Consider the following 57,671-nt stretch of genomic DNA (forward strand, 5'->3'; position numbering starts at 1 on the left):
TCACACCATCAAGAGTGAGCCCGTCAGGCAATTTGCCCGCAGACACCCGATACGTGGCAGCCGGCGAACCAGTGCTCGTGAGCTGGTGAGTGTCCGCGGCACCGACCTGCCCATTCGCGGGGGCCTTTGAGGTGATCGCGGGCTTAACATCAGGATCCACCGGTGTGGTGCCATCAGTCGTGGTCAGCACAAACGCCGCAAACAACATACTTACGGTGAGATACCGAGTATTGGCCAGATCGCCATCGCCCGCGCCGCGAAGAACGTCAACGGTGTGTGGTTTCGTGTCGGAAACTGTTGGGAGCGCCGACGGTATAGCCGGTACCTGCACACCGTCCATGCCGGATACCGCAGAGAAAACACGAATACTAGCAGGACCGTACGCCCCCACCTGCGCGGTTGGGCTCAGATGAAAGCTCGGCTCGGTCATCGAAGCGAACCCGGCAGGAAGCACCGGAGAATCTTTCCTACTGACTTCAAAAGTTGATGTCGGTGAGTAGGTGCCAGCGGTGGTAGCGGCCAGCTTCTCTTCCCAAGAACTCGGGTCTGTATAGATGTTGCTGGTTGTACCCGCGCCCGGAGAGAGCACAAACCTCAAATATGACGCTGTAGCACCGACGATTCCTCCTGTGGTGCCGACGCTGGTGCTGGTCTGCACATTCGGACCAATCGCCGCCGGAGCTTCTACAACCGATGTGGTGCCAGCGGCCACGGTGTGAGCCGACATTGTGTAGTTGATGGTGATCGGTTGCGGCTCACCTGCACCGCCGTACGCGGACAGGTCGGGTACAGGATGTGTCTCGTCATACGACGGGCTATACGTGACCGCGATCGTTCCGGCATCAAACTGTGAAGTGTCGACATTCTTTGCTACATACACAACGTCGACAACCGGTTGCGGCTCCTCAGCAAACACAGCCGTCGCTCCGCCAAATGCGAGCGATGCCCCAAAAGCGATTGCGGTAGCTGAAACTAAGGCAAGGCGAGAACGTCGCGAAAAACGCTAGTCAAGAAGAGTCTCCAATTATGTTAGGTGCAATTTGCTGGTGTTGCATTACTAATGGTAAAGTTCGCCCCTGATCAACGCCCAGGATTTAACCGAGCATCTGCCGAGACTGTGGGTTAATGCGTCTGGGGCGGCCACCGCCTTACGGCAACCGCCCCAGTCGTTTTTCAGTTATCTGTTTGAGCTACCAGCCAGTCACACGCTGGCCTTTCGGCGGTTATGCTTTTGCGCGTCTACGCTGCTGCGCAACCGTCACACCAACACCACCCGCCAGCATCAGCAGTGCCGCAAGACCGGCCCAGAGACCCGCCGCTTCACCGCCGGTTACTGGAAGCGTCACCCCGGGCAACCCTGGTATCAGCTCATCAACAGGCTTCAGTACCGTCACATCTTCCGCGTCACAGTCACCATCGTTCACACACGCGACCGGAGTCTTCACCGACGCAACGTTCACGACCTCACGGGTCGCATCCGCGTTCACAGTGACGGTCACCTTCACCGTCTTCGCTGCTTCCCCGGCGAGCGTGCCCAGCGACCACGTCACCGCATGCTTCGCTTTGTCATACGTGCCGCCATCACTCGACGACACATAGGTGACGTTCTTCGGCAACCGGTCAGTCACAACCACGTCTTTTGCATCAACATTGGTTTCGTTGGTGACGGTCACGTCATATGTGAGCTTCTCGCCAGGCTTCGTGCTCTCCTGGTGATCGGTCTTCACAATTGACAGTTTCGGCAACACGTCACGATCTGTCGACTCACACGCGTCTTCCTGAATGCAACCCCCAGGAATATCGACCTTCGCGGTATTGATCACCTCGTCGCCCGGCTTCGCCGATGCTGCAACCTTTACCGTCACCTTCACCACCGTTGCGGCACCCGGCGCGAGCTCGCCCAGTTTCCATGTGACGGTCTTGCCATCAGCAGACACCACACCGCCATCGGTCGCAGACACAAACACCCCGTTCTTCGGCAGCGTGTCGGTGACAACCGCGTCGGTGATGGTCTTCGACTTCGAGTTGTTGCCAACAGTCAGGTCGTACGTGAGTTCTTCCCCAGCCTTCACCTCAGTCTTGTGATCATCTTTCAAGATCCACACGTCTGACGGGGTGACATCGATATCAGTCGACTCACACTCGTTCACCTCGGTCGCGGGATCATCAATGCAGACCTCGTTCGTGGTGATCTTGGCCGTGTTCACAATGTCAGTATCAGGCGCAAGCTTTTCGTTTACCCTCACAGTGACGGTGATCTCGTGCTTTTCACCAGCTTTCAAAGTGCCAATATTCCACTCAAACTTTGACGAGTCCGTAAGCGATTGGGTTGCTTCTTCCGATGAACGCAAGAAGGTGACATTGCTCGGGATCTTGTCACTGACTACCACGTTTGGCGCGTCGTAGTCAGACGTGTTTGACGCTGTGAGTGTGTATTCAAGGGTCTCGCCTGGGCGGACAACGGTCTTGCCGTCATCCTTCACAATCGACACTGCGGGTACACGGTCAATATCGATAACCTCGCACTCGTTCACTGCGGTATCTGGATCATCGACACAGAGCTCGTCAGTTGTAACTTTTGCAGTGTTTGAAACAGCCTCGTTCGGAACGGCCGATGCCGAAACCGTCACGTCTACAGTCACTGTCTGCTCAGCACCCGCAGGCATCGTTCCCAAGTTCCACACGACGGTGTTACTTGCCGAGTCGAACACACCACCATCAGTTGCCGATACAAACGTCAGGTTTGCCGGAAGCTGATCCGTCACTTTGACATCAGGCGCGTCTGTCTTGCCGTTGTTCTTCACGACGAGCGAGTACGTAGAGGCCTCACCTGGAAGCACTACGTCTTTGCCGTCTGTTTTTGTGAAGGCAATCATTGGCACGTCGTCAATATCAATCGATTCACACTCGTTCTCTGGAGTTCGAGTGTCATCGACGCATCCAGCGGGAGAGTCGATCATTGCCACATTTCGCACGACATCACCAGGTTTTACCGTGTCAGCGACAGTGACGACAACCTGAAATGTCAACGATTCGCCCGGGTTGATGGTTGGTACGTTCCAGGTGACGATGCCGGTGTTCGGATCGTGCTGACCGCCCTGATCTGCCGAAACAAATTGGAGGTTCTCCGGCAACTGATCAGTAACGACCACATCGGTCGCAGCCACACTTCCGGTGTTCGTTGCTGTCACGTCGTATGTGACAGACTGCCCCGGAGCAACGACCTGCTTGTGGTCGTCTTTAACGACCTTGAGAGATGGCGTGTGGTCGATGTCGATTGATTCACACTCGTTCTCGCTCGTTGCAGGATCATCAACACAACCCTGCTCCGTATCCACCACGGCAACGTTCCGGATCTCCTGACCCGGCGCAACATCAGCATCCACCATCACCGCGACCCGCACAGTCTTGGAAGCACCCGCATCAAGCGACCCAATGTTCCAAACCACACGACGCAACACAGGATCGTACACACCACCATCAGACGCCGACACAAACGCCACGCCCGCAGGCAACACATCAGTAGCCGTAACCCCGGTCACACGATCCGCACCCGTGTTCGTCACCTTCACGTCATACGTGAGCGCTTCACCGGCACCAACCACGGTCTTACCGTCAGTCTTCTCAATCTTCACCGATGTCGGCGTCAAAGGATGCGTCGTCGTGCACTCAGGCTCCGTACCATCAACACAATTCGACGGCACCTCAACACCACCAGGGCCTTCACCCGCACCAATCACCTTATTGAGCAGCGTCGCACCACCAGCAGCGTTGTCATGCACCTTCACCTGATACGTGAGAGTCACCTTCGCACCTACCGCGAGATCACCGTTCCAGGTCAGCGTGTTCCCCGATACCGTCGGTGCCGCACCCGTAGAAGCAGTCAACGAACCCGCAACCAGATCAGCATCATCGAACACGTCTGCGAGATCATCCGTGACCTGAACACCCGTCAGCGCCGCATCACCGGTGTTCTCAGCCACCACCGAATACGTCACCGTGTCGCCACGCTTCACCGTCGTACCGGTAGCTGGGTCAGCAGACTTCGACACCTTCAGGCCCGGCGTCAACGGATCAACCGGATGCGTCGTCGTGCAACCAGGCTCCGTACCATCAACACAGTTCGACGGCACCTCAGGACCACCAGGAACCTCACCCGCACCAACCACATGGTTCAGCAGAGTTGCCGCAGCAATCGAATCCGTCTTCACCTTCACCTGGTACGTGAGAGTCACCTTCGCACCCTGAGCAAGATCACCACTCCACAACAGCGTATTCCCCGACACCGACGGTGCCGCACCCGCAGAAGCAGTCAACGAACCCGACACGATATCAGCATCATCGAACACGTCTGAGAGGTCATCAGTGACCTTCACGTTCTCAAGCGCAGTCTCGCCCGTGTTCTCAGCCACCACCGAATACGTGACCGTGTCACCACGCTTCACCGCGGTACCCGACACCGGGTCAGCAGACTTCGACACCTTCAACCCAGGAGTCAACGCATCAACCGGGTGCGTCGTCGTACACTCAGGCTCTTCACCCGTCTCACAGTTTGACGGGACCTCTGTGTTGTCGTCTGGGTTCGTACCCGAACCCACAACCTTATTCAGCAGAGTTGCCGCAGCCGGGAAGCTCGCTTTCACCTTCACGTCGTAACTCAGCGTCACCTTCTGACCCTGGGCAAGATCACCACTCCACGCCAGCGTGTTGCCCGAAACCGTCGGAGCAGCACCCGTAGAAGCAGTCAACGAACCCGACACGATATCGGCATCATCCAACACGTCTGCGAGATCATCAGTGACCGTCACATTTGTAAGATCGGTGTCGCCCGTGTTCTCAGCCACCACCGAGTACCTGACCGTGTCGCCACGAGCCACAGTTGTGCCAGAGGCCGGATCAGCCGACTTCGCTACCGAAAGGCCGGGTATACGCGCGTCGTTCGTAACAACACACTTGACACCGTCAGAAAAAGCAACATTCGTGGTAACAGAAAGCCCGTCAGGCGAAATCGTCAGCTTGTCGGCAGGAATCGTCACACCGTTATTGGTGCACGCCCAACTCACGTCATAGTTCGCCCACGTCGAAGAGGATCCCGGATCCATCGTCTGAGTAAACGTGACCGGGTACCCATCAACGTCAGCAACCAACGCCGCCTTATTGGTGCCTGAGGGAGAACCCGCACCCGTTGATTGAGTTCCGTAATCCCGCACGGCGGAGCTTTGCTTCACAGAAAATGAGTCATTCGCGTTGTACCGGTCGATAACCGTTGCTTGGCTCTCGATAGATGCAAACATCACGGCAAATGCAACCGCCTCGTTCGAGGCGGTGTTGCGAACAGTCAGAGCAGCCGAGATTTCGGTCGGGTGTTTCGCATACACCATCGTTGCACCCGAGTACGCTTCTTGAAAGTCAGTCGTTCCATCACACCGAACGCTGGTGGTTCCGAGGCCTGTTGGAACACAGCCTGGTCCCATCCGTCCGGTTGAGCTTCCGTGAGGTGCTCCAACGGCACATCGGCAGTCCACGCGAAAGCCTCTTTAGCATCGGTGTGCTCGGCATCGGCCATCACCATTGAAAAGTCATCACCGAGAGGCACACCATCAAGCGAGGCCTTAATGTCCGAAAGCCTGTACTTGATGACCTCACCAGACAAACTGGTTCCGGTGAGTTGGGTCGTTAACGCGGGATAACCCGGGGTATTCAGGTAGAACCCGTTACCGAGAGCCGAATGCTCCCATGTCGGCAAAGGGCTCGACCATTTCAGACGTTTCCCATCCGCACCAGCTTCCGCACGCAACGTGAAGTCCAAGGTCAAACCATTACCGAGTTCAACGGTGTACGGCGCTCCCTCTGCCGTGTCTATTGCTGCGTTGGTACGAACCGACTCCATATCAATCCAGCACAGAGACGAAGCGTACGGTCCACCCTCCCCATAACCACAGCTGGTGATCGTGCTCGGGGCCGCTGATGCTTTCGCGGGGCGAGCGAGATACCCCGGCGACGAGCGCGATGAGAACGGTCAATACCGCAGTAAATCGCCCGACGCTGAGTGCTGCACCGCGCATAGCTGATCGGGGCGTGAAGCCTTTAACTTCCTCCGTTTGGATAAGAGTCCAGGTTGCGGAAACTTCATCTAGATATTCCTTCATTCCGTATTTGACTTAGTGAAACGTGCCTTTAGAGAAGCAATGAGGTCAAGCTCAGGCTTGTAGTTGCTGCTCGTTGAAATAGCTCATCGATACTCGGCGTACTCCTGATAAACATTCATCTGGGGGCACGCTGGCTTGCCGTAAAGCAGATGCCAGCGCGTTCGGTCAGGACGAGGAAACGACGCACAGTTGATCCCCCATCATTCATAGAACAATGGAAGAGGCAAAAAATTACAGGACTTTTGTGTCTTTTTTAAAAATCTTCGTGCGTTCAGTATTCGGGGTCAAACTGATTGGATTGTGGCCCGAGGGAGGTCCGCATTCGCGGCAAGATTGGCCAAGAATTGCAATCGGTATGCCTCAAGTTCAAGCATATTGGCATCGGGCACACACACTGCCTCGTCCACCACCATGGAGCAGCTTGCTGAAGCGTCGACGAGCGAGACCCCGCGGGGTGGGGTGACAGTAACTCGATAGCCCGTCGGGTTAATTCCTGGTTCGAAGACAACGCGTAGTTCGAGTTTGACTCGCGCCCTCCTCGCGCATACGTCTGTGGCTTTTTGACCCACTCCACACTGCGCACTCCCTGAGGAAGCTCAGGCGGCGGATCAGTATCCGGTGGATCAGTATTCGGTGGATCACTATTCGGTGGGTTCACCGACGGATCTTCCACTGATGGATCGTGCGTTGCACTGGGTGATGAGCTGTCTATTGTTGCCGCGGGGCGCCCAGCAGGTGCGGCACCCGCATCACGGTTCTTCGCAGCAGCTGTTTCATTCAGGCTGTCATCCTCATTTTTTTGATGCAACACTGAGGAGGGGCTGTCGTCCCCGCTGATTGGATTAACGCCCTGGAAAGACATCGCAGCGACGACAATTCCTGCAGCTACCGGTAGCCCCAATCGGAGACCGACACTACGTCGTTGCTCATTGGCAATCAGGCTTGTTTCGCGCTGGCTGTATGCGTTACTCGCTTGCCCAGCAGACGGGCTCAATGCAGAAAGCCTGACAAACTCTCCCGTTGTCGCCAACCCGAGGATTGCGCTCACCGGCAAGCGCATCGAGGTCATCCTCTTGAGTCGCTTTTGACACGAGTCGCAGGTCTTGAGATGTTGCTCAATCCGACTGTGCCTCAGACGCGGAGATTTACCGCGAGCATGCAGGGCCAAGTATTGGATCTTGACGGTCTCGCATCCTGGTAGGTCTGAGACTGTTTCGATCAGATAGTTTGTTCGCAGCGCGTCTCGGGCCCGGGACGCGGCAGTTGCGACATTTTGTTCTGAAATGTTGAGCTCTTTGGCGATGTCTGCCAGAGACTTATCTTCCACTTCACTGAAATAGAGAACCTGTTGCGCCCGCGTAGTGAGAGCTTGATAAGCCTTTACCGCTGCTTCGTTATCTCGTGTACTCGTCAGATCTGAAGTCAAGTCAATGATTTGATCCTGTTCCACGAGAACTTGTAGGTCGTCGCTCGGCAACTCCTTACTTTGACGCTTGCTCGCGTTAATCGACTCGTTGCGAATACAGACCCTCATGTAGGATACGAAGGTCTTCTCGGATGGCCCTCCCCCGACCGAACTCGCTGAAGGATCGAAACAAGTACGTCAGATACAACGTCTTCGGCGAGGCTCTCATCGCGCAGAAGCGTGTTGGCATACTGCACGAAGCGTCGGTGAGACGATTGAAACAGCGCCAAGAACTGGCCCTCACTGACGGGCGGCCCCCCATATTCTTGATGCTTAGCGCCGTCTTCCATTACTTTCCCCCAAAATTTACGCCTGTTCCAGGCGTTCCCCTCTTTCAAAGCTTCAGGTCTCATCCGCGATGTTCAGAAAAGGTGGCATCCCCAAGATGCCGCCCCCGAGCTGCTGCCGCATTGTTTTCATGTCACTCGATTAAAAGTGCCCTGATCTAGCCACACGAAATCACGATGAGCGCAAGGTCACGCGTCTCTCAGCAACGCGCACCAAAGCTATATATTAGGCACAGAGCCAGGTAAAGGGAAGACATCTCCGCAAAATCGAGGGTGCGAACCGACAAACCGAGGGTATTCAAACGCAAAAGTAAGGGTATATAGGTTTCGTGAGTCGTTAAACCCGCAGCAGGCCCCCAGGTTTCACTCGACGGCGATTTACTTCAATGGCTGACGGCATAACGCGGGCAACGGGCAAGAGTAAGGCCTTTTACGATTTGGGTTGCGGGTTGCGGGGAGGGATTTCTCACTTCTCCGCAACCCGCAACCCGCAAATTGTTTTACGGTTTGAACGTAATCTGTTCGGTCAGGTCAAAGAGGGGATTATCGTGATCCAAGTTACCTTCCGAGTCTTTGCCAACCAACTTCATTTCGATGTTGTAGGGACCATCCCACAGGGGCCAGACGGAAGATTGGGCGAACGACTCCTTGGGGGCGATAATCCCCATCTCGGCGTCAGCACCAAAGTCAATTTCTGACCGATGCAGACCGAGACCTTCGAACCAATCAGTCGATTCTTCTAGATAGGGGATGCTACTGAATGGCCAGTCTGGGTGTGTTCCGCTGATCTGGAGTGATATCGTACCGATATCAAGGGTTTCTGTAGTGTTATTTGTCAGGACGAAGTTGACCGCCATCCGCGGCGTTCCGGCTGGGAGCAAGAGCACTCCAGTGTCGGGGTCTTTGTAGCGTTCATCAGCATCAGTCACCCCAGTCGCAGTGCGGAAAACCGTTATGGTGAATTTTTCGGTCTCAATAGTTTTCACCACTTCACCGTCCGCGACAATGGGATACGCAAAGGCCGCATTAGTAAACTCACCGGAGTTTGACTTAGGAGTCTCCGGTTCAACTTTTTTGGTTTTAGTCGGCGTTGGAGCCTCGGTCTTGGATGTGGTTGTTTCTTTTGATTTGTCGGGAGCGGTACAGGCCGTGAGTCCGATAAGCGATCCGGCAACAGCAACCGTGATGAGCTTTCGCATCAGCGAAGGCTGCCTACCTCGTCCTGTGGTTGCCGAATACGATTTGTTACTGCTCGCCATGGTTTTCTTCTTCCTTCAAATATTCAATAGGCATACAGAAATTTCCTGCATCGAATAGAAGGACGCGACTGGCGTGCCTTTCGTTACGAATTTTTGGCACTAGTTTTGGGGCTCATCGCATTTGAGAGTGTAGAAGCATTCGCGCGGCGTAGTTCGTGTGGTCGGTGAGTGCACAGGTCGCCGACGAGTGCCCAGGATCCTGACCTGTGATTAAGAGGGCCGCTCGTCAGCTTCATAGGCACTCGTGTCTTGGGAAGTTCTGTGCGGCCAATCAGCACTCCATGGCCGTCTCTGCAGGCCACAACTGCAAAGTCGACGGGCAAGATGCAAACTCGATATATGGATGCCGCTCTCGCGCAGCTCGAGTGCACCCGATACCGACGAGAGCACCCGATAATCACACGTCGGAAGCTAAGGACCTCGTCGGTATCGGGTGCACTCGCCAACCTCACGAACGATATCGAAAGGCCACTCTTCAAGAATGACGGGTTCGGACCACGTCTACACCCTCAAATACGAGGAGCCAGTTTTGGGAGCAAGGCAACGGACAAGAACTCTGGACCGTGCACTGGAGCGGAGATGCACCTGGGCCGGCCCAGTTGTGAGGTCCGCTCAGTGTGTGGGTCGAGTTCTTTTCGCTGAGAGGGGATTTGGAGGGGATTTCTGAAATCTCACCAGAACGGGAAGTTTGCATTCCCTTACAAACATTGGTGCCCCCAGCAGGGATCGAACCTGCGACCTGCGGATTAAAAGTCCGTAGCTCTACCGCTGAGCTATAGGGGCCAACTCGACTAGCGTAGCGGATACTCGGCGCGCTCGCGATTCGAGCGCGCCGATCCACTCAGGCTCTGCGGTACTCCGCCGTGATCGGGCACTCGAAGGGGTCGCGCGCAGCCAAACCAACACGGTTCAGATACTCGATCACGATTGCATACGAGCGCCAGATTGTCGTCTCGGTATACGGCACGTTCAAGGTCGCGCAGTGTTCGATCACAATTTCGCGCGCCCTCGCGAGGTGTGGCCTTGGCATGCTCGGGAATAGATGGTGTTCGATCTGGTAGTTCAGACCGCCCATGAACCACGTCGCGGCCCAGCCGCCCGATACGTTGCGTGAGGTGCGAACCTGTTTCGAAAAGAAGTCGAGGCGAGCCCCCTTTGCAAGAACCGGCATGCCCTTGTGGTTCGGGGCAAACGAGGCCCCCATGTAGACGCCGAATACTGCAAGTTGCACACCCACAAACGCGAAGGCCATGCCGAGAGGCAAAAAGAGAAACACCGGCGTCAGGTAGAGTGCAAAACGGATGAGAATCATGCTCAGCTCATACCAGCGCTTCTTTACAGGAGCGGTCGATAGCAGGTGTTTCAGGCTGAGGTAGTGCAGATTGATCCCCTCGAGTGTTAGCAGCGGAAAGAACAGCCAGCCCTGTTTGCGAGTAATCAACCGAATGAGGCCCCGTGATTTGGCGGCGTCCTCCTCCAAAAACGAGATCGTGTCGACGTCTATGTCGGGGTCTTTGCCAACCATGTTCGGGTTTGAGTGATGTCGCGTGTGTTTGGAGTCCCACCAGGAGTAACTCACACCAATGAACCCCGCAAGAATGCGTGCCAGCCGATCATTTGCGGGCCCGAGTGGCATGATCTGGCGGTGGGCGGCCTCATGCGTCAAAAATGCAATCTGCGTGAAGATGATCCCGAGCGCACCAGCGATGAGCAATTGGAACCAACTGTTGCCGAGTAACACAAACCCCGTGATCGCTCCACCCAGCGCAACAGCTATTAACACAGCGACGAAGGTGTAGAACCAGGGCGTGCGGCGCAGCAAACCCGTCTCACGAACAATCTGAGCGATTTCCGTGTAGGCACGGGTCATCTTGGGGTAAGTGTCGCTGGTGGCGTATGTCTGACGCAGTGGACCGAGACGCGATGCAGGGGCTAACGGAGTGACAGTTGAGGGAGCGATGATGACGTCCTCGTCGTTACAGAAACACTTCGGTGTTTCTTGGCTGTACAGCCAAGGGCAGGTTGCCGATCGCTAACCCCAGGGTATGCCTCACACCATACCGGCAGCTGTATACGTTAGTTCGAAGGCCCGCACGCCTTTATCACGGCAGCGATCCTCTTAAGGCCCAGCAGCATACGCGACACCGATTCAGCCCCGTACCCCACGATAATCCCACCCGAGACAGCTTCCCTTTCAGCACCTGGAGCAATACTCTGCACCAACCCCACGAGCACGCCGCGCTCTTCGAGCTGCGCGGCTGCGGCGGTCGCAGATACACTCTGCGGCAGCGGGATCACAACGTGCAATCCACCCGCCGCCCCCGTCACAGTCAGCTTCAGTCTCTCGCACTCAGCGAGCAGCAACTCGCGCCGGTGCCGATACTCGCGCCGAGTGCGGCCGACCTCACGGCGAAACCCGTCACCGCTCAAGAATTCAGCGAGAGCCTTCTGCATCATCGCTGGCACCGCTTCACCCAGGTCACGCCGAACACCGAAAATTGCCTCGCGCAGACTCGCGGCGCTCGCGCCACGTCCGAGCACAATGGCCCCGCAGCGCAGAGATGGCGAAAGCACTTTGTTGAGTGTCGTCACATAGATCACCGATCCACCGCGGTCAAGCGCGGCCATCGCCGGCAGCACAGCACCGTCGTGACGAAACTCGCTGTCGTAGTCGTCCTCGATAACAAACGTGCCGGACCGGGCCGCCCATTCGAGGATCGCATGTCGCTCGACCGCCGGCATTCTTCCGCCGAGCGGGTACTGGTGGCTTGGGGTGACCATAACGGCGTCAAGCGTCTCGTCTGTGGTGAGCTTGTGCAATGCGGTAGCTGTCACACCTTCTTCCGCGACCGGTGCCGGCACGAGAGACGATCCAGCCCGCTGGAGCGCCTTTGCTCCCTCGATGTATCCAGGATCCTCAACCGCAATTCTTGGCGCACGGCTCCGTAGTTCACGGAGTGCGAGCGCAATCACCACAAGCGCCTCGGAGGTTCCCGTCGTCACGACAATATCTTCGGCGTCACAGTCGATTCCGCGACTTCGCCTGGCATGGTCTGAAATCGCCCGTCGAAGTGTAAACTCGCCGCGAGCATCAGGAGGGTCTGAGGCCCACCGTTCTCGTGCTGCCGCGGCGAGCGCACGCACCCACTCTCGTGGCGGAGAAGTCGGCACATAGGGCCGACCTGGCCTGAGATCAATGGGAGGCGCCACTGCATTGCGCCCAACCTCTCCCCCGGGTTCGGGCTCACGTGCGGGTACTTGGTCGCGCCCGGTTTCAGCTTGCCGAATGCCCACCACGAAATGCGCCCGATACTCACCCCATGATGGCAGTTGCTCAACCACGCGCGTGCCCGATCCCTGACGACTCTCGAGGTATCCCTCCCCCACCAACCGCTCGTACGCGTTGACCACTACCGAACGAGCCACGCCCAGGTTGACAGCAAGAGCGCGGCTGGGCGGCAGGGTGTCGCTCGGGCGCATGGCTCCGCTCAGGATCAGCTCACGCAATCCGTGGGTGAGCTGATCTGACAGGGATACAGACTGGTCACGGTCCACACTCAATTGCGGAAACTGCTCCATTGCTGACTCACCCTGCGATCTCAAACCCGTGGAATTGGTACGTCAATAGTTTACATATTTGGACTTCTTTGAAGGCCTATTACGCTCCTATCGTTGCTGTATCGGCTCAGATTTGAGCGAGTCTCGAAGAAAGATCACCATGGAACAACCAGCAGCTACGCTCATCCCGCAGCGCATGCCGGAGAAAATGTCGAACGATTACGCCGACCTTGAGGCCCTCTGTGCGAGCACAACTCTCGCTCACGTCGCCTACACCGGCGACAGCGGGCCACTCATTTTTCCGACGGCCTTCGCGCTTCTTGATGGGCAACTCGTCATTCACGGTTCAACCGGATCCCGGTGGATGCGACACCTTGAAGGTGCCAAAGCATCGGTCGCGATCACCAGGGTCACCGGGCTCGTGGTTGCTCGCAGCACGTTCGAGTCGTCAGTGCACTACCGCAGCGCCGTCATCTTTGGTTCATTCACTAGGGCGGACTCGGAGCGGCACGAAGACCTGCTCACACGCTTGTCTGAGCGGCTGATTCCAGGTCGCACATCAGAGACCCGCGCGTCACTTCGTAAAGAGCTGGCCGCCACAATGCTGCTGGAAATGCCGCTCGACCACTGGTCGTTGCGGGTGTCGGAGGGCTGGCCAGAGGACGAGGACGAAGATATCGCGGGTGAGGCCTGGGCGGGAGTGATTCATCTCGGCGACCCCGTGGCAACCGCTGAGGCCGCACCCGATTTGCGGGTTGGGATCCCTGAACCCGAGTCCGTGCGGGCCCTCGTGCAATCACCGCGCGGGATCGTGTGAGCGAATCACACACCCGCGATCCTCACCCCGAAAACGTCAGTGCACAAACAGCAGCAAACCTGCCACGGAGACAAAGAGCACTCCAAAGATTGAGTTCAACACTCGCTGGCCACGCTCGCTCGAAACGTAGCGCCGGAAAGGTCTGGCTGTGCCTGCAAAGAAGAACCACATCACGATCGTGTCGACACCCACGACAGTACCGGCGATCATGAGGTATTGCGGCAGAAGAGGCTCGCTCACACGGATGAACTGCGGTAGAAATGCAAGAAAGAACACAATCGCTTTGGGGTTGAGCAAGTTTACCCAGAAGCCGCGCCGCAGCATTGACCAGGCGTGTTCTCCCTTCTGAGCAGTCGTGTCACCATCACCACTCTTCTCCGTTGGCCGGGTGAGCATCAGACGGACACCCAGGAACACAAGATACGCGGCACCCAGATAGCGGATTGCGTTGAAGAGCACGGGGGTTTGAGTTACCAGCACACCGACACCGGCCGCCACAATCACGATGTGAACAAGCAGCGCGAGTTGCAGTCCAAGCACTCCCCAGATCGACCGCCGCCACCCGACTGTCAACGCATTCGACATCGTGTTGATTGCACCCGCACCCGGTGTCAGGCTGATCACAACGGATGCCGTTAAGAGAGAGAACCACAGCGCAGGAGCCACCCAGCAAGTTTACTGCTCGCCCGCATCAAGTCCCACACGTGTTATCCCTCTTCACGCACCACGACTTCTTCGTCACGCTTCCGCCGCCGCGCCAGAAACAATAGCAGCCCGAGTGCGACCAAAACGATCGCGAACAGCACGAGAGCAACCGGCAGCACCGCACCGGTGATCGCGAGCGGTAGCGCTTCACCGGGAACGAGGGCTCCTGATAGCCGCACATCTACCTCAAAATCAAGGGTTGTCGAGGCCTCATCAAGGGCCCGAGAGGTTTCGGCGGCGGAATCCATAACAACGCCGATCTTCACCGCAATCTGCTCGCCCTGAGCGACAGCCACCTCGGCGATAGCTGTAGACGGGTCTCTCAGCAATTCACCGTACGTCGCGGTTCCTGAAACCCCAGCAACGTCCCACATCACGGTCACGTCATCGCCGAATGCCCGGTTCTGCGCTTTTTCGGGCACGTTGCGGTGTGGCACCAACGTCACCTGGGCCACTGCCTCAGAGGGACCAGCGTTCCCCACTGAAAGTGTGTGTTCAATGTGGTCCCCGGGACTCAACACTCGGTCCCCCACAAAAGTGGCTTCAGCTGTTGAATACTGTTTACCCTCCCAGCCGAGATGCACCACTGGCCCATCCCACTTTGCTTCAACCGAAGCAGTTGCGCTCTGACCACCAGCGTTGCCAGACTGATCAGGAACAGTCTCGGGAGTGGGCTGCCGAGAGCCTAGACCGGTAAGCGCCGAGGTGTCCGCAAGAATTGGGATCGCGCCCGCAGCAGTAAGCGCAACGGCCCCAAGCAACAAAAGCGCCAGTGTCAACGCCCACACCAGGATACTTGCCCTGCGTTGGCCGCGCGACGCCACAGCAAGCGCTTCCGCTCGAGCATCCGGAAGTCTCGTGTGCACGTGTGTTTGCATGGCTACTCCTTGACTCTCTGGATGGCCGTTACGGCGGCTTCATCCGTGGCTGATGCCGAGCGCGCAATAGCGTGTGCAAGTTCACGCTCACGCAGCTCAAGTTCACGCTCACGCAGTTTGAGTTCACGATCGTGAAGCTCACGATCCCTGACTACGCCTACGTCGGGTTTCGCGGAGGCAGTTGTCGACGTTTGTTTCATCATCCCCGAACCCTGGCGAGGTGCCGTAATCACGGTCGTTCGCGGTTTACGAGTTGCGCTCCATCCACCCGCAATAACAAGAACCGCAACGAGTGCAGCAAGCGCCAGCATGGGATTCTCACCCACCCACTGACGTGCCCAGCCGAGTTTGGGAATGCCATACATAAACACACCGCGCACTTGTGTCGGTGAAACCGGCTCGTCGACAGAGCTGTTGGCATCGCCCTGAGTGATGAGGCGACACTGAGTGTGATCTTCGAAGGTACCTATCGTTTTCCCGATCACCCGGTGAGTAATCAGTGCAGGATCATTGGCCTTTGGAAAGTAGGTCACGATTGCCCCGACTGAAACGTCGTTACACACTCCGACCTCATCTGTACCTTTCACCACAACAACATCTCCGGGAGCAAACGTGGGCTCCATCGATCCCGACAACACAGTCAATGAGTCCCCTCCCATCACACGCGGCACAACAACTAGAGCAAGAAGCACTACGACAGCAGAGATGACAAGCGCTGACATGACTGCCCTACCGACAATTTGCCAGGGTGAAGTCGACCAGTGGCCCAAGCTGCGCGCTTGCGTGCCCGCCCGAGCACGGGCGGAGTTTTGCTGGTACTTCATGATCACAGTGCTTCCTCTGGCGCGGTTGCTGCGCTCACAGCACAGCACGCGCTGCAAAATCTTATGTATGAGAGTGTCCGCCGTTGGAGACAGCGGACACTCTCAGGCGGCACTATTGGGGGGAGTACCGCCTCAGTCGACGCCACAAGGAGATATGGCGCCTTCCTCCCGAGGCCTCGGGGAAGATGTCGGCCTCGAAAGGGGCTTGGTGTTACTTGAACTGCTTGCCGGTGTCACGCACCTGAGTGAGCGCAACCTTCATCTCAGCAAGGACATCTGCAGCCGTCACGTCAGTGCGTTCGGTCACGGTCTCATCGGTTGGCTTGTAGGCGAAGTCACCGTTTGCGTACTCTTCGTCGGTCTTCTTGTAGAACGACGCGTAAATCACAACGTTGAGGTCTTCCTTGATCGTCGGCATGCCGAACACAGCCTTCTGCGCCTCAACTCCGGTAACGGGCTCTGCCTCACCCAAAATGCCGTGGGTGTGATCTTCGAGACCGGCGGCTTGACCATCAGCGGTGGCCGAAAGGTACAGCAGTGGCGCATCCGCCACCTCAGGGAGCTTGCTCTCCTTTACCAAGAGCTTGCTGCCGTAGTAGATCTCGTAGCTGTAGTTCATTCCGCTGATCCCCGACTCTAACTTGTCGAGTCCATCAAGCCCAACGCGCGCGACCAGATTGTCGCCATCGAGCGTGATGGTGGGCTCAAAGGATGCGGCCAGCTTGTCACCGGGGGCGATCCGCCAGGTGTTTACGTCGGTAATGCTGTGACCCAGTTGCGAACCGTCGGTGTTACCAACCGTCTCGGTCGCGTCCGCACGGTCACCCGACACGTCCCAGAACGTGGTGTCGTTCTTCGTCACGATGTTGAGATCACCAGCGGTGATCGTGCCACCCGAGAACATGTCATTTGCTGACCACAGGGCGAAGGTTGAGCCACCCACAAGCAGCGCAGCCGTTCCAGCCGCCACCCAAAGAAGCCCGCGCCGACGCTGCTTCTTCTCAGTGACGACGATGATCTGATCGTTGTCGATGTTTGTCATTTGTTTTCTCCTCATATTGGTGAGCGCCGTTCAAAGGGAGACCCCCGTCGGCGCTCGTCGACACGGGTCAGGTTCGGGTATTATTTAGTTTTAGGAGTAAAAGACTTGTTGAGGTTAGTGACCTCAGGCTTGAGGGTGATGACGATGCCGGGCTCACCTGAAGGGTCCGGGTAAAGGTCGGCGAACCAATCGTCGTGACCACGCGACTTCGTCGTGTCCTCAGCCTCGCCCTCCGCAAGAGCCTGACTCTTATACACACCAAGCTGTTCAAGAGCTGGCGGAAACCCAACCGCTGCGTGCCAAGCATCGGTTGCCCCGTTGTTGCTGCTGTCTTCTGCAGTACCAACCGCTTGTACCGTGTTGACATAGGTTCCGTCAGGCAAACTGTTCCAGTTCAAAGCAGCACACCACTCCTGTTCCGTTTCAACGCCATCGACTGCTGCACCCGGAGCTTGAAGCTCAACATCTGCCGCGTCGTATACATATACGTTCCGTGGCGTTTCGCCTTCACCAAGCTCGGGGGTCGCTGGCACAGCAGAACAATCGCCGCCCGCAGCTGCACGATAAACCTTGAGGGTTGAGCGTTCGAGCACGGTGCCAGGCTGTGCGATACCACTGCTGAGATCGTGAGAGCCCTGCTCTGTGCGCTGTTCGCTCACCGCAACGCTGTAGTTCAGGCCAGTAATACCGAGCGAGGTTCCACTCGCGGTAAAGCGCCAAATCACAGGTTCCGGGTCAACCGCGGTTTGTTCCAGCACCTCAAGCACCTTGGCACCAGGCAACGTGACCGAAACCGCACCGCCGTTCTTGGAATACTCACGAGTCGACTCGTCCTGGGCGGCCGTCGCCGCAAAACGCACGGCACCGAGGTCGAAGCTTGGCACTGAAACATCCATCCGGGCGCTCCACAGTGCGTTCGCGCCAAGAGCGACCGCCGTGAGACCCGCTGCCACGCCAGCAGCGACCACCATTCGAGTCACACGTTTCACTGTTGATCACCCGACTCAACAAACCCCGGCCCCTCTCGAACCTGCTGCAAACTAACGTTTACGCCGCCCACATCCCACTTAGTCAAATCGAGCAGAGGCTTCTGCTCAGTCCAGCGGTAGAAGTCGACAACTCGCACCGTGACGATAACCTGCCAGTTCACAGTGACTCCGACATCGCTGCTAACAAGACCTTTCACTGTGATCGACTCACCGAGCTTCGCTTCGCCCGACTCCGGGCCTGCTTGCTCTCCGGCCTCGTTTTCCACGCGGAACCCAGCGACGATAGTGCCAGCCTCGATATCTTTGAACGCCGCGGCACCGGCGTCCACCAGCATTTTGGCGTTCAAGTTGTCGCCCTGCAATGTCGTCGTCACTGGAATGACAACCTCGATCACGTCCCCCGGCATCGACACGAAGTCGCCAGGGCCGTCTTTCAAAGCACCCGACGCCGGATCTGTTACCCCCGGGGTCACCTGCCGCCAGCTCGCTTCACCGTAGGTAAGGTTGAAGTCGCCCGCCGTCACACGCCCACCCGCAAACGCGGCGTTACTTGTCCACAGAGCAAAGGCCATGCCTGCAGCAGACAGCAGGCCCGCTCCGGCGAGAACTGATCCTGCAACAAGTTTGCGCCGGTAGCTCATGTTTCGCGCCCTCCGCACTGCGGGGCTGAAAAAATTGGCCAGTTTCATGAGAAGTTGTCCACTGTGGTGTCGACCGGGATCAATACGCTGCAAGCAGCCAGCAAACGCGTTTCTCCGACGCTTAACTTCGGCAAGATCCCGATCAAGCCTTCTTCACCCAGACGAACGTCGGAGTCCGTGACCGCCACGTCAGTCAGCTGTGTTTCCCACTCATCACGCGAAGTATTGGTGACCTCATACACGAAGCACACCGGCTGCGCGTCTGTGAGCCGCTCACCCTTCAGGGCTTCTCTCCCCGTAGCGATAATCTGCTCGGGTGTCGAGCTGTCGGCCACTTCAACAAAAGCCCGCTTCTTGATAGAAATTGATGGATCCACGGAGAAGAGTCGCACGAGCAACGGCGCGACCGCCAAGCCGTCGTAGTTGGTGTCGTCAGAAGTTACCGTGTGCGCAAACGAAACTGGAGTGTTCGCTGCAACCTCGGAGGCCTCAGCAGTGACTCGAATCTTGGTTGATGCGCTCTCCCCCGCCTTTACAACCGCGGAGGCTTCTGACAGCGATACCTTATGCTCGACGCTCGCTGCATCTCCGCTCGCCTCGAAGTTCAGATCAGCTTTCGGATCGGGCGCACCCGCGGCTACCGCAAACTGATACTCCTTACCCTTGGGTTCGCCCGTCACCAGCGTAAACGTCTGCGGCTTCACTCGAATTGGGTTGTGGAACGTGATCGCAGAATCGTTGCTCTTTGCCGGGTAGCGGTTTGTAAGACCGCCGAGGCTACGCACTTTCTCAGCGTCGATTTTCACATCGACCTCGGCTGAATCGTCTGCACGAGCGATCACAGTGAACTTGCGGTTCGAACTGCCTTTGACCGGTTCAGCAGAAATAGTTCGTGGGTTGAGCCGCGACTCGTCGAGCGTTTCAGCCACCGGTTTCGCCGTAGCGTCGACGGCCCCAGACACTGAGTCTGGTTTCAGAGGCAGTGTTGAGCTCACCGTGTAGTGCAGGTCGCGGGCGAGCGTAGGATCATTCTGATCATCCGCCTGCTCAATCGTAATTTCAGGTCTGCAGCTACCGCTGAAGCCAACGATGCGGGAATACTGGGAAGACTGACCCGACTTCGTCGCTACCGTTTGCAGGCGCACGTAGCCTCCGGCCGCGCCCGTCGTGGCATCGACAATCGTTGCCTTGTCTGTTTGTCCAAGCACGGTCGAAGGGAACTCTTGTTCACCAACCGGAAGGTTCAGCAGCAACGTCTGTTCTTTACCCGTAATCTCGGAGGCTCGCCCGAGATAGATCTCGGCTGTTCTGTCTTTTGTCCAGTACACGTCGAGATCAACAACGTCCTCAGGAAACGGAGCCTCTGTCGGGCCTGTACGGGCACCGTGGCAACACACACCGGCACGTCTTCAGCCAGCGGCGACTTCACCTGTGCGGCACCGTCGGGGCGTCTTCGGTCAACACCTGCGCGTTTCCGTTGGGATACCACGTGCGCACTCGACTGTTCGAGTTGTTCGCGTTAGCAACCATTACTCCGCCGCCTGCGTAAGACTCCTCGTTTACTGCGGGACGACCTTGGCTCCCTGTGCGCGCACCAAAGGTATTCTTCTCGACTCTCACGTTGCCCGTGTTGCTCAAATAGATCGAGTTTGAGTTGTACCCGTTGAAGTAGTTGTTCGCAATCTGCAGTGTTCCGCCACCTGCAGGCTGGCCAGAAGTCGTGTCACCACCCACGAAACGGCGTAGGGTTGTCCCCCTGCGGCGCGAACAATGTTGTTGTTGTTGATGAGGTTGGTGCCGGGTATTGGCCCAAACGGAAGCGAGATAAATGCCTGGTACCACGCGGACCCCGTGCCCTGGACGTTAATAAAATCATTGCCTGAAATGTTGATGTCTGAGACGCGAACACTCGTGTTGTAGCTTCCCCGGGAGTTGAACGGGAAGGCAGTTTGAGTGGTCAGGTTTGAAATCAGGGAGTTTTTAAAGGTGAAGCCCTTCAGCTCAGTGGTCTGGTTATGCCGCGAAAACCCGAGAATGTTGGTGCGGCAACCGGAGCCGTCCCAGGCGTTACAGTTACCGCCGACGGTGTAGGTAATGTCAACGTTGTCGATCACTAGGTTTTCGATCGGTGCGTTGGAGTTGTTTGAGTAGTTGTCAATGTAAAACAGCGAGGACGACGGGTAGTATCCCTGCATCCGATAGTTCTTCACGGTAATGTTCGACGCGCCCTCGCGAACCGCCAAGAACGACTCCGGGTAATAATTCTTGTCGGTAATCGTGGTTCCGCCGTCAATCGTCATGTTGTGCGCGTTCGACCCCGCCACAAACGAGGTGCGGCCGGAGAGGATCTGTGTCATGTTGCGCAGTTCAACATCGGGGCCGTTGACGTAAAAAATGGTCGTAATGGAGTTAACACTCGATTGAATCGTGACCTGATTCTTGAGATCGATCGTCACAGGAGCCGTCACCTCAAAATGAGCTCCCGCATCGTACGTTGAGACCCGGCTGTTATTCATGCGGGAACCCGCACTGTTTTCTGGGTCGATATTTCCAACCAGGTCATTCGCGACCGTGATCAGAACCTGTCCTTTCGGCAGGTTCAGAGCATTGGACGCTTCCACCGCCGCACGTAATGTGCACTTCCCAGAAACTGATTTGCACACTCCGGAGCTGGGATTCGCGCTGCGAGCGTTGGAGTTCGTATCAAACGAGTCAACAACAAACGTGTGCGTTGCGGCCTGTGCGCTATTCGCCCAGACCAGTGAACCAATCAACATGGCAAGCACCGAGACAACCGCCGCAGCAAGTCGCACCCGACGATCCCGCCACCAGGATCGCAGCGACCCCTTAGCTACAAACTCGCCGTGGGCTCCTAAATTGCTGCTCATCGCCACCCTCCTAGTGCGCTCGTACCCCGTAGACATGAATACGGAACACGCTAGGTGCGGGTAAGCCTCAAAACGGGAGCCCTAAGTAGTTTCGACGCGAAGGTGAGTAAAATCGACCGGCTGGGCTAGAGTGGTCTAGGTAGTTTTTGTCAGGTCGTTGGGAGTCATCCTCCAAGCGGCAGGGATCCCACCCCTGAGCGCACCCCAAACGAAGCCACTCAATAGCTTCGCTTCGCTTCGATACGCCCAGTTTTTGCTTGATGTTATGCACGTGGTTCTCAACAGTGCGGATGCTGATCGCCAGGTGTTTGTGCACCTCTTGACTGGTCATTCCCTGCACCAGCAACTGTGCCACTTCCCTTTCACGCTCGGTGAGGTGCGCAACAACGGGTTCCATTTTCCCAGCCCTATGAGTGCCTGGCTCAAGCGAGTCAAGAAACATCATTTCGTCACGTTCGAACTGTTCCGCCCGAGCGATTTGCCCCGAGCCACGGAGAAGAAGAATCACCTGTTCGTACGCCCGAACCGTCTGCTCGATGCGTCCTGTTTTGGCAAGCCTCGGCAACACCGTAATCAGCGCCTCACAGTCCGCACGATGCTCTGCGACAACAAATTCTAGATAGGCGAGCAAATACTCACTGTGCACCCCAACGACCCAATGTTTCAACAACAGATAGCGGTCTTCGTCAAAACGGTGATCGAGCGAACGCGTGCCGCTCAAAATCGCGGTTGCCACCAGCCCGTGTTTGTGGAGTGTTTCGGCGCTTCTCCAGCAGGCCTCAGCAGCGAGCTGCCGCGCCCCTTCGAGTGCCGCGATTCTCGCTTGCCCCCACTCTTCATACACAGAACGCATCACGCCTCCAGGCAAACGCAATTCTTCGAGTTCCTTAAGCATACGTTTCACCTCAGCGACTGACCGCGCAGAAATGATGGCGAACACAATCGCCCCCAAGTATTCGGTGCTCGGGATCAGCGGTGGTCCACCCAGCGCGTCAAACAGCTCCCGTAGATACACAATTTCTTGGCTGCGACCGCGAATCAGCAAGAGCAGTGTCAACAGATGCGCATGCTCCCGCAGCGAGGCTTCGTCGAGTTCGCTCATGGCGCGCTCGAAGCCGCAATACGCAATTTCAAACGCTCGTTCAAAATCACCCAGTTCGAGTGCGACGAAGCCCGAAAGCACCTCAGAAGTATGGTCGACAACTCCTGGTTGCCCGGGGGCAATGAGGCTGAGTGTCTCGGCGGCCTTATCTGGGCGCCCAGCGTTCAGATGCACCGCAGCAAGCGTATGGCAGATTACAGGCCAAGCCTCCTCCGCTGTCGAATCATCCATGCGCAAATACTCAGCGGCATCTGTTGGAACCTGCGCAAGGTCGAGCAACATCTCGATTCTCGTCGCACCGAGCATCTGCTGAAAATCGACCGGGTTCTCAGGGTGCAAAAGTATCTCTTCTGCTTTGTCGATGTCATGCAGGCAGTACCCGTACAGCCAGGCTTTCCACCTCGTGAGCTCAGCAAGATGATAATCGGATCCCGGTGCAGCCATTCCCTCTGCGATAACGGCCAAGATCTCTTGTGGATCCACCCGCTCACCAACCATTGCCGCCGTGTACCGGAGCGAGTTCTCACGCGTTGCGTTTGCCCGAAAACCCAATGCGGCTTCTCGAAGCTCCTCACGTTTGTGGCGCGCCAAAAGATTCAAAAACGATGGCGCTATTGGAGTGATTCGGGTGCGATAGTGAACCGATTGTGTTGGCTGCGGGATACGCGAATCAGAGATCGTTTCAGCACTCGCAGGCAGACCGAGCCGCGCCTGAGGGGTCGTCTGAAGAAGCATCTCTTGGAGCAGTGGCGGGTTAATCGACATCCACCTACGATCTTGTGCCTGGTGCGACACCACAATCCCCTGCAGTTCAAGCCGCTCGAGAACCGCAACACCGATCAGAGACTTCGATTTTTCCATTTCGATCGTTCCCGCGTGAGCGAGTGTTTCAAGACCTGCAATCTCTTCAGGTTCAAGTTCTTCGATATAGCGCATCATGAGTGGAATGAGTGCATCGCTCCACAGATTGCTTTTTGCAGCCCACTCGCCATCCACCAGGTGCAGTTTTCTCTCGATTCGTGCTGCCTCGCATATCGAAACTGCGATAGCAACCAACCCGCCCGACTTTGCATACACACGCCCGAGCGTTGCCGGCTCAAGAGGAGCGCCAAGTTTTGCATGCAACAGATTGCGAATCGCGTCTAGCGACAGGGTCGGCAACGTCACCATAATCACCGAACTGTCTTCAATCAGCCGATGCTGCGCCTGACTTGAGAGCGCGATAACATTGACCCTCGCCTGCTGCCGATACATCGTGAGTACCGTACGAAGGGTGGGCGTAAGCGCTTGTGGGTTCTCTGCGATAACAACAAGCGGACGATTTCCAACTCTACGGGCCAAGTGGGCCACCAGCTGGACGGTAGAGAAATTGCGCACGGCCTTTGGCGAAGCATACGAGTATTCTGTAGACTCAGTTCGTGCAGGCTGCTGAGTCGGTGTTTTGGTGTTTCCTTCCAGAAACTGGGTAAAGGCGCTCGGAATGGGTATTTGTTCTCCGACCCGTGGCAAAAACACAACCTCTGTATCTCCCTCTTCAAGCCCCGCCTGCAGCGAGTGAAGAAACCAAGAGCCACCATTGCCTGGAGCAGACACGACGTTTACGTCAAAGCCGGAGCGAAGGTACTCGACCACCCGTTCAACCAGGCCTGACCTCTCTTCAATTGCGGTGTTATGCACCATCAGCTACCTCCAAGACTCACGAATCACTATCGATGTTTGTCCCCCTCTGCGCGGACTCTCTCGCGTGATCACGCCAGCTCCTTGGCCCATGCACAGCTGCGTGTTACTTGGATACGCCCACGAACCGCCCTCTGAATGTGCGCCCCAAACAGGGTCCCCAGCACAAAAAGGTGCGGTGCGAGCAATACCAGTTGTGAAGCCTACACCCCGTCAATGAGCAAAAGCAGGGCATGTAGCAGCAGCGGGAGCCAGGCAGTTGGCCCAACTCCCGCTAACTGTGTCGCATGTCGCGACTCATCTGAGACATATGTCCCGACTCATCACAGAGTGGATCTGAGGGGAATCGAACCCCTGACCTTCTCATTGCGAACGAGACGCGCTACCAACTGCGCCACAGACCCTTACGGCGATCAACTTTACCAGCCGTGGGAGCACCTCACGAAATCAGAAAAGGTTCGTTACAGGCTAGCCTGCGTTGCGACGACGACGCAGCACGGCATCGAGATCGGGCATGCCCTCGCTCGTATCGCCGACAACACCCATCTGACTCAGACGAACGCGCGCTTCGTTCTCCTGGGCTTGTTGCGCTCGCTTCTGAGCTTGAGTGCGGGCCTGCTCCCGAGCGAACGTTGCCTGCTCAGCCTGCGCTGCACGATTACGTTCGACCTCAGCGGGATCAACCGCCTGCACAGAATCAGCCGCCAGAGACTGGGTGCGGGCCACCTGCTCTCGCGCTTCTTGCAGCAGCATTGAATCTTGCTGGTTCTCAAGCAGGGTTGGCTGGCCCGATCGGGCTCGGGTGCGAGCCAGAGCACGTGCTCTCTCGATTCGTTCTGCCGCAGCTCGCTGGGCCGCAGCATGTGCCGCACTCGACTCTGCCGTCTCACCAGTTGCAACAATTTCTTCAGCCACGGGCAAAGAAACAACTTCCGGCTCGGTCACTTGTGCGGTGACCACAGGAGTGGCAGCCACTCGCCCGGGAGCAAGCAGCATGAGGCCGGCGAGCGCCGCGGCAAACAGTGCTCCCGACCAGAGCAGAATTATCGTGCCGCTCCCAGCTATTGCAGCGCCTACGCCGACCAGTAGTCCGAGGAGCCCAACAACCGCTCCAAGGAATGCAACACCACGCACGCGCCGAACGATAGGTCGACGAAGCTTCGCTGATCGTTGAATGGCGGCCTGCTTTCGGTTCACCTGCTGGGCACGGATCTCAGCGCGTAACTGCTCGGCGCGAGCCTCCGACAGTTCGGCATCACGCTCAGCTTCCTGGCGACGCTGGGCGGTGCGCAGCAGTTTTTCATGTGCGAGTGCCTGCTTTGCGGTGGCCTCAAGGCGCAACTCCTGAGGCACCTCAGAGGTCTCCGCGAGAACCCGCAGCGTCCGCTGCAGTCGAAGCGCGTTGCGCTCGGCCGCGCGAAATTCCCTACGCCGAACCCAGGCGGGCACCAAGACGGCAGCCCAAAGGAGCGCTGCGACGACAAAGATTACGCCGCCTCCGAGTCCTCCGCCTGTCATGCCGTTCACACTACGGTTTTGTGCCTCGAACTACCCCTCGGCGCGCCGAGAACACTCAGTAATCGCTCAATCGACAGCTCTCGTCAACCGCGCCATCAGGCCACCCGGAGCCTCACCGCGTGTCAGGGCAAAACACTCGTGGTCCCTCCACGCTCCATCAATGTGGATATACCCACTACGGCGACCTTCATAACGCATTCCCAGCTTCTCAACCACACGTAGTGACGCCGTATTCTCGGGTCGAATGCAGATCTCAACACGATGCAAACCAAGTACGCCAAACAGGTAATCAATCACGAGTGCAACAGAGACGGGCGTGATCCCAAGCCCGGCAACGTGTTCCGACACCCAGTACCCGATCTGTGCTGACTGCAGCGCTCCCCCGCTCACCTCAGAGACACTGAGTTGTCCGACTACTTGCGAGTCGTAGCGCACCACAAATGGCACCCCGGTTCCCGCTTTCAACTGTCGTCTGAGCGAGCGAATAGTCGGTCGCAGAACAACGGAACCGGGCACAACTCCTCGACCCGACGGGTGAGTCGCTTCCCACTTTTGCAGCCACTGCCGGTTATCGGCAAGCAGCTGACGCAGTGGTTCTGAGTCGGACATACGCACGAGTCGCACCTCTACCCGACCGGCAACGAGAGTTCCCGGATCTTCGATGGGGCGACCGAGCGGAGCCATGAGTTAAGCGTCGGCTTTTTGCGCGCGCAGTTTGTCTGCAAACCCGAGCACCCACTCGGTGATTTCTTCACCGAGGTCGTGGTGATCGACTCCGAGCAGCACATTTGCTTTGATCCAGTCAGCACGATCGCCCGTGTCGTAGCGGCGCCCCCGGAAAATTACGCCATACACAGGCCCTCGCCCTTACCCTCGGCGAGGTAGTTGAGCGCGTCGGTCAGCTGAATCTCGCCGCCGCGTCCCGGTTCGAGAGTGTCGATCACATCAAAGATCTCGGGACGCAACACGTAGCGCCCAATAACCGCAAGGTTTGAGGGTGCATCGGCCACGTCGGGCTTCTCCACGAGGCCAGTAATTTTCACAACATCAGGCTCATCCGTGGTTTCAACCGCGGCGCAGCCATACAGATGAATTGACGCCTCTGGAACCTCCATCAGTGCTATCACAGTGGCCTCACGCGCATCATGCTCGGCGACCATACGCTCAAGCAGCGGGTCCCGCGCATCAATCAGATCGTCACCAAGCAGCACTGCGAACGACTCGTTGCCGACGTGACGGCGCGCACGCCCAACCGCGTGACCAAGCCCAAGCGGCTGACCCTGGCGCAGAAAGTGTACTTCAGCAAGCTCACTCGACTCGTGCACCTTGCCAAGTTTGCCCTCATCGCCCTTGCGCTCAAGCGTGTATTCAAGTTCGGGCACACTGTCGAAGTGGTTGATCAGGTTATCTTTGTTACGACCGGTAATGATGAGCACATCATCCAGCCCAGCCGCGGCAGCCTCCTCAACGACGTACTGAATCGCGGGCTTATCCACGATCGGTAGCATCTCCTTCGGCATGGCCTTTGTCGCGGGCAAGAACCGCGTTCCGAGGCCTGCAGCGGGCACCACTGCTTTGGTAACTGCCCGAGCGGGCGTGCGCTGAGAATCAGTCATGCGCTTCAGCCTAGTATCCCGGCTATTTCCCGCCAACTTCTCGGCGTTTAGTGCGCAGATTCCGTAGGCTGAGAGGGTGCCCACAAATCAACGCAGCGAACGCAGCGAAATCCGATGCCGTGAGACGCAGCACGGCGAAGTGCAGCCTCAGACCAAGCAGCAAATCCGAACAGCAGTGCGCGCCAGCCGGGCTGCACGAAGCGCGGCAGCGCGGCAGCAGACCCGGGATCAGCTCACCGCACAACTCATTTCGCTCTCCGTGCAGCGCAACGCCAAGGCGGTTTCCTGCTACTTCCCGACACCAAACGAGCCCGACACCACCGGGTTCACTGCTTGGGCGCGCACCAACAGCATCGACGTTTTCCTTCCCGTAGCCCGAAAGGATCGCAACCTAGACTGGGCACGTCTCAGCGAGGCAGGCACCGCCGGTGGCCTCCACGGCATTCAGGAACCCGTGGGCGAGAGGCTGCCAGCTCAGATCCTTGGCCAATTGGATCTACTCATCATTCCCGCATGCGCAGTTGACGAACAGGGCATGAGACTGGGGTGGGGTCTCGGATACTACGACCGACTACTTGCCACACTAGATACGCTCCCTCCGGTTTTTGCCGTGATCCACGACGACGAACTCTTAGCGCACATTCCAGCAGATACCCACGACATTCCTGTCCACGGAGTCATCACTCCCACCCAAACAAGGTTGTTTAGCAACTACGCAGGCTAAACTCGAGGACTGTGCCTACCTACGCCTACCGATGCGCCAAGTGCGACCACGCCTTCGACATCTACCAGTCGTTCACCGACGACGCTCTCACGGTGTGCTCCGAGTGCGGTGGCCCGCTGCGCAAAGTCTTCGGCTCTCTCGGCGTTACCTTCAACGGGTCAGGTTTCTACCGCACCGATTCCCGTGCCTCGGGCGATAAGAAGTCGGCTGGCTCGTCAGGTTCGGCGTCGGGTAGCTCGGGATCAGGCTCCTCAACCTCAAGCAGTTCCTCCGGCTCCAGTGGTTCTTCAAGCTCGGCGTCCTAGTTTTCAAGACCAACTAACCCCAGTGGGGCGGCCGATCTCGGCGCAACTGCTCGTCGTTCTCACCCGGCTTGCGAGAACCAGAAACAGCGCCACTCTCGCCCCACCCCTCGGGCCGGTCTTCTGAGGCAGTCGCGTCCAAAGAGTGGTCCGACGGATTCGGGTCAACCCCCTCGGGCGCAGGCCGAATCACCCGACGCGGCTTGCGGTCTGCGGTCACAGCGCCGAGTATTCCTCAGTCGCTTGAGCGTCCGAGGGATCCGCAGAACCCGTGTAGCCAAGCGTACGCGCGATCCGCATCGCCGCCTCGTCGGGGTCGGAGAACAGGTCAAAGCTGTGCACGCGGTAGTAGTGCCAGCCGAGGCGACGCAGCACTGCAGGGCGCAGGCGCAGTGCGTCGCGGAGGCTGTCGTGTCCCTCGCCCAGATCAAGGTCGATCGCTATTGCTCGATCTCCGAGTGAGGCCGCGAGCGGAATCACTCCCCGGTAGTCGAGGGCAACGGTGAGACCCAGCTTTTCCAAGCGGTCAGCAAGCTCTCCGACCATTGGATCGCGCTCGGCAGGCAGTGCCGGAGGCTCCGGTGCGGGGTTTTCCAGCGCCAGCAGTTCGGCGAGATCGACAACCCCGTGCTTGATGCGGGCAGCGTCAAGATCTTTCGGTTTGAAGCAACTGACGATGGTCATCGCGCGACGCGCACGGGTCATCGCGACGGCAAGCAAACGCTCTCCACCCGGCTGGCCCAGGGCACCGAAGTTCGAGAGCACACGCCCGTGCGGGGTGCGTCCATAGCCGATCGAGAAGATCACGCGATCCCGGCTCTGCGCGGTCGCCTGCTCAAGCGTTAGCACGGCAAACGGCTCGGCACGCTCGCCCAGCAAAAACTCGCGGTACTGCGGAAACTTCGAGAAAGCCTTCAATACTGACTGGTAGACGCGCACCGCGTGCCGCTCGCTCGCTGTAATCACCATGAGCGATTCACTCGAGCGCTCACTCGCGTGCTCAAGCACGAGCTGCACAACGCGGTCAACTTCAGCGTCGGTGCTCTCAACCGCACCCGTCTGCTGATCGGGAAGCCCCTGCCCACCGTGCACAAACTCGTAGGTAAGGCTTGAGTGACCGAGGAAACTCCCGGCCCACGGCAGCGACTGGATCGCACCGTCGTAGAAGCGAGTGTTCACGAGGCTCGTGAGATCCTCACCGCCCGCACGATAGCTCCGGGTGAGCGTGAGCGTTGGCAGCACCTCGCCCAGCTGCGCGAACGCGGAGCGAGCGTGCAACGCCTCAACGTCAACAGAAACGGGCTCAGCCCCAACCGCCATTTGGAAGGGCATCGGGCTCTGCGTCATCGTGTCGCCAAACGCAACGACCTGGCGAGCGCGACGGATAGCGCCCAGGTTCTCAACGAGGGTCGTAGCCCCCGCGTCAACGATCAGCGCGGCATCGAACCGCATCGTATCGGGCAACTGCGCGACCTCGTAGGGCGACATGGTCCACACAGGGGCGAGCACGGCCATGAGGTTCGGCGCGTACTTGCCGAGCATCGCGGCCGACACGTATCCGCTACGCAGTGACTCCCGCAGTGCACGGGCCTCCTGCTTGTGATCAAGTACAGAAACACGCCACGCGTCGGAGAGCGCACCCGCAAGCAAGTTGCCATTCGCGCCAGAGTGCGCGTCGTCGACAAGGCGGAAGTCTGCTTCAAGCCGCTCAATCACGCTCGTATTGGCGCTGAGTAGTGCGGGATTCGTCTGCAGCATGCGCTCCAACGCGGACTGCCACCAGGCGAGCTCAAGCTCGGCAGCGACCTCGTCTGAAGGTACATGCCTCGCCGACAGATCGTCGAGCAGACCCTCGAGGTGTGAAGCTCGCAGCCGCTCAATAATCGTGGTGCGCTCCTGAATGTTCTGCAACACTTCAGACTCGCGTGAGAGATCGGAGATGCGCGCAGCGAGTGAACTGAGCGACAGATTCTTCATGCGAGCAGGATCAGTGACCGTACCCAACGTCTTGTCGAGTTCGTCGAGCTGCTGATAGGCCAGTTGGAAGGCCACAACCACATCGGAAATACCGAGCGGCACCTCGGGCCGCGTGCCAGCAACCGTTGTGTAGCGCTGCCACAGCACACGCTGCTGCTGGATCTGCACCAGACGCGAGTACATATCGGTGATGTGCACACCGGGCCGCACGTATTCACGAGCGAGTTTGCGTAGGCGGCGCTTGTTCGCAGCCGACATCTCGTCTCCGCCTCGAGGAGCGTGCGCCGCGATCACCTCTGTGAGGGATCGGTCATACACCTCTGGCGTGAATCGGTCGAGAGTGTCCCGGATCCCCATCAGCAGACGCAAGAAAATGCCGAGCTCAGCGATCGTCTCGTACGGCCGCATCGACGTCTGCCCAATGACTTCGTTGGCCATCGAGATGAGTCGCGGCAGCTGCGATTCCGCGAGGTCAACGGCCATGCTGTACGCCGCACGCGCCTCTTCGGTCGAGGCGAAATCGACGCCGTACCAGGGCGAATCTTCGGGCCCATACTGGAACTGGCCGAGACGCGCGACCTCGGTCAGTGCCTCAGCCACAGAGGATCGGTCAAGCGTCAACTGGCCCAGCGCTTGGTCATCCAACCGCACGGTTGTTGTTGGCGGTTTGTCGCTGAGGGCAAGCATCGTCAGCTTACGCAGGGCCTCAAGCGGCGAGACCCCAAATCGCTTGTCGGGCGTCGACAGCGCCGACTGGTAGTCACTCAGCACACCGCGCAGGCGCACGAGCGCCTCGTCGACATCGCGCAGCTGTTCGGGTCGTGCGTTTTCGTTTCGGCTGATCGACTCAACCAGGTTACGACGCAGGCGACGTGGGCTCACGGAGAGTCCGGTGAGGCCAGCGCGAGTGAGGCGATGGGTGATGCCGTCAAGGGTTGCGCGCCGCGGCGATACAACCAAGACACGCTTGCCGGATCGCACCAGGCTTCCTATGGCATTGACCACCGTCTGTGTGCCACCGGTTCCGGGCAGGGTGTGCACCACGATCGAGTGCCCAGCGTCAATCTGCGCAAGCACGTCCTCCTGCTCGGCATCTGCGTCGTAGAGGTAACGATCTGTCTCAGGGGCTCGCTCGTCGGGCGGCGTTGCGCTCACCGGACGGTAGGAGTCGGCGAGTTGCTTGCGGGCTGGCTCGCTGCCACACACGGCCTCAAGGATTGGTGAATCCAGGTTCTTCGCGTCGGCGACCATCTGCTGCGACACGTTGTGGAACGAAGAAACAACGAGACGCGGCTGGACCACGAACCCGGGCAGACCCGCGACCATCTGGCGCAGGCGATCGATTACGGGCTGGGGTTTGAACACACCCTCGGATTGCGACAGCTCGATCAGCGTGCGCGCATCGAGACTGATCCCGAACTGCGCCCGCAGCACGCGAATCAGCTCGGAGTTCACCACCGGAAACTGCTTGAGCTTCAGCTCGAAATCACGGCCATAGCGCCGGATCGCGAGCGGGCGCAGCAGCACCGGCGCGCAGAAGTCTTCGCCTTCGAAGCTCCACTTGGCAATGCCAACGCCGAGGTTCACGGTTTCGAGGCCGCGGACGGTACGCATCTCAATCGCTTTGTCGGTCACGCGACCGGCGGCAGCACGCGCGTGGCGCAGAGCCAAATCGTCTCGGATCAGGGCGGAGAGCAAAATCTTGTTGCCCGTAATGAACTGCGGCAGGCCCCCGGGGTGTGTGGTGGAGAGCTCGATGCGGTTCGCGGGGCGGTCGTCGAAGTGCAACAGCGGGTTGTCGCCACCGATTGTGGCGAGCTCTTCGCGCCAGGCAGCGTGCTCGGAGGCGTAGCTGTCGACGAGCGTGACGGATCCGGCAAAGGGGGCCGTCAGTTGGTCGTCAGCGTTGACGTCTTCAGCAGGTGTGGGTTCAAGGTCAGGCGCGGTCGCGAGCGAGCCCTCGATTCGAGGCTCGACGGTTTCCGCGGATGTCATCTCCGCGTTATTGTCGTCGCGATCCTTGTCTGACCGCCGTCGCCTATCCACACTCCACACACCGCCACCCTAAGGTGTGTAGGCGTGAATTTGCGGAATCAGCGCGGTGTTTCTTCGCCCGCGGTCACAACCGGGGCCGCCACATCGGGCTTACCCCCGCGAATCTTCGCGAGCGCTCGCATGAAGTGGTACACCAGTACCGCCGAGATCGTACCGAGCGCGATGCCGCCAAACTGCACGGCTCCAAAGCTCAACTCGAAGTTCGCGATGCCCACGATCAGCGGAACAGCCGCCGAGAACTGGTTGATCGGCTTCGAGAAGTCGACGTTGTTGTCGATCCAAATTTTGATGCCAATGAGGCCGATGAGCCCGTACAGCGCAACGGTCACTCCACCGAGTACCGCTGGCGGCACCGAATAGATGACCTGGCCCACCTTGGGTGAGAAGCTGAGCAGGATCGCCATCACGCCCGCGGCCCAGTATGCGGCTGTGGAGTAGACGCGCGTCGCGGCCATCACGCCGATGTTCTCGCCGTAGGTGGTGGTGCCGGATCCGCCGCCGAACCCGGCGAGGATTGTTGAGACGCCGTCGGCGAACAAAGCGCGGCCCGTCACGGGGTCCATGTTTCGGTTGATCATCAGCCCAACGCTTTTTACGTGGCCAACGTTCTCGGCAATCAGCACGAGCACCACGGGCAAAAACGCTGGCAACAGCCCCCACAGGGACGGATCCACGAACGGGTTTCCGACCGCGTGGAAGCTGGGCAGACCGATCCAGGCGGCATCTTTAACCGCTGAGAAGTCAACCAGTACGGCCAGCATCGCAACGATATAACCGACCGCGACCCCCAGCACAATCGAGAGTCGCCCGATGAGTCCGCGGAACAGCACTGTAATAAGCAGGATCGCCACGAGCGTCGCAACCGCGACCCATGAGGAAAGCGCCTGGTCCACATCAGGGTTTGCAGCGGGGTTGCCGAGCCAGTTGTTCTTGACCGCTGGCGCGAGGTTGAAGCCGATCAGCGCGACAACGGAGCCCATGACAACAGGTGGCATGAGCGCATTGACCCAGCCGGTGCCCCAGCGGTTCACGATCAGGCCGACGATCGCCATCAGCACACCGATTGCGAGGATGCCGAAGGAGGCGCGGCCCAGGTCTGGGTTCTCAGGGTCTCCGCTGGCCGTTGCGGCCATGATCGGCGCAATGAACGCGAACGACGAGCCCAGGTAGCTGGGCAGTCGATTACCCGTGATCAGCAGGAAGAGCAGCGTGCCGAGACCCGAGAAGAACAGTGTTGCTGTCGGGCTGAAACCGGTGATGAGCGGCACCAGAAACGTGGCACCAAACATGGCGACGACGTGCTGCGCACCAAAGCCGATAGTGCGAGGCCAGCTGAGTCGCTCCTCCGGCAGCACGATGGCGTCGGCTGTGACACCATTCCCGTCGGCGTGCAGTTTCCAGGGCAGGGCCATCGGGACTCCTCGGTGTGCGGTGATTCACGGGTGGACACGCTGGTCTCAGTGCGGGTCCCGAGGTTCTATCTTAGCGACCCAACAGTTGCCCCCTTTCATGCCGGGGACTCCCGACTTATACTCGAAACAAAATACAGAACAGCGAATGGACCCATGAGTACCCCGCAGCACAACCGAAGCTTTTCAGTGAAAGTGACACACTTTATTGACCGCGTCGAGGTGCTCGCGCACAAGGTCGCCGTGCCGGCCATGCGCTACGCGCTCGCGCTCATCATGATCTGGTTCGGCTTCCCGAAGCTCTTCTCGGGATCATCGTCGGCCGAGGACCTCGCAGTAAACACGGTCGAGATCCTCACCTTTGGTGTCGTCGCGGGCGATACCGCGCGCATCATGCTCGCGGCCATGGAGGTCGGCTTTGGCATTGTGCTGCTCATCGGGCGCTGGATGCCGCTGATGCTCGTGCTGATTCTTGGTCACATGATCGGCACGTTCACGCCGTTCCTGTTCTTCCCAGACCTGCTCTGGAAGTCCCCCGGCGTGCTGACCATCGAGGGTCAGTACATCGTCAAGAACGTGGTGATTATTGCCGGGCTTATTTTCTTAGCTGGGTGGGGCATGCGTAGGGGTGGGCGGAGGCGGCCCATAAATTACAACGGGTAGCGGGCAGGATCTCCTACTGCCCCGCGATATACACCTTCCGAATGTGATCTTCAACGGTCCACCGCGTCCGCGACCCAGCGACCAACCGCATCACGTCGCCCACACCAACTTCCACGCTGCGATCCTCATCGAGAAACTCAATCGTGGCCCCACCCGAGAGCACCACAAAGATCTCGTCCACCTCGGTGTCGACCACCGTGCCAGAGCGCAGTTCCCAGATACCGGTTTCGCAGCCGCCGATGCTGCCGAGCTCGGCAAAGCCCTGCCTCGGCGAACCCGACACGACGTCAGAAGCGGGAACCGCTTCGAGCGCCACTTCGATCCCCAACCCGTTCACCCGGGCGTTGACGCCCCCAACCAGCACCTCACTCATGAGTCAAACCCCAGACCGAGCGCATCAAGTGTCTTCAGCAGCACGTTGCGTTCCCCGCGGTTGTGATCCGCACGGTTCAGCGCCCAGCGCGTCATGTTGATACCCATGGAGGCAATGGGTTCCGGCGGGAACGGCAGCGGCATCTCCTTCACCATCTGCAGTTCGGTGCGCTCGGTGACGCGCCCCTCAAGGCGGTCAACAATCACGTCAGCCGCGAAGTGTGTTGCCCCCACGCCCAGGCCAGTGAAGCCGGCAACGTACTGCACTCGCCCGCCGTGCGCCTGCCCGAAGAACGCACAGAACCGGGTGCTCGTGTCGATTACGCCAGCCCAGCGGTGGCTGAACTTCACGCCCGCCAGCTGCGGGAAGGTCGTAAAGAAGTGGCTCGCGAGTTTGCGGTGCGTCTCAAGCCGGTCCTCATGTTCGGCCCGGATCCTGCCGCCCGCAAAGTACACCGCGTCGTAGCCGCCCCACAGAATGCGGTTGTCCTTGGTCAGGCGTGAGTAGTGGAACTGGTTCGCCATATCGGCGAGCCCCTCGCGTCCCTCCCAGCCAATCGAAGCGAGCTGCTCGTCGGTCAGCGGCTCCGTCATCAGCACGTAGTCGTACACCGGCACCGTGTGGAAGGTGTAGCGCTTCAGCAGCGACGGGAACACGTTGGTGCACAGGGCTACGCGCTCGGCGCTCACAGTACCGTGAGTCGTCTCGAGCTGGATCGGCTCGTCGGGCTGCCCTTCAAGCCCGGTCACACGGGTCTGCTCGTGAACCTCCACACCGATCTCCACGGCGTGACGCGCGAGTTCGGCAGCCAGCTTGGCGGGATGCAGGTTTGCGTTGTCGCGCGGCGAAAACTCGCCCCCCAAGAAGGTCGGCGACTTAATGCGCTGCTGCGTTTCTTCGGCATTCAATACAACGTGGTGAGGATCATCGCTCTCCTCCAGCCATTCGACCTGGTGCGGCTCGTTCGCGATCGACAGCTCGCCAGTGCGCTCGAAGTCCACGTCGAGCTTGTGCTCTGCAATAAAGCGCTCGATGGCGTCGAGGTTTTCGTAGCCGAGGCGCCGCAGGGTGCCGACCTCGTCGGGCCAACGCGCTTCGGCGTTGGGCTCACCGTGGCTGATGCTCGCCTCACAGAATCCACCGTTGCGGCCGGAGGCCGCCCAGCCCACACGCTTCGCCTCGAGCAACAGCACCCGGCGCTCGGGGTGCTCGGTTTTCAGTTTGATCGCCGTCCAGAGCCCCGCGTAGCCGCCGCCAACAACCACATCGTCGGCCATCCTGCCGGTCTCGAGTGCGGGATAGCGCGCTGCCGTCTCGGCAACGTCGTCGATCCAGAAGCAGCTCAGTTTAGTGTCGCGAAGCGCATCGTCGATAATCTTCGCGGCCGGTCGGTGCGTCTCAAAAATAGTGGGTTCCATGGTGTCCTCGTTTGTCGTGTCCTCATTGATCCTCGCACAGAGAAGGTCCGATGTAAACGGAAATGTCAACGACGTTGACATTATGGGTGCCGTGGTGCAAAAAGGGGCCCGGATCCCGAACCCCTCTCAGCTACTCAGCCGGTGGCTTCATGATCGCCCCAACCGCAAGCCCAAACGCGACTCCCGCCGGCACCCACAACCAGAACGTGGTGAGCGCACCCAGAATGACCCCCATGACGGTGCCCATCACCACACCGACAATGATCTGCTTGCGCCTCGCTGCAGGACTCACCTCGGATTTCTTACCGTCGCGTTTGTTGTTGCCCTCGGACACCGGCTTATTGCTCATGACTCCAGCCTACGCGCCGCCTCACGGTCAGCCTCATCCAGCTGCTGAAGTGCCAGGATCTGCTCAGCACCCGCGCCCCGCGCCTCCGCGATGCCAACGAGCCGCCCCATCGCCCTCGCAATCTTCGCGGGGCTGAACGACGGTGCGGCACCAGCAGTAAAAAGTACCGGTTCGACCTGGTCAAGCAGTTCGACGTCTGCGTCGGGCAACAACTCTGCCTCCCACTCACGCCAGGCCCTTCGCACGCCGGTAGTACGGCAAAGCGCCCGCACCCTGTCGTCAGCGAGTTCAATCACTTCACGACCACTCGCGTCACTGAGCCGAATAACCGTGCGCGCCGTCTGTAGTTCGGCGATCGGGCCAATCTTTGCCGCCGCGGGGCCGAGCCGATCGTGAAGCAGCGCCACTACGGCCTCCGGCATTTCCGCAGAAGCAGGCCAGAGCGTTTCTTTGTTGCCAGCATCACTCTTCTTCTTAAGATGCCACCCAGCGTCTTTGCCACCGCTGCGCACGCGAAGCGCCATGCGAAGACGGGCGAGGTCTCCTTCTGGGGTATCGAAGTAGATTGCTTTTAACTCATACACGGCCGGGTTTGCTGCATCGAGCCCGATCGCCGCGAATTCCGCCCCGTGTGGCAACTCAGCCGCAACCGGAACCTCATACTTGCGCTCAATCTCAAGGGACTCAACTGCAATTTGATTCTCCACGTTGCCAGCTTAAGGCTTTTCAGTCGTCGTCCGCCCGCGCACTGCACTACCGCCGTTTACCCGCGAACCACACGATCCCGGCTCCAGCCGCCACCACAAGCAGGATCCCGAGCGTCGTCGGCAACGTCAATACCTGGCCGAGAATCAGTACCCCAAGCAGCGTGCCGAGCACCGGATCAAACGCAAAGAACACACCCAGCACGCGCGCCGAGGTAAGTCGTCCCGCCATCGTGTCGACGGTGAACGCGAGTGCGGTGCCGAGCAGCGCCGAGAGCACCAGCAGCCCCCACTGCTCGGGACGTACCAGCGGCACCGCGGGTACGGAGAAGGGCAGGGTCAGGATCGCCGCCACCGCAACTGACAGCGCCACAGCAGAGAGCCCACCACTCGAATGGCCGATTTTCGCGGCGAGCAACGTGTATAACCCGAAACACACGCTCGCTGCAGCGGCGAAGATAAGCCCGAGCGCGTCAAACGGTCCACCGAAACCCGCGATCAGCGCGACCCCGGCCATTGCGGCGAGCGCGAGCAGTATCTCGCGCAGCCTCCGCGATGCCGCTAACGCGACGAGGCACGGCCCGAGAAAGTCGATCGTCGTGGCGACTCCGAGTGGAATCCGTTCAATCGCCAGGTACAAGAAGCCGTTCATGGCGGCCATCGCGGCGCCGTACAGCACAATGCTGATCCACTCGCGACGCGTGCGCCCCCTCAGTCGCGGCCTAAAGATGATCAACAAAAAGACAGCGGCGACCGCGAGCCTGGTGGAGCTCGTGCCGAGCACCCCCAGCGTGTCGAACAGGCCGAGCGCAATCACCGCAGACAACTGCATACCGAGCGAGCCGACCAGCACGAGCAGCATTGCCCGAATCGTGGCGGCGCGAGCAAAGTGCTGGGGTGAGGTCACCCCGTCAAGCTTACAGATCGCACCAAATAGGTGAGCATGGCCGCCGATTGAGCGTGCCGCAGGTGAGTCAAAATCCGGTTCTTCGATCCTCGACTCGACTAGCGTCTCGCTCAGAACGACCCTCTCACCAGCCTCGCCCAGGTCCCCTGACCGCTCTTAGCCCCTGCGCCTTCTCCCTGCTGTGTGCGGGGCGACAAGGGGGACCGCGGCGATCACAGGCGAGCACACAGCAGGGGCCCCGCTACACTGGCCGGGTGAGCGAGTGGAGCAAAGCATTCGAGCGTGCGACGCACGCGTGCGATAAGATCGTCGCCACACTCATCGAGGCGGGTATCCCGCAGGAGGCACTCGCGACCTACGTTCCGCCACGGCGCGCGTTCCTGCGCACAAAACCGGCCAAGTTCGAACCCACCGGCGAAGTGTGGCGCCTCGGCACGCTTCTCCTCGATAGAAACGGCCACATCTACGCTGCGGGACCCTCAACACGAGCAGCCGAGCGCGGCCGCCCCGGCTACCAGTCCAACTCGCGCGAAGAGCGACGAGAGATCGCCGCGGCGGCACTAAAAGCCGGCTACAAGGCAGGAACCCCAGTGAACTACGCCGCGATCCCGATCCCCCTCACCGAAGAGACGCTGCAAGCAAAAGACCTCCCCCTCGCACTGAGCGAGGGAGAGGTCCGAGTCCGCTGGCGGGCCGGTGCCCCGATTCAAGGGCACAAACCCTGCAGAGCTACCTCGACGAACGCGTGGCTCTGCTCACCAATACTCCCTAGCGGAAGGCCTGCTCACCGGTGAGCACCTGGCCGAGCACGAGCGTGTGCATCTCAACGGTGCCCTCGTAGGTGAGCACCGACTCCAGGTTGTTCTGGTGGCGGATCACCGGGTACTCGAGTGAGATACCGTTAGCGCCGAGGATCGTGCGCGAGGTGCGACAGATCTCGATCGCCTCGCGAACGTTGTTGAGCTTACCGATGCTGACCTGCTCCGGGCGCAGCTTGTCGGCGTCCTTGCGGCGCCCGAGGTGCACGGCCAGCAGGTAGCCCTTGATGTATTCGAGCGACATGTCAGCAAGTTTCTGCTGTGTGAGCTGGAAAGCACCGATCGGCTTGCCGAACTGCACGCGGTCGATCGAGTACTGACGCGCAGCCTCGAGGCTTGAACGTGCAGCGCCGAGCGCCCCCAAACAATGCCGTAGCGCGCCTCGTTCAGGCAGGCGAGCGGTCCCTTCAGGCCGCGGGCCTCGGGCAACATCGCCGAAGCGGGCAGGCGCACGCCGTCGAGCACGAGCTCACCTGTGGCCGAGGCACGAAGCGACATCTTGTGCTTGATCTCGGGTGCCGAGAATCCTGGGGTGTCGGTGGGAACGACGAATCCACGCACGCCCTCCTCGGTCATCGCCCAAACGACTGCAACGTCGGAGTAAGGTGCGTTCGAGATCCACATCTTACGACCGTCGATGATCCAGTCGTCACCATCACGACGGGCCTTGGTGGTCATGCTTCCTGGATCCGACCCAACATCGGGCTCAGTCAGCCCAAAGCAACCAATGTAGTCGCCCGCGGCCATGCCGGGCAGCCACTGCTGTTTCTGCTCTTCCGATCCCCAGCGCCAGATCGCGAACATCGCGAGCGAGCCCTGCACCGACACCAACGAACGCAGCCCCGAGTCGGTGGCCTCAAGCTCGAGACAGGCAATGCCGTACTCGGTTGCCGTCATGCCCGCGCAGCCGTAGCCCTCAAGATGCATGCCGAGTAGGCCGAGCGAACCGAGCTCCTTGGTCAGTTCGCGAATGTTCGGGATCTCGCCCCTCTCAAACCACTCCGCAATGTACGGCTCAACACTCTTATCGAGCATCTGTCGCACCGAGGTGCGGATCATCTTCTCGTCTTCGGTCAGCAGATCGTCGAGCGAGGCGGGATCCGCCGGGTTGAGTGCGGGGAGTTTGGTCGGATCAAAATGGCTCATAGTTCCACTCCTGGTTATGGGTCGGCAATACAGCTACCAAAACCGTAACAACTCGCGACCACGGAGCGACTGTCACCTTTGCCTAGCGATTGCTCACTTTGCCGGTCAAAGATGCTATCGGGGCGAGGATCAACGGCCGTGCCAGGAACACCGCAGCGACGGTCACGAACAGCCCGGCAGCGAACCACCAGAAGCCCACCCAGTTCACGTCATCGGTTCCCGCGAACATGTGATTCAGGTTGCGTAGCGCACCCGTCGTGAACACGAGGAATACGTGAATCAGAATGAACAGCACAAAGAACAGCATGGTCGGGAAGTGGATCGCGCGCGCCAGCGGAGCCGGGTAGATCTTATTCAGCCTCTCCGCCTTCTGAGGCCACCACTCGCTCATGCGCAGGCCGGTGATAATTGCGAGCGGTGCCGCAATGAACACCACCAAGAAGTACATGATCTGCTGCAGCGAGTTGTAGTTGACCCAGCCGTTTTCAAGCGGCCACTCCAGCGTCAGGTACTGCAGAAGCGCTGAGGCCGCATTCGGAAAGACCTCCCATGAGGTTGGCACGATGCGCGCCCAGTGCCCCGAAACGAACAGCAACACGATAAACACGATGCCATTCAGGATCCACAGCACATCAAGCGAGGTGTGCAACCACAGATTGATACTGATCTTCTTGCCACCCTTTTTGGGCGTCCAGAACGCGGGCGGCTTTTGCTGCTGCCGCACCTGCAGCCCCGAGCGAATAATCAGCACCATCAGGAAGATATTCAAGAAGTGCGTCCAGCGCGCCCAGGCAGGGAAGCCCGGCTCCACAACAACAGGGATGTGATACTCCCCTGGATACTCCTTCAAGAATTCGGGCACACCCGGCAGCGTTGTGATGCCACGGGCCGCCAGTACAATAATGCCAGCGGCGAGGATCGCACCGATCACTCCCCACGCCCCAAACTTGATCCACTGCAACAGCGGACGCGAGCCGATCATGCGTGGCTCGCGCTGGGGCTTCGGGGTCGACGCAGGGGCAGGCCTAGCCGCTGGGGCTTCGGTCTTCGCGGGCAAGGCCGTGGCCGGAGCCGATGGCGCAGTGGGCACCGTTTCTTGCGCGGGTTCACTCTGCTGCAAAGCAACCGCCCGCTGCACCGTCGCGGTGCTGGCACTCGGCCAGGGATCCCCGCCGGCAACTCGCGGCAGTCCGCGGCGTAGCGTCACCTCTTCGGAGACAGTTTCGGCGGTGGTATTACCCACAGGAGTCGATACATTCCCGGTCTCAGCGGTCGCGGCCTGCGCTGAACTAGGAGAATCCACCCCAGCGATCACAGGAGCACCGGCAGCTTCGGCGGCCACCCGTAACCCGGGTACAGTGACGCCAGCAACTTCCCCAGCGGGAGGCCAGGGTTCCCCACCCGAAACCCGGGGCAGCCCGCGGCGCAGCGCAACTGATGCACCTGCCTCGCTCACAGCGGCAGGAGCGTGAGAAGCCACAGGATCCTGAACCGATTGACCCACCGGGGCACCCGAAGCCACCACAGCACCCTCAACGTCGGGCCACCCTGGTCCGCCAGCGACGCGCGGCAGGCCTCGCCGGATGGTCTGCTGATACGTCGCCACGAGACTAGGCCTTCGCTTTCTCGATCTCGGCAATCAGCTGCGGCACGACGGTGAACAGGTCACCAACGATGCCAAAATCGGCGATCCCGAAGATCGGCGAGTCACCATCCTTGTTGATCGCGACAATGGTCTTTGCGGTCTGCATACCAGCGAGGTGCTGGATCGCGCCCGAGATGCCGACGGCGATGTACAGATTCGGCGAGACCTGCACGCCGGTCTGCCCAACCTGGAACGACTGCGGCACGTACCCCGCATCGACCGCAGCGCGCGAGGCACCAACGGCGGCACCCAGTGCGTCGGCGAGCTGCTCAACAAGCTCAAACTTTTCCTTCGAGCCGAGGCCGCGGCCTCCCGAGACAACCTTGGCCGCTCCGCGAAGCTCGGGCCGTTCACCGCCACTCTCAGCGGCTTCAACTGCACCGATGGTCGCCGCGGGTTTGCCGCTTGCGGCGACCTCAAGCTCAACTACGTTTGCTGGCTGGGCAGCAGCTCGAGCCTCGATAACCCCCTGGCGCACCGCGATGACGGGCGCACCCCAGGTCACGGCCGACGACACGTTGTAAGCACCGCCGTACGACGAGTTGCTCGCGATGACACCCTGGTCGTCGCGAGACACCCGATCGCATCGACGATGAGCCCGGAACGCGTACGCGCGGCATAGCGCGCTGCAGCCTCGCGGCCTTCAACGGAGTGCGAAACGAGGATCGCGTCCGGCTGTACAAGGGCAGCGGCTGCGGCGAGCGCGTCAGTTGCGCCCAGTGAAACCGTGGTAGCCGCGTCTGCGCGCAGCACCGTGGTTGCACCCAGTTCGGCGGCAGCGTTCGCAGCGGCGTGGGATCCGAGCACCAGCGCCACCGGGCTTCCGAGTGTTGAAGCGGCACCCAGCAGGGCAGCCGACGACTTCGCGAGCGAACCCTCGGGAGTGGTGTCAAGCAGCACCAAAATTGAATCAGCAGCAAAACTCATGATTGTTCCCCTCCCTAGACCAGGTGGTTTTCTACGAGGAACGCGGTCAGCTTCGCGGCCGCATCGCCCTCATCGGTGATCTTGACTCCGGCTTCGCGCGGTGGCCGCTCGGTGATGCCGAGCATGATGGCGCGGGACGCCGACATGTCCTCCGCGTCAATGCCGAGGTCTGACAGTGAGAGCACCTCGAGCGGCTTCTTCTTCGCGGCCATGATCCCTTTGAAGTTTGGGAAGCGCGCGTCGGGCAGAGCCTCGGTCACCGAGACAACCGCGGGCAGCTGTGCGGTGACCTGCACGGTTGCGTCATCTGAGGCGCGAACACCCGAGATGCCGTCAGCGGTGATCGTGAGCTCGCTCAGGTTCGTGGCATTCGGCACATCGAGAAGCTCGGCGATCATCGCTGGCAGCACGCCGCCCATTCCGTCGGTCGACTGGTTGCCGGCGATGATCAGGTCAAATCCAACACGCTTCAAAGCAGCAGCGATGACCTCGGCCGTCAAACCGAGATCAGCCCCCGTCAGGCCCTCGTCAACCACGTGCGTGGCCGACGCAGCGCCCATCGCAAGGCACTTGCGAATCGAGGCGGTCGCCCCCTCCGGGGCAACGGTGAGCACCGAAACCTCGGTGCCCTCGTTGGCCTCGGCATAGCTCAGCGCGACCTCAAGAGCGCGCTCACCGATCTCATCGGTGACGTTCTCTGATGCACCGCGCTCAGCCAACCCGGTTTCCAGGTTCAAGGTGCGTTCTCCGTAGGTGTCAGGCACCTCTTTGACGAGTACGGCGATCTTCATTGACGGGCTCCACCCTCACTCTTGCGTATTGGACTGTTGAACTGGTCGACCGCTACTTGCGGCCGGTGACAGCGCGCGCGACGATCTCGCGCATCACCTCGTTCGTGCCACCGTAGATGCGGTGGACGCGAGCATCGAGGAACGCGCGAGCAATCGGGTACTCCATAATGTACCCGTATCCGCCGTGCAGTTGCACACCCTGGTCAAGAATCTCCCACTCACGCTCGGTGCACCAGAACTTCACCTTGGCGGCCTCTTCGGGGCTCAGCTCGCCTTTTTCGTAGAGCTTCATGGCTCGGTCCACGAAGGCCCACATCACGTCGACCGTCGTCGCCATGTCGGCGAGACGGAAGCGAGTGTTCTGGAAGTCTGCGACTGCCTGCCCAAATGCCTCGCGGCTCTTCGTGTAGTCGAGTGTCCATTCGAGGGCTGCCTGGCCCACGGCCGCACCCGCGACGCCGATCGAAAGGCGCTCGAGCGGCAGGTTCTTCATCAGCTGGACAAAGCCGTGCCCTCGGCACCACCGATCAGGTTTGCCTCGGGCACAAACACGTCGGTGAAGCTGAGCTCTGCCGTGTCGTGGCCCTGGAAGCCCATCTTGTGCAGCTTCTTGCCCTGGTCAAAACCGTCCATACCCTTTTCGATAACGATCAGGCTGAAGGCATCGGGGCGGTTCCCCTCACCGGTCTTCACGAACGTGACGATCATGTCGGCGGTGTGGCCGCTCGAGATGAAGGTCTTGGCACCGTTAACGATGTAGCCACCGTCAACTTTCTTGGCAGTGGTCTTCACGGCACGCAGGTCGCTGCCTGCGCCGGGTTCGGTCATCGCGAGAGCCCCGAGAACCTCACCCGTGGCCATACCCGGCAGAAACTTCTGCTTCTGTTCGTCGGTGCCAAAATGGGCGATGTACGGGATCGCCAGATCATCCTGGATGCCCACGGCACCGGCGAGAGAGGATCCCGCGCCCGCACGGATCAGCTCTTCCATAACCACGCTGCGGAAGCGGTAGTCCATAAGCATCCCCGCGCCGCCGAATTCTTCCGGCACGGAGAGCCCAATGATCCCGTGTTCTCCAGCAGCCAGCATGGTGGCGCGATCAACTTCCCCGTCTTCGTCCCACTGCTTCTGCTTCTCAGCCGTAACGTACCGCTTGATGAATTCCTTCACCATTTCACGAAACGCGTCGTGATCCTCATTAAAAATATCGCGCTGCATTGCACTTCCTTTCGGTCATCAGCTCACAGCACAATTATGTAGAGTCTGAAACTTCTGCGCACGGCAAATGTGCACTATCTACAAGCGGGAGGGTGTGCAATGAAGATTCAGTACAGTAAGCGAGTGCCCTGGAGAGGAATCGAACCTCCGACACCTTCTTTAGGAGAGAAGTGCTCTATCCACTGAGCTACCAAGGCGGGAGCCGCGTTTGCGACCCCTGAGAGTCTAGCAGGGCAAAAGCCAGCTCCCTCTTCCCTTCTAGGGTCTTTCACAAAGTTGTCGCAACCACGAATGAACGTAGGCGAGAGCGCAATTTTGCAAGTTTTCCTACATGATTTCCATGCAAAACTGAGCCCTCGGGGCGGTTAGCGGGCAAGCAGCGAGCTAGCAGAGGGGAAAGAAACTAGCTAATTGGGGAAACACAAAGGGCCCGGCTCGCAGCAGCGATCCGGGCCCTCAAAACTTCGTAGCGACTAGCCGAAGCGAACCACTCCATCGGGAGCACCGTCAATAAACGCGCTCGCTACGACGGTCTGGTTACCGCCGAAGCCACCGTGAACAGCCTGGCCATTGCCAATGTAGACCGCAACGTGACGACCCGACCAGATCAGCACGTCGCCGGGCGCGTACGCACCATCGGTGATCAGCGAGCCACCAAGACCGGTGTATTCCCCAATCTGAGTGCCAAGATCGCCGGCAGGAATGCCGATCGCACGAAGCGAACGCTCAACGAGCGCGGTGCAGTCCTGGAACTCGCCAAGCTGCGCAAGCGCCGCATTGACGATGCCCGAAGCGCCAACACCGGCAGGAATATCCTTACCTGTGTATGAAGCTGCAGCCTTAGTGATTGAAGCCTGCTGAGCAGCCTTTGCAGCTTCTGCAGCCTCTTTCTGCTCGCGCTCTTCCTTGAGGATCGCAGAATCAACCGCACCGTCTGGTGCGGCAAGCGGGAGGATCGTCTCGTCAACGTCGACGGTCTGAAGGGTCTGTGCCGCCGCGAATCCGTCGGGAATTCCGTCGACAGCCGGAGCGGTTGCATATGCGGGAAGAGCAAACGTACCAACCATGCCAAGACTGAGCGCTGCAGCGCCAGCCATCTGCACGATTCGCTTGGCCTTCACCGAGGAGCGTCTGGAGGGGTCTGCGGAGACTGCTACTTCGGTGCTAGGGGTCAGAGTCACGAGATAATCTGCCTTACGTTTTCGTTCTCACTTCACAAAAGAACGGCCCGTCTGAGCCGCGACCGTTCAAGAGTAACCGAAGATAACGCGAATGTCACGCTCAGGTCACGAAACGCACATGAACCTACAGGACCAAGGTCACCAATAAACTTTAAAGTTACTATTGAGGGTTGAGTGTTCGCGGCACCCCTCAGGAGCACCGCGAACAGCTCAGAATCTAGATGACACCCTGCTCAAGCATCGCCTGCGCCACCGTCACAAACGCGGCCGAATTCGCTCCCAGCACGTAGTCCCCCGGACGCCCATAACGCTCAGAGGCCACGTAGGTCGCTTCGTGCACATCTCGCATAATGCTGTGCAACCTGTTTTCACTCTTCTCGCGATCCCAGCGCGACCGGGCAGCATTCTGGCTCATCTCGAGCGCGGAGGTCGCAACACCACCGGCATTCGCCGCCTTACCGGGAGCAAACAACACGCCCGCATCTTGGAAGAGTTCCACACCATCGGGTGTGGTCGGCATGTTCGCGCCCTCTGCGACCGCCTGCACACCTCCGGCAACGAGTGACCGGGCATGATGCACGTTGAGTTCGTTTTGTGTGGCGCAGGGCAACGCCACGTCCCCTGCACATCCCACACCGACCCGCCAGCAACAAAGTGCGCCCCGAGCGGCGCTCTGCGTACTCAGAAATACGAGCGCGCTCGACCTCTTTAATCTGCTTGAGTAGCGAAAGATCGATACCAGCTTCGTCAACAATGTAGCCGCTGGAATCCGACGCGGTGATAGCGGTTCCGCCAAGCTGCTGCACCTTGTCAATCGCATAGGTCGCAACGTTGCCCGATCCCGACACGAGAACACGCAACCCGTCAATGCCGCGACCAGCACGCTGCAACATCTCTTCGGCGAAGAACACTGCCCCATACCCGGTCGCTTCCGTGCGCCCCTCGGCACCGCCCCAACCGACACCCTTGCCAGTGAGCACACCCGCTTCATAGCGCTGTGTAATGCGGCGGTACTGCCCAAAGAGATAACCGATCTCGCGTGCGCCCACACCAATGTCACCCGCGGGAATATCGGTGTCTTCGCCGATGTGGTGCACGAGCTCCATCATGAAGCTCTGGCAAAACCGCATCACCTCGGCATCACTCTTGCCACTCGGGTCGAAGTCGGACCCGCCCTTGCCCGCACCAATGCGCTGCGACGTCAGTGCGTTCTTAAAAATCTGTTCGAACCCCAAGAACTTGATCACTGAGAGATTCACACTCGGGTGGAATCGCAGCCCGCCCTTAAACGGGCCCAGCGCAGAGTTGAACTGCACACGGAACCCACGGTTCACTCTCACTCGATTGCTGTCGTCAGTCCACGGCACCCGGAAAATGAGCTGCCGTTCAGGCTCGACCAGGCGATCCAGAATGCCCGCCTCAATAAAGTCTGGGTGCTCAGCGAGCACCGGCGTCAGCGTATCCAGCACCTCATGCACTGACTGCAGAAATTCTGCTTCGCCTTTGCTGCGGTGCTCTACCACCTCGGCGACAGCGCGGAGATGGGCTTCAGGGGTGGGCAATGACAAGGTCGTACTCCTCGGTATATCAACTCCATTGTGGGTCGCCCAACGAGGGCGGTTTGCCGCAGGCGCGGCGTGGTCATCTCAGGGGAGAGACAAAAATGTGTGCCGCAATTTCGGTGTCGAGTTCGATGGCGTCAAACTCGCCATCGACCTCAACTCGAACGTAGTCACCGATTCCTTGAAACGTTGCGGTGTTACCGGGTTTCACTCCGGCGACAGCAAGCTGTCCGAGCAGCTCAGGATCAACCTGAGCCGGTTCAGCAAGGCGTCGGATCCTCGCGGTGACTGAGCGGTCAGGATCACCCAGAAGCTCGCCGATTCCCACGACCCCTGAGTGGAACGAACCCGCCATGCGAGCTCCCAGCTCACCGAGACCAGGGATCGGGTTGCCGTAGGGAGACTCAGTGGGATGATCCAAAATGTCGAGCAGTTTGCGCTCGACCCGCTCACTCATCACGTGTTCCCAACGGCAAGCCTCTTCGTGCACATACTCCCACTCAAGCCCGATGACGTCAGAGAGCAAACGCTCGGCCAGGCGGTGCTTGCGCATAACGTGCACTGCCTTGGTGCGCCCCACGGGGGTCAGTTCAAGGCGACGATCATCGGTAACAACAACGAGCCCGTCACGCTCCATACGACCAACGGTCTGCGACACAGTCGGCCCGGAGTGGCCGAGACGCTCAGAGATTCGAGCACGCAGTGGCACGATCCCCTCTTCTTCCAGCTCGAGGATCGTACGGAGATACATCTCCGTCGTGTCGATCAGATCCGCCATCTCCGCCCCTCTACGCCACAGTCCTTCGCCCAGCCTAGAGCATTCACACAAAATCGCTGCGCAGAGTGATGCCTGATCCACACTTAGAATGGGCGTATGGCCGACATCATCATCCCCGCTGATCTCCTGCCCACCGACGGACGCTTTGGTTGCGGTCCTTCTAAAGTCAGAGACGAGCAGCTCAGCTTTCTCGCGTCCTTGCAGCCGGGAGTTCTCGGCACCTCGCACCGTCAGGCACCGGTGAAAGATCTTGTCGGCAGCGTGCGCTCGGGCCTCCTCGATCTGTTCCGGGCGCCAGAGGGCTACGAGATCCTGCTCGCCAATGGCGGCGCAACAACGTTCTGGGATTCCGCGGTGCACTCCCTCATTGAGCGCCGCAGCCAGCACCTCACGTTTGGTGAGTTCGGCGCGAAATTTGCCAAGGCTGCCGCGGTCGCCCCGTTTCTCGAGGATCCCGATGTGCGCGCAGCCGATGCGGGATCTCGCTCGGATGCCCTGCCTGTTGCGGGTGTTGACGTGTACGCATATCCCCACAACGAGACCTCAACCGGCGTGATGACTGAGGTACGTCGTGTTGCGGGCGATACTGGTGCACTGACCGTCATTGACGCGACGAGCGGCGCGGGCGGCATTGACTTCGACGCCACAGAAACCGACGTCTACTACTTCTCCCCGCAGAAGAACTTTGCGTCAGATGGTGGTCTCTGGTTTGCCCTGGTCTCCCCCGCCGCTATCGAGCGCATCGAACGGGTTACTTCTTCCGACCGCTACATTCCCGAGGCCCTCAATCTTGGGGTGCAGTCGAGAACTCACGCAAGAACCAGACGCTGAACACCCCTGCACTCGCGACCCTCGCACTCATGGACGAGCAGATCCGCTGGATCAACTCCAACGGCGGGCTTTCCTGGGCCGCTGCCCGGACCGCCGAGTCTTCAGGAGTGCTCTACGACTGGGCGGAGCGCACGCAGGCAGCGACGCCGTTCGTGTCGAACCCGGATCACCGCTCGCAGGTCGTGGTGACGATCGACTTCGATGACACCGTTGACGCTGCCGCGATCTCGAAGGCGCTCCGTGCCAACGGAGTGGTCGACACGGAGCCGTACCGCAAACTTGGCCGCAACCAGCTGCGTGTTGCTACCTTCACTGCCATTGAGCCCGATGACGTGCGGGCTCTCACTCGCTCAATCGACTACGTGCTCGAGCGCCTGGGCTAAGAGCAACTGTGGTCCTGCAGGAGCCAAGCTCTCGCAGGGCCACAGAGGGCACTACTCTTCGTCATCCTCGTCGGAATCGTTGTCGGAATCCTCAGCATCGTCGTCGATATCTTCGAAGTCCTCGACGTCGGCTCCATGAATTTCATCGTCGAAATCGCTGAAGTCGTTATCTAACAGATCGTCTTCAGCATCCACTTCGTCTTCAAGTTCTGCTGCAGCGGCCTCCGCCAGCTCAGCCTCATCCGCGGCAAGCTTTGACTGGTTCTCGCGGTAGTGCGCAAGACGCTCCGACCAGGGCACCCATTCAGGAGCGACAACGGCGTCCTCACCCGGAAGCATTTCGACTTCTAGCACGTTGACGGCTGACTCCTCGTCAACCCGCGCGAGCGTGGCGGCCCACTTCCAACCGGGGTATCCGGAGAGTCGGCTCTCGAAAAACAGGGTGAGCACGTGCTCACCCTGAACCTCGTGATCCAAATCCGCACCGATCATGTCAGCATCGGTGATTTCGGTCAACGCTTCACGCGCTTGGTCCCGTGCCGCGAGCAGAACTGGATCAGCAACAAGCTGTTCACTAGCCTCTTCTTCAGGTGCGCTTACTACTGACTCGTCACCCTCGGCTTCGCCAGAGTCAGCAGCGTCGGCCTCAACTGTGTCAGCTTCAACAGCCTCGCCTTCTACCGAAGTTTCCTCAGCAGAACCCGCTTCATCAGACATCAAAATCATCCGCCACGTGGCGCAGCATCTCCGCGACCTTCCGCGCCATGGGGCGCTCAGGGTACTGACCTTGCTTCAGCTTTTCGCCCATGCCGTCAAGCAGTTTCACGAGGTCTTCAATAATCACTGCCATCTCATCGGCAGACCTGCGGTTACGCTTCGCCATGCGAGGGGTCTCAAGCACTCGCACCGAGAGCGCTTGAGGACCACGCTTGCCATCAGCAACGCTGTACTCCAAGCGGGTTCCCGACTGGATGTCAGCACCATCGGGCACGACAGTGGCGTGCAGATACACCTGCTGCCCGTCTTCACCCTGAATAAATCCAAAGCCTTTTTCGGCGTCATAGAACCTGACCTTGCCGTTCGGCATGCCTCGTCCCTCTCCATCTCGGCGATTCCCACAGGGATCGCATCACGTTCCCGCAATCGGGCGCTTATCCACACGAGTCTAGCGTTTGTTCCTCGGCCCCACTGTCGGCAGGCACGCGGTAAAATGGGGATGATGTCCACAGAAACCAGTAACCCGTCGTGGCTTGAGCGAATTCTCGCCTACGCTTCGCTATCGATCATCGCCGTGGCGCTGCTCTCGTTCTTCGCAACGCTCATCGTTGGCATGAGCAACCGCGAGGTACTCGCAGACGGGCTCTGGCCAATTGTGTACGGTATCTCGACCTATGGCTTGCCTGTCGGCTTTGTTCTACTAATCACCCTCCTCATCATCAGCCAGATTCGCCGCCGCCGCGAATTCCGGCAGAGCCAGAAGCAGTAGCTGAACTCATGAGCGGAACTCTCGCGCTCGCCTCAGCAATCGCTTCGATGGATCAAGAATCGCTTGCTTATTTGGTGCGGCAGCGCCGCCCCCAGTCCGCTTCAAACGTGTCTGATCCGATCGGACTCGCAACAGAACTTCTACGCGCCGACTCGATCGCCCGTATTCTTGCCCCGTTGAACCGGTGGCAGCTCGCACGGCTACTCGCCCTCAGCGAAGCGGATGGATCCACCGTACAACACGACGACGCGGTCACGGACGAACTCAAGCGTCTGGGTTTAGTAGGAACCCATAATTCCGTTCCCAAGGCACTCCCCGAAGTCACGGCCTCACTGTTGGGTGGGCTTGAGGCAGCAAAGATCACGCCTGACACACTCGGAGCCGCGACGAACGCAATAGCGCCACGGGGCCCAAAACCTGACACACACGCCTGGTATTCAGCGGCACTGACCGCGGTGGGAGAAGGATCCGAAACACTTCGTACCCTTCACAATCACCCGGGGCGTCTCAACCGCAGCGGTTCAGTCGCTGTGGCAACCGTACGTGCTCTCTCAGAGCTCACGAGCGTAGAGCCAGCCGAAACCTCACTGATCCTCGCTGCCCTTGATCGCGCAAAGTTGCTCTGGCCTGAGCCAAGTAAACAGCGACTTTCTCTCTCCCCCAAAGCGCAGACCTGGCTCTCGCTCAGCTGTGGCGAGCGCTGGCTTGTTCTCGCCCAGACCACGCTCAACGCGATACCGCGGCCTCTGCGCGCGGCGCTTGAGACAGCAGACTCAGACCTCACGGCAGCCGCAGCGATGCTGCCAACCATGTTTCCGCTTTTGCCCGACACTCGCCGTCAGGAAGCCGAAGATTTTGTCGCGACCACAGATCACCTCGGTCTTACCGTGCAGGGCGCGCTTTCCGAACCCGCAAAATTCCTCTTGGCAGATGACCTCGACACGGTGCGTGAGATCCTCACGGCTGAGCTGCCCCCTCCTGCACCTGGAATCTACGTACAACCTGATCTGAGCATCGTAGTTCCGGGACCACTGGACCCCGCCATGAGGCGGATCTCGCGGCACTTTCGCGACCGGAGCACATCGGTGTTGCAACAACCCGGCGGGTCTCTGAAATTTCATTAGCGGAGGCCATCGAACGGGGTGTCACTGCGACGACCGCCCGCGAAACCTTTACCCGTTTGTCATTGACCGGAGTCCCTCAACCGCTCGACTACCTACTCGCCTCGATTGCTGAGCGCGCCGGCAGTATCAAAGTTGAACAGCATCACGGTGACGAAGGACAAAGTAAGGTCAGCGTCTCGCGCCCCGAACTCAGAGACACAATTCTCGTCGACCGCAGCGTGCAGCACCTGCAGTTCATGCGCAGCATCGAAGAACACGGCGTACTGTATTCAAAGCTGCGACCCGAGCACGTTATCGCTGCGCTGAATGCCGCTCGGTACCCGGCTTCAGCCACGGTGTCGCGCCATGCCGGTCCTCAGGGGGACACCGACCCGGCCCTGGGCGAAGTGTCTCCCGGCGACCCTCTCCCGACGACGGGCACGGAGGACCGACTTTCTCCCGAGCTCGAGGGTCTGGTCGAGCGAGTGTTTCATGCGGCACGCTCCGAGCCGGGCACGGGTGACTTCACACGCTTGCTTGAGCTAGCAATTCGGGATCGCGGCAAAGTGCGAGTTACCGCAGAAGCAAGGGGACAATCCTACGAGTTTACGTTGCTGCCTGTATCGCTCAGCGGAGGGCGGCTGCGCGCGACCGATACGACCGCGGGCATGGAACGAACCTTGCCCGTGAGCACTATCACCGCGGTCGAAACACTTTAGATTCACGAGTAAACTAGATCGCTATGACACTCGGCCCACTCATTGTGCAGAGCGACCACACTGTCCTTCTGGAAGTGGCGCATCCCGAAGCCGAGGATGCCCGACACGAGCTTGCCGTGTTTGCAGAACTCGAACGCGCGCCTGAGCACATCCACACCTACAGAGTTACGCGCCTCGGCCTCTGGAACGCGCGGGCCGCGGGGCACACCGCCGAAGCCATTCTCGAGACGCTGAATCGCTACGCAAAGTTTCCGGTTCCCTCGGGCGTCGCGAGCGAAATCGAAGACACCATGCGGCGCTACGGAAGGCTCACCATTGAGCGTGTCACAGCTGGCGATCTTGACAGCCAATTGGTGTTGAAATCAGACGATGCTGCGATTCTGCGCGAGGTGTCGAGCGCTAAAAAGATCGCCCCGTTGCTCGGCAACAAGATCAATGAGCACACCTTTCCCGTGGCCGCATGGGCTCGTGGTGAACTGAAACAACAGCTCGTCGCTCGCGGTTGGCCAGCAGAAGACCTGGCTGGCTACACGCCTGGTGAGCCATACAACATCGAACTGGTGCAGGACGGCTGGGAACTGCGCGACTACCAGGCGAAGGCGGTCGATGCGTTTGAGCGCGGTGGCTCCGGTGTTGTAGTGCTCCCGTGTGGCGCAGGTAAAACGATTGTTGGCGCTGCCGCAATGGCAGAGGTGGGTGCGAAGACGCTGATCCTGGTCACCAACGCGGTATCGGCGCGGCAGTGGCGCGACGAACTGCTGGCCCGCACCACACTCACCCCCGAAGACATCGGTGAATACTCCGGGCAGGTCAAAGAAGTAAAGCCCGTCACTATAGCGACATACCAGATCCTCACCAGCCGCCGTAAGGGCGAGTATGCGCACCTCTCCCTGCTCGATGCGCAGGACTGGGGTGTGATCGTCTACGACGAGGTGCACCTGTTGCCAGCCCCCGTATTTAAGCTCACGGCTGAGCTTCAAGCTCGCCGTCGCCTGGGCTTGACGGCAACACTCGTGCGCGAGGACGGTCGCGAAGGTGATGTATTCAGCCTGATCGGCCCGAAGCGCTACGACGCCGCTTGGAAGGACATCGAGGCACAGGGGTTCATCGCCCCCGCAGCGTGCTTTGAGGTGCGCCTCGACCTCACCGAGAGCGAGCGGCTTGAATATGCGGTGGCCGAGGATCAGGATCGCTACCGCATTTCCTCCAGCACCACCCAAAAGCAAGTGCTTGCCAAGCGCATCATCGAGCAGCACCCCGGCGAGAGTGTGCTCGTCATCGGGCAATACATTGACCAGCTTGAATCCATGGCTGAGGCGCTTGGCGTTCCGTTGATTACTGGGCAGACCCCGGTCAACGAGCGAGAAGAACTGTTCAACGCGTTCCGCACGGGCGAAGAGCGTATCCTGGTGGTCTCCAAAGTCGCCAACTTCTCGGTTGATCTGCCCGACGCTTCTGTTGCGATCCAAATTTCGGGGTCCTTCGGTTCTCGCCAAGAAGAAGCACAGCGCCTCGGCCGCCTGCTACGACCCAAGACAAAGGGCCTGACGGCTTCCTTTTACACGCTCATAGCGCGCGATACAGTCGATCAAGACTTTGCGCAGAACCGACAGCGCTTCCTCGCAGAACAGGGTTACGCCTACACAATTCTTGACGCGGATCACATTGATCAGCTGCGCAGCGTGTCGCACTAATTCCCAGAATTTTCCCCGACTCCCAGCCACTTCATAGCAAACGGTCAGAGACTGAAAGCATGACTACTCAGCACAAGGGCCCGCGCATCCTGATCGTTGACGACGAACCAAACATTCGCGAACTACTCAGCACTAGCCTCCGCTTCGCCGGTTTTGGCGTTCGCGCGGTGGGTAACGGAGCACAGACCATCTCCGCCGTGCTCGAAGAAGAACCAGACCTGATAGTTCTCGACGTCATGCTGCCAGATATGAACGGGTTCAGCGTCACCAAGCGCCTCCGCTCGGCAGGCTACACCGCCCCGATCATCTTCCTCACGGCAAAGGACGACACGGAAGACAAAATCGAGGGCCTCACGGTTGGCGGCGACGATTACGTCACGAAGCCCTTCAGCCTCGACGAGATCGTAGCGCGCATCAAGGCAGTACTGCGCCGCACGATCCAGGAGGACGAGGACACCGTTCTCTCCATCGGCCCGATCACGATGGATCAGGACACCCACGAGGTCAACGTTGAGGGTACCTCGGTTGAGCTTTCGCCCACCGAGTTCAAGCTGCTGCGCTACCTCATGCAGAACGCGAACCGCGTCCTGTCAAAGGCTCAGATTCTTGACCACGTGTGGGAGTACGATTTTAATGGCGATGCTGGCATCGTCGAATCGTATATTTCGTACCTGCGCCGCAAGCTTGATCCGCTGACTGAAGAGTCGCTGATCCAGACCAAGCGCGGCTTTGGGTACATGTTGAAGACTGAAGCAAAGTAGGTAGGGTGGCGCGGCAGAGCTACGGAGAACGCTGGGCCGAGATATCGCTGCGGGCCAAGATCACCGGGGTGACGGTGTTCATCCTGTTTCTTGGCCTAATCGTTGCGGGAGTCGGCACGCTCTCCGTGCTCCGGCCGATGCTCATCAATAACCAGAACGACACACTGGCACAGTTGCGCATCAATCCGAAACGTGCACTCGCGCCCGATGCGGTTCTTAATCATCTTTCCCGCCAAGATGTGACCCTCGCGGGTTCAGAATACTACGTAGCGTGGCTTGATGATAAAGGCAACTTAGAGACCGACAACACCCGAGGTCAGGTTGATCCCGCAATTCCCCATATTCCAAAGCTAGACACCGAGCGTGTAGCGGAACTCAAGAACCAGACGTTCCAACTCCAGGGAGGTGACGGAGTTGAGTGGCAAGCGATCGTGATGAGAGTTCCCGTCCCCGGGGAGGCTGACAAGGCACTCCTCATTGCCTCGTCCACCTCGGTTATCAACGAGACCCTTACCAACTACGTCATCATCTTTACGGGGTTCGGGATCGCCGTAATCCTTTTGGGCGCAGCCCTCACCCGCCTGCTCGTGGCAACCACGTTCTTGCCACTTGCCGAGGTAGAACAAACCGCGCTCGAAATCGCCCGCGGCGACTACTCGAAGCGCATCATGGTCGCGAGCCCACACACCGAGGTCGGGCACCTTGGCGAATCACTCAACATCATGCTTGACCGACTCGACGGTTCCCTCGAGGATCGCGAACGCACCATTGATCGGATGCGCCGCTTTATCGGTGACGCGAGTCACGAGCTGCGCACCCCTCTCGTATCCGTTCGTGGCTACGCCGAGCTCTATCGCATGGGCGCGCTGGAAGACGAGGAGCACGTTGGACAGGCGATGGAGCGGATTGAGAAGGAAGCGATCCGAATGACCGCGCTGGTCGAGGACCTGCTCGCACTCGCGCGCCTCGACGAGCGACGCCCCTCGATCTCACCTCGCTACCGCTCAACCAGCTCGCGCACGATGCGGCGCTCGATGCTGGAGCCCAGGCTCCGGATCGTGTGGTGACCGTGCAGGAGGATCCTCTCAACCCCACGGTCGTCGGAGATGAGCACAAGGTGCGCCAGCTGATGACCAACCTGGTGGGCAACGCGATGCGACACACGCCAGAAGGTAGCCCCATCGAGATCGCGGTGTCAACAGTGGCAGCGGAGAGGTCTGAGACAGGTACTCCAATGGCTCGCTTTGAGATTATTGACCACGGCGAGGGTATCCCCGAGCAATTGCGTGACAAAATCTTCGGGCGGTTCTGGCGCGCTGACAACTCGCGCAACCGAGAGACTGGCGGGTCGGGGCTCGGCCTCGCAATCGTCAAGTCAATCGTCGACGCGCACGGTGGCAGGGTCAGCGTTCACGAGACCCCAGGCGGGGGCGCGACATTCCGCGTAGAACTCCCGGGCGCTCCGCTCTCAGACGACACGATCCCGATCCAGCGCCTGAGCTGATCACGGTTTAGAACCGAACCGCGGCCTCGAACCGCGTTTCCGGGCCGGGCTGGGATCCGGACTGACCCGAACCCGAGAGTCCCCCATAACGGCGAGCGGCCCCCATACCAACACGTTGGCATGGGGCCGCTCGTCATTTACCTGGGTACTCGTCATAACGCACCCCGCGGAGCACACCAACAAACAGCACAGCAACAAAAGCGGGGCCGCACCCGAAGGTGCAGCCCCGCTCGCTAAACGCTCAGACTAGAAGTCCATGCCACCGGTCGGGTCGCCAGCAGGAGCCGCTACGGGCTCGGGCTTGTCGGCAACAACAACCTCGGTGGTGAGGAAGAGACCTGCGATCGATGCTGCGTTCTGCAGCGCCGAGCGGGTCACCTTTGCGGGATCTAGGATGCCCTGAGCAACCAAGTCGCCGTACTCACCGGTTGCAGCATTCAGGCCGTGTCCGACGGGCAGGCTGGCAACGCGATCCGAAACAACACCCGGCTCAAGGCCAGCGTTGAGCGCGATCTGGCGCAGCGGAGCCTCGATGGCGGTCTGGACGATCTTTGCACCAACGGCCTCATCGCCCGAGAGCTCGAGCGAAGCGAACGCCTCTTTGCCAGCCTGGATCAGAGCGACACCGCCACCGGGCAGCACACCCTCTTCAACGGCAGCCTTTGCGTTACGCACGGCGTCTTCGATGCGGTGCTTGCGCTCCTTGAGTTCAACCTCGGTTGCAGCGCCAGCCTTGATGACTGCAACACCACCGGCGAGCTTCGCGAGGCGCTCCTGCAGCTTCTCACGGTCGTAGTCGCTGTCGGTGTTCTCGATCTCGCGGCGGAT

General features: G+C 59.5%; 45 protein-coding genes, 3 tRNA genes and 7 pseudogenes (2 of these 55 only partly in view). 12 read left to right on the forward strand and 43 right to left on the reverse strand.

Going from position 1 to position 57,671, the window contains the following annotated elements; all coding sequences use genetic code 11:
• From G7066_RS16495 to pdxR, 9 genes and pseudogenes are all read right to left on the reverse strand, one after another.
• A protein-coding gene (locus G7066_RS16495) for a putative Ig domain-containing protein (RefSeq protein ID WP_244302991.1) crosses the window boundary here: on the reverse strand, positions 1-916 show its 5' portion. Its footprint begins 323 nt before the window's first position; the window shows 916 of its 1,239 coding nt (coding positions 1-916); its start codon is at positions 914-916; its stop codon lies beyond the left edge, outside the window.
• Between the two features lie 307 nt (positions 917-1,223).
• The gene (locus tag G7066_RS12730) at positions 1,224-5,381 is read right to left on the reverse strand and encodes a DUF7927 domain-containing protein (RefSeq protein ID WP_166331461.1); all 4,158 of its coding nucleotides are present in this window, start codon (positions 5,379-5,381) and stop codon (positions 1,224-1,226) included.
• Positions 5,339-5,890 (reverse strand): CshA/CshB family fibrillar adhesin-related protein, encoded by a 552-nt coding sequence (locus G7066_RS12735; RefSeq protein ID WP_166331462.1) that lies wholly within the window; start codon positions 5,888-5,890, stop codon positions 5,339-5,341. Before G7066_RS12735 ends, G7066_RS12730 begins: the two co-directional genes overlap by 43 nt.
• Before the next feature lies 1 nt (position 5,891).
• Positions 5,892-6,065, reverse strand: a complete 174-nt coding sequence (locus G7066_RS12740; RefSeq protein WP_166331463.1) for a hypothetical protein — start codon at positions 6,063-6,065, stop codon at positions 5,892-5,894.
• 355 nt (positions 6,066-6,420) lie between these two features.
• Positions 6,421-7,692 (reverse strand): annotated as a pseudogene (locus G7066_RS17990) (RNA polymerase sigma factor); the annotation flags it as partial.
• Positions 7,693-8,401: 709 nt separating this feature from the next.
• A complete protein-coding gene (locus G7066_RS12750; protein WP_166331465.1) occupies positions 8,402-9,100 on the reverse strand; it encodes a hypothetical protein in 699 nt (232 codons plus the stop codon).
• A 768-nt stretch (positions 9,101-9,868) separates the two neighbouring features.
• A tRNA-Lys gene (locus G7066_RS12755) sits at positions 9,869-9,943 on the reverse strand.
• A 58-nt stretch (positions 9,944-10,001) separates the two neighbouring features.
• The gene (locus G7066_RS12760) at positions 10,002-11,123 is read right to left on the reverse strand and encodes a fatty acid desaturase family protein (RefSeq protein WP_244303410.1); all 1,122 of its coding nucleotides are present in this window, start codon (positions 11,121-11,123) and stop codon (positions 10,002-10,004) included.
• Between the two features lie 113 nt (positions 11,124-11,236).
• Positions 11,237-12,715: a MocR-like pyridoxine biosynthesis transcription factor PdxR gene (gene pdxR / locus G7066_RS12765; RefSeq protein ID WP_205881451.1), complete on the reverse strand. Its 1,479-nt coding sequence runs from the start codon at positions 12,713-12,715 to the stop codon at positions 11,237-11,239.
• A gap of 163 nt (positions 12,716-12,878) precedes the next feature.
• Here pdxR and G7066_RS12770 point away from each other — a divergent pair, with 163 nt between their 5' ends.
• The gene (locus G7066_RS12770) at positions 12,879-13,535 is read left to right on the forward strand and encodes a pyridoxamine 5'-phosphate oxidase family protein (protein WP_244302992.1); all 657 of its coding nucleotides are present in this window, start codon (positions 12,879-12,881) and stop codon (positions 13,533-13,535) included.
• A gap of 36 nt (positions 13,536-13,571) precedes the next feature.
• Here G7066_RS12770 and G7066_RS12775 read toward each other — a convergent pair whose 3' ends face one another.
• The 13 genes and pseudogenes from G7066_RS12775 to G7066_RS12835 all read right to left on the reverse strand — a co-directional run bounded on the left by G7066_RS12775 (position 13,572) and on the right by G7066_RS12835 (position 27,415).
• Positions 13,572-14,201: a LysE family transporter gene (locus G7066_RS12775; protein ID WP_166331468.1), complete on the reverse strand. Its 630-nt coding sequence runs from the start codon at positions 14,199-14,201 to the stop codon at positions 13,572-13,574.
• 41 nt (positions 14,202-14,242) lie between these two features.
• Complete coding sequence (locus tag G7066_RS12780; protein ID WP_166331469.1) at positions 14,243-15,118, reverse strand: hypothetical protein; 876 nt, start codon at positions 15,116-15,118, stop codon at positions 14,243-14,245.
• A 2-nt stretch (positions 15,119-15,120) separates the two neighbouring features.
• A complete protein-coding gene (locus G7066_RS12785; RefSeq protein WP_166331470.1) occupies positions 15,121-15,942 on the reverse strand; it encodes a signal peptidase I in 822 nt (273 codons plus the stop codon).
• 211 nt (positions 15,943-16,153) lie between these two features.
• Positions 16,154-16,984 (reverse strand): alternate-type signal peptide domain-containing protein, encoded by an 831-nt coding sequence (locus G7066_RS12790; RefSeq protein WP_166331471.1) that lies wholly within the window; start codon positions 16,982-16,984, stop codon positions 16,154-16,156.
• A gap of 80 nt (positions 16,985-17,064) precedes the next feature.
• The gene (locus G7066_RS12795) at positions 17,065-17,964 is read right to left on the reverse strand and encodes a hypothetical protein (RefSeq protein ID WP_166331472.1); all 900 of its coding nucleotides are present in this window, start codon (positions 17,962-17,964) and stop codon (positions 17,065-17,067) included.
• 5 nt (positions 17,965-17,969) lie between these two features.
• On the reverse strand, positions 17,970-18,614 hold the full coding sequence (locus G7066_RS12800; RefSeq protein ID WP_166331473.1) for a hypothetical protein: 645 nt from the start codon (positions 18,612-18,614) through the stop codon (positions 17,970-17,972).
• A gap of 44 nt (positions 18,615-18,658) precedes the next feature.
• Positions 18,659-19,942: a hypothetical protein gene (locus tag G7066_RS12805; protein WP_205881452.1), complete on the reverse strand. Its 1,284-nt coding sequence runs from the start codon at positions 19,940-19,942 to the stop codon at positions 18,659-18,661.
• Between the two features lie 306 nt (positions 19,943-20,248).
• Positions 20,249-21,502, reverse strand: coding sequence for a hypothetical protein (locus G7066_RS12810; RefSeq protein ID WP_166331475.1), 1,254 nt, complete (start codon positions 21,500-21,502; stop codon positions 20,249-20,251).
• A gap of 67 nt (positions 21,503-21,569) precedes the next feature.
• On the reverse strand, positions 21,570-24,284 hold the full coding sequence (locus G7066_RS17110; RefSeq protein ID WP_280116171.1) for a helix-turn-helix transcriptional regulator: 2,715 nt from the start codon (positions 24,282-24,284) through the stop codon (positions 21,570-21,572).
• A gap of 328 nt (positions 24,285-24,612) precedes the next feature.
• Positions 24,613-24,685 (reverse strand) — tRNA-Ala (locus G7066_RS12820).
• Positions 24,686-24,749: 64 nt separating this feature from the next.
• Positions 24,750-25,808 carry a hypothetical protein gene (locus tag G7066_RS12825; protein WP_166331476.1) on the reverse strand — a complete coding sequence of 353 codons (1,059 nt, stop codon included), beginning with the start codon at positions 25,806-25,808 and terminating at the stop codon, positions 24,750-24,752.
• Positions 25,809-25,865: 57 nt separating this feature from the next.
• Complete coding sequence (locus G7066_RS12830; RefSeq protein WP_166331477.1) at positions 25,866-26,483, reverse strand: GNAT family N-acetyltransferase; 618 nt, start codon at positions 26,481-26,483, stop codon at positions 25,866-25,868.
• 3 nt (positions 26,484-26,486) lie between these two features.
• Positions 26,487-27,415, reverse strand: a pseudogene (locus G7066_RS12835) (UTP--glucose-1-phosphate uridylyltransferase).
• 76 nt (positions 27,416-27,491) lie between these two features.
• Here G7066_RS12835 and G7066_RS12840 point away from each other — a divergent pair.
• The gene (locus G7066_RS12840) at positions 27,492-28,139 is read left to right on the forward strand and encodes a 5-formyltetrahydrofolate cyclo-ligase (RefSeq protein WP_244302993.1); all 648 of its coding nucleotides are present in this window, start codon (positions 27,492-27,494) and stop codon (positions 28,137-28,139) included.
• Positions 28,140-28,150: 11 nt separating this feature from the next.
• Positions 28,151-28,444, forward strand: coding sequence for an FmdB family zinc ribbon protein (locus G7066_RS12845; protein WP_166331478.1), 294 nt, complete (start codon positions 28,151-28,153; stop codon positions 28,442-28,444).
• A gap of 13 nt (positions 28,445-28,457) precedes the next feature.
• On the opposite strand, the gene G7066_RS12850 is transcribed toward G7066_RS12845, so the two are convergent.
• The 3 genes from G7066_RS12850 to G7066_RS12860 form a co-directional block, all read right to left on the reverse strand.
• Positions 28,458-28,661: a hypothetical protein gene (locus G7066_RS12850; RefSeq protein ID WP_166328080.1), complete on the reverse strand. Its 204-nt coding sequence runs from the start codon at positions 28,659-28,661 to the stop codon at positions 28,458-28,460.
• Positions 28,658-32,413, reverse strand: coding sequence for an AAA family ATPase (locus G7066_RS12855; RefSeq protein ID WP_244302994.1), 3,756 nt, complete (start codon positions 32,411-32,413; stop codon positions 28,658-28,660). The genes G7066_RS12850 and G7066_RS12855 overlap by 4 nt, the downstream gene beginning before the upstream one ends.
• Before the next feature lie 98 nt (positions 32,414-32,511).
• Entirely contained in the window at positions 32,512-33,885 is a 1,374-nt protein-coding gene (locus G7066_RS12860; protein WP_166331479.1) for a uracil-xanthine permease family protein, read from the reverse strand.
• A 153-nt stretch (positions 33,886-34,038) separates the two neighbouring features.
• Between G7066_RS12860 and G7066_RS12865 the strand changes: the two genes are divergently transcribed.
• Positions 34,039-34,545: a DoxX family membrane protein gene (locus G7066_RS12865; protein WP_166331480.1), complete on the forward strand. Its 507-nt coding sequence runs from the start codon at positions 34,039-34,041 to the stop codon at positions 34,543-34,545.
• Between the two features lie 13 nt (positions 34,546-34,558).
• On the opposite strand, the gene G7066_RS12870 is transcribed toward G7066_RS12865, so the two are convergent.
• The 5 genes from G7066_RS12870 to G7066_RS12890 form a co-directional block, all read right to left on the reverse strand.
• Positions 34,559-34,918 (reverse strand): cupin domain-containing protein, encoded by a 360-nt coding sequence (locus G7066_RS12870; RefSeq protein WP_166331481.1) that lies wholly within the window; start codon positions 34,916-34,918, stop codon positions 34,559-34,561.
• Positions 34,915-36,336 (reverse strand): NAD(P)/FAD-dependent oxidoreductase, encoded by a 1,422-nt coding sequence (locus G7066_RS12875; protein WP_166331482.1) that lies wholly within the window; start codon positions 36,334-36,336, stop codon positions 34,915-34,917. The genes G7066_RS12870 and G7066_RS12875 overlap by 4 nt, the downstream gene beginning before the upstream one ends.
• Before the next feature lie 130 nt (positions 36,337-36,466).
• Positions 36,467-36,685 (reverse strand): HPP family protein, encoded by a 219-nt coding sequence (locus tag G7066_RS12880; RefSeq protein WP_166331483.1) that lies wholly within the window; start codon positions 36,683-36,685, stop codon positions 36,467-36,469.
• Positions 36,682-37,392, reverse strand: coding sequence for a CYTH domain-containing protein (locus G7066_RS12885; RefSeq protein WP_166331484.1), 711 nt, complete (start codon positions 37,390-37,392; stop codon positions 36,682-36,684). Before G7066_RS12885 ends, G7066_RS12880 begins: the two co-directional genes overlap by 4 nt.
• Positions 37,393-37,438: 46 nt before the next feature.
• On the reverse strand, positions 37,439-38,296 hold the full coding sequence (locus G7066_RS12890) for an EamA family transporter (protein WP_244302995.1): 858 nt from the start codon (positions 38,294-38,296) through the stop codon (positions 37,439-37,441).
• Between the two features lie 254 nt (positions 38,297-38,550).
• Here G7066_RS12890 and G7066_RS12895 point away from each other — a divergent pair, with 254 nt between their 5' ends.
• Positions 38,551-39,090 carry a hypothetical protein gene (locus G7066_RS12895; protein WP_244302996.1) on the forward strand — a complete coding sequence of 180 codons (540 nt, stop codon included), beginning with the start codon at positions 38,551-38,553 and terminating at the stop codon, positions 39,088-39,090.
• Here the strand turns inward: G7066_RS12895 and G7066_RS12900 are convergent.
• The 10 genes and pseudogenes from G7066_RS12900 to G7066_RS12940 all read right to left on the reverse strand — a co-directional run bounded on the left by G7066_RS12900 (position 39,065) and on the right by G7066_RS12940 (position 48,362).
• A pseudogene (locus tag G7066_RS12900) lies at positions 39,065-40,260 on the reverse strand (acyl-CoA dehydrogenase family protein). The gene G7066_RS12895 and the pseudogene G7066_RS12900 overlap by 26 nt on opposite strands.
• A gap of 82 nt (positions 40,261-40,342) precedes the next feature.
• Positions 40,343-41,866: a cytochrome b/b6 domain-containing protein gene (locus G7066_RS12905; RefSeq protein ID WP_166331485.1), complete on the reverse strand. Its 1,524-nt coding sequence runs from the start codon at positions 41,864-41,866 to the stop codon at positions 40,343-40,345.
• Between the two features lie 4 nt (positions 41,867-41,870).
• Positions 41,871-42,832, reverse strand: a pseudogene (locus G7066_RS17115) (electron transfer flavoprotein subunit alpha/FixB family protein).
• Between the two features lie 14 nt (positions 42,833-42,846).
• Positions 42,847-43,623 carry an electron transfer flavoprotein subunit beta/FixA family protein gene (locus G7066_RS12915; protein WP_166331486.1) on the reverse strand — a complete coding sequence of 259 codons (777 nt, stop codon included), beginning with the start codon at positions 43,621-43,623 and terminating at the stop codon, positions 42,847-42,849.
• A gap of 52 nt (positions 43,624-43,675) precedes the next feature.
• Entirely contained in the window at positions 43,676-44,116 is a 441-nt protein-coding gene (locus G7066_RS16510; protein ID WP_244302997.1) for an acyl-CoA dehydrogenase family protein, read from the reverse strand.
• Positions 44,116-44,841: an acyl-CoA dehydrogenase family protein gene (locus G7066_RS16515; RefSeq protein WP_244302998.1), complete on the reverse strand. Its 726-nt coding sequence runs from the start codon at positions 44,839-44,841 to the stop codon at positions 44,116-44,118. Before G7066_RS16515 ends, G7066_RS16510 begins: the two co-directional genes overlap by 1 nt.
• 124 nt (positions 44,842-44,965) lie before the next feature.
• Positions 44,966-45,038 (reverse strand) — tRNA-Arg (locus tag G7066_RS12925).
• 276 nt (positions 45,039-45,314) lie between these two features.
• Positions 45,315-46,022 carry an NlpC/P60 family protein gene (locus G7066_RS12930; RefSeq protein WP_166331487.1) on the reverse strand — a complete coding sequence of 236 codons (708 nt, stop codon included), beginning with the start codon at positions 46,020-46,022 and terminating at the stop codon, positions 45,315-45,317.
• A 217-nt stretch (positions 46,023-46,239) separates the two neighbouring features.
• A pseudogene (gdhA, locus tag G7066_RS12935) lies at positions 46,240-47,590 on the reverse strand (NADP-specific glutamate dehydrogenase).
• Between the two features lie 73 nt (positions 47,591-47,663).
• Positions 47,664-48,362 (reverse strand): iron-dependent transcriptional repressor DtxR, encoded by a 699-nt coding sequence (locus G7066_RS12940; RefSeq protein WP_166331488.1) that lies wholly within the window; start codon positions 48,360-48,362, stop codon positions 47,664-47,666.
• A gap of 96 nt (positions 48,363-48,458) precedes the next feature.
• On the opposite strand from G7066_RS12940, the pseudogene serC reads away from it, so the two are divergent.
• A pseudogene (serC, locus tag G7066_RS12945) lies at positions 48,459-49,576 on the forward strand (phosphoserine transaminase).
• A gap of 51 nt (positions 49,577-49,627) precedes the next feature.
• Here the strand turns inward: serC and G7066_RS12950 are convergent.
• Together G7066_RS12950 and G7066_RS12955 are read right to left on the reverse strand one after the other, a co-directional pair.
• Positions 49,628-50,293: a DUF3027 domain-containing protein gene (locus tag G7066_RS12950; protein ID WP_166331489.1), complete on the reverse strand. Its 666-nt coding sequence runs from the start codon at positions 50,291-50,293 to the stop codon at positions 49,628-49,630.
• A complete protein-coding gene (locus tag G7066_RS12955; RefSeq protein WP_166331490.1) occupies positions 50,286-50,663 on the reverse strand; it encodes a cold-shock protein in 378 nt (125 codons plus the stop codon). Before G7066_RS12955 ends, G7066_RS12950 begins: the two co-directional genes overlap by 8 nt.
• Before the next feature lie 129 nt (positions 50,664-50,792).
• Between G7066_RS12955 and G7066_RS12960 the strand changes: the two genes are divergently transcribed.
• The 6 genes and pseudogenes from G7066_RS12960 (at position 50,793) to G7066_RS12985 (ending at position 56,843) form a co-directional block, all read left to right on the forward strand.
• Positions 50,793-51,062, forward strand: coding sequence for a hypothetical protein (locus G7066_RS12960; RefSeq protein ID WP_244302999.1), 270 nt, complete (start codon positions 50,793-50,795; stop codon positions 51,060-51,062).
• Positions 51,063-51,070: 8 nt separating this feature from the next.
• Complete coding sequence (locus G7066_RS12965; protein WP_166331492.1) at positions 51,071-52,186, forward strand: hypothetical protein; 1,116 nt, start codon at positions 51,071-51,073, stop codon at positions 52,184-52,186.
• Entirely contained in the window at positions 52,144-52,884 is a 741-nt protein-coding gene (locus G7066_RS12970; protein ID WP_166332075.1) for a helicase-associated domain-containing protein, read from the forward strand. Before G7066_RS12965 ends, G7066_RS12970 begins: the two co-directional genes overlap by 43 nt.
• Before the next feature lie 23 nt (positions 52,885-52,907).
• Positions 52,908-54,578: a DNA repair helicase XPB gene (locus G7066_RS12975; RefSeq protein WP_166331493.1), complete on the forward strand. Its 1,671-nt coding sequence runs from the start codon at positions 52,908-52,910 to the stop codon at positions 54,576-54,578.
• 59 nt (positions 54,579-54,637) lie between these two features.
• The gene (locus G7066_RS12980) at positions 54,638-55,339 is read left to right on the forward strand and encodes a response regulator transcription factor (protein ID WP_166331494.1); all 702 of its coding nucleotides are present in this window, start codon (positions 54,638-54,640) and stop codon (positions 55,337-55,339) included.
• A gap of 5 nt (positions 55,340-55,344) precedes the next feature.
• Positions 55,345-56,843 (forward strand): annotated as a pseudogene (locus G7066_RS12985) (sensor histidine kinase).
• Between the two features lie 246 nt (positions 56,844-57,089).
• Here G7066_RS12985 and groL read toward each other — a convergent pair.
• On the reverse strand, positions 57,090-57,671 hold the 3' portion of the coding sequence (gene groL, locus G7066_RS12990; RefSeq protein ID WP_166331495.1) for a chaperonin GroEL. 1,038 nt of this gene lie beyond the right edge of the window; only the last 582 of its 1,620 coding nucleotides appear in the window; its start codon lies beyond the right edge, outside the window; its stop codon occupies positions 57,090-57,092.

It is taken from the genome of Leucobacter coleopterorum (assembly GCF_011382985.1).
In the GTDB taxonomy this organism is placed as follows: domain Bacteria; phylum Actinomycetota; class Actinomycetes; order Actinomycetales; family Microbacteriaceae; genus Leucobacter; species Leucobacter coleopterorum.

Excerpts from the sequence above, each read along its gene's own strand:
- G7066_RS12730 (WP_166331461.1), bottom strand. The coding sequence starts at position 5,381 with ATGGTGTATGCGAAACACCCGACCGAAATCTCGGCTGCTCTGACTGTT.
- G7066_RS12735 (WP_166331462.1), bottom strand. The coding sequence starts at position 5,890 with ATGGAGTCGGTTCGTACCAACGCAGCAATAGACACGGCAGAGGGAGCG.
- G7066_RS12740 (WP_166331463.1), bottom strand. The coding sequence starts at position 6,065 with ATGCGCGGTGCAGCACTCAGCGTCGGGCGATTTACTGCGGTATTGACC.
- G7066_RS12750 (WP_166331465.1), bottom strand. The coding sequence starts at position 9,100 with ATGCGAAAGCTCATCACGGTTGCTGTTGCCGGATCGCTTATCGGACTC.
- G7066_RS12770 (WP_244302992.1), top strand. The coding sequence starts at position 12,879 with ATGGAACAACCAGCAGCTACGCTCATCCCGCAGCGCATGCCGGAGAAA.
- G7066_RS12780 (WP_166331469.1), bottom strand. The coding sequence starts at position 15,118 with ATGCAAACACACGTGCACACGAGACTTCCGGATGCTCGAGCGGAAGCG.
- G7066_RS12785 (WP_166331470.1), bottom strand. The coding sequence starts at position 15,942 with ATGAAGTACCAGCAAAACTCCGCCCGTGCTCGGGCGGGCACGCAAGCG.
- G7066_RS12790 (WP_166331471.1), bottom strand. The coding sequence starts at position 16,984 with ATGACAAACATCGACAACGATCAGATCATCGTCGTCACTGAGAAGAAG.
- G7066_RS12800 (WP_166331473.1), bottom strand. The coding sequence starts at position 18,614 with ATGAGCTACCGGCGCAAACTTGTTGCAGGATCAGTTCTCGCCGGAGCG.
- G7066_RS12810 (WP_166331475.1), bottom strand. The coding sequence starts at position 21,502 with ATGAGCAGCAATTTAGGAGCCCACGGCGAGTTTGTAGCTAAGGGGTCG.
- G7066_RS17110 (WP_280116171.1), bottom strand. The coding sequence starts at position 24,284 with ATGGTGCATAACACCGCAATTGAAGAGAGGTCAGGCCTGGTTGAACGG.
- G7066_RS12830 (WP_166331477.1), bottom strand. The coding sequence starts at position 26,483 with ATGGCTCCGCTCGGTCGCCCCATCGAAGATCCGGGAACTCTCGTTGCC.
- G7066_RS12855 (WP_244302994.1), bottom strand. The coding sequence starts at position 32,413 with ATGACATCCGCGGAAACCGTCGAGCCTCGAATCGAGGGCTCGCTCGCG.
- G7066_RS12860 (WP_166331479.1), bottom strand. The coding sequence starts at position 33,885 with ATGGCCCTGCCCTGGAAACTGCACGCCGACGGGAATGGTGTCACAGCC.
- G7066_RS12865 (WP_166331480.1), top strand. The coding sequence starts at position 34,039 with ATGAGTACCCCGCAGCACAACCGAAGCTTTTCAGTGAAAGTGACACAC.
- G7066_RS12870 (WP_166331481.1), bottom strand. The coding sequence starts at position 34,918 with ATGAGTGAGGTGCTGGTTGGGGGCGTCAACGCCCGGGTGAACGGGTTG.
- G7066_RS12875 (WP_166331482.1), bottom strand. The coding sequence starts at position 36,336 with ATGGAACCCACTATTTTTGAGACGCACCGACCGGCCGCGAAGATTATC.
- G7066_RS12880 (WP_166331483.1), bottom strand. The coding sequence starts at position 36,685 with ATGAGCAATAAGCCGGTGTCCGAGGGCAACAACAAACGCGACGGTAAG.
- G7066_RS12915 (WP_166331486.1), bottom strand. The coding sequence starts at position 43,623 with ATGAAGATCGCCGTACTCGTCAAAGAGGTGCCTGACACCTACGGAGAA.
- G7066_RS16510 (WP_244302997.1), bottom strand. The coding sequence starts at position 44,116 with ATGAAGAACCTGCCGCTCGAGCGCCTTTCGATCGGCGTCGCGGGTGCG.
- G7066_RS16515 (WP_244302998.1), bottom strand. The coding sequence starts at position 44,841 with ATGCAGCGCGATATTTTTAATGAGGATCACGACGCGTTTCGTGAAATG.
- G7066_RS12940 (WP_166331488.1), bottom strand. The coding sequence starts at position 48,362 with ATGGCGGATCTGATCGACACGACGGAGATGTATCTCCGTACGATCCTC.
- G7066_RS12950 (WP_166331489.1), bottom strand. The coding sequence starts at position 50,293 with ATGTCTGATGAAGCGGGTTCTGCTGAGGAAACTTCGGTAGAAGGCGAG.
- G7066_RS12955 (WP_166331490.1), bottom strand. The coding sequence starts at position 50,663 with ATGCCGAACGGCAAGGTCAGGTTCTATGACGCCGAAAAAGGCTTTGGA.
- G7066_RS12960 (WP_244302999.1), top strand. The coding sequence starts at position 50,793 with ATGATGTCCACAGAAACCAGTAACCCGTCGTGGCTTGAGCGAATTCTC.
- G7066_RS12965 (WP_166331492.1), top strand. The coding sequence starts at position 51,071 with ATGAGCGGAACTCTCGCGCTCGCCTCAGCAATCGCTTCGATGGATCAA.
- G7066_RS12975 (WP_166331493.1), top strand. The coding sequence starts at position 52,908 with ATGACACTCGGCCCACTCATTGTGCAGAGCGACCACACTGTCCTTCTG.
- G7066_RS12980 (WP_166331494.1), top strand. The coding sequence starts at position 54,638 with ATGACTACTCAGCACAAGGGCCCGCGCATCCTGATCGTTGACGACGAA.